Below are 48,714 nucleotides of genomic sequence, written 5' to 3'. Positions count from 1 at the left end.
GCAGTAGGTTTGAAGCAAAAATTCCCGTTCTTGAAGCAAGTGTATTGGGGAACTGATTCCATTTGGTCAGAGGGATATTTTGTAACAACAGTGGGAGCAAATGAGTCTGTAATTCGGAAATATATTATCCGTCAGGGTCAAGAAGATTCAGGACAAACTTTGTTTGAATAGCCGAAACCCCGACCGTAAGGTCGTGGGAGCGGCTTCATCAGAATCTGAATGGAGGAGCTATCACTGAAGATAAATTTATGATACTCTGGTAACAGAGTTTAGGAGAGAATATCTCTAAGTTAGTAAAGAACCATGATAATTTATCTGTGACCATTATGATGTTAAATTCGCTCGTAAGTGGTGGAGTAACAATTCCGGACGTAGAAAATACTAGGGTTTATGAAGAAGCGCCCGAACCAGATCGTTTATACGAAGTTGAGTATGCTCTCCTCCCTTATCAGTTTTCAATCCATAAGAAAGAAGATCGAAACGATGTACCAGATGTAACCGTTATATCTGGTGGACAAGGTGTTTTGATAACCGAAACAGAAGCAACGGTGGTTTCAAACGATGAAGTAGTGCCACCCCGTACTTCTGCACATGGTAATGAAGAAAGGACACGTTTTGTTACTGGAGTGAGAGTTCCATTAGATGGAAGAGTTGACTTAAACAATGTATCGTATATCGATCTCGCAAAGGATGGTATGGGTAGGTTGATCACTGATACTAGACGTGTAAAATCAGGGAGCCATGGATTGACTATGGAATTATATCTCAATGAACATCAAGACAAACAAAATACTAGGTCGACTTCTGCTGCATTACAAGTATTGAGGCACACTGCTCAAGCGATGAGACAAGACCCAGGTTACAAATCATACAGAAAAGAATTACTACAAGGACTACAAGTGGCAGACTTGGGGGACAAATTCACTCCTGACCAAATAACTTTGTATAGTAGAATGATGAGTTTTTTGAAAGTCGCAGATCAAATCGAATTAAGATGCAAACAACCACTAGGTCTACAGCGAAGCTTTGGTGTATCGAAAAAAGATCTATCTGCATAGGATTGATCATACTTTCTCCCGATTTAATCTTTAGGGATTGTGCAGAAGTACCAATTGAGGGATGCAACAAAGTTGTAAGAAGTTAGAAAAAACTGGAAATGGTACTAAGTTGCTATCAGTCCAACCTTCGCCTTTGTCCCCTGATATATTGATACTATTGGTAGAATCAGTCGTCTTCAACCTTCTAGATGTGAGTTTGAGAAAGAGCTTCTCAAAGAAAAGTAATAAATACCCAAACGATTACTGGAAACCGTCTGATACGTATCGTCTTAGAGAGAATTCCCGAAATCATTTTTATGTTACTGATGTCTATTTTGCTAATACCAGTATTTTAGAGGGTAATCTGCCCACTAAACGATAGCACTTATTGTTAATCAATATCAATTGTCATTCTGTACTTTGAAATACTTGATACACTTGACCCCCTCCCAGAGTAGACACCCTTCTACTAGAAGTAGATATATAAGCACCCTCTACTATCGTATTTCTATAGGCATAATATGCATATTCATTAAAATTTTAGTAATACTAAGCAAGTAGTTATATTATGAATCAACATGGCAGAAGTTCTATATAGAAAATACAGGTCACAAACCTTTGATGAATTGATCGGTCAAGCTCATATTACCGACATTCTGAAAAATGCTGTTCGTTCTGGCATGATCTCACATGCTTATCTTATGGTCGGTTCGAGAGGTACAGGTAAGACCAGTACGGCAAGGATCTTGGCTAAAGCACTGAATTGCACAGATCTAAGCAAGGACGGTAACCCATGTAATAAATGTGAGGCATGTAAGGCCGTCACATCAGGGACATTTCTTGATCTGATAGAGATCGATGCTGCTTCAAATAGAGGGATAGATCAGATACGAGAGTTGAAGGAACGTATAGAATATGCACCTTCAGAGGGTCGATACAAGGTTTACATAATCGATGAAGTGCATATGCTCACAACAGAAGCATTTAATGCACTACTCAAAACTCTCGAGGAACCGCCTCCACATGTAGTATTCATCCTTGCAACGACCGATGTACATAAGCTACCCGCTACGATCCTGTCTAGGTGTCAGAGATATGATTTCCATCTGGGGACAGATCTTGAAGTTGAGGCTGTTATCCGAAAGGCAGCGGATAATGAGGGTGTGAAATTGGCTGATCAGGCTTTGGCTCTGCTTGTTCAGAATGCTAATGGTAGTTATCGTGATGCACTATCTTTGTTGGATGTGGTGGTAAGTGGTCAAGCCGAGAGCAAGAAGCCAAAAGAGGTGAGTGATACTGAAGTACGCAGGATATTGGGGATCCCTGACTCAACGATGGTCTACTACCTGCTTGAGAAATTAACAATGAATGAAACCGTTGAGTGTATTGCGTTGATCAATGAGCTAGATTCCAAAGGTGTCAATCTTCAGCAGTTCGTAAAATTCGTACTAATTGCCCTTCGTGAGATCCTAGTATTGAAGTTAAGTGGAAAAGAGGATGGAGAATACTCATTTGCAGAATCATTAGATACTAGAGAGATCCTTCAGATGATGAATCTTTTTATAGAAGCTGACAGGAAACTTAGAACTGCCCCCCTGCCTGCTCTTATCCTGGAGATGGTTGTTGCAGAAATGTTTGTGAGCAGATCGGGAACGACAAGAAGCACTGCTTCCCCAACTTCACCCCAAATCCCTCCGAAGAACGGGGTAAATAAAAGATCGGATCAGAAGTCAGCCTCGGAGAAAGACCTGAGATCAGCTTCTGACAAAGATCAAACACAAAGCGGTCAGAAAGGCTCGAAATCAGCTCTAAATCAAGTTCAGATACAAGATGAGGATCAAGGATCGGAGGAAGTCCAAAAAGTCGATACAAGAGTAGGTCAAAAGAAAGGAAGGGATAACGATGAAAAATTGTCTGACAAGCAGACACAAGACCAAGATGAAAAGCCATCAGTAGAACATGATGCACAGCAATCAGAGAAACATGATGTGAAATCGACAACAGAGCAACCACAAACTCGAGCTGACAAGGGCCACAGTAAAAAAGAGGATGGTTCTATTGGGTCTGATACAAACGATCATGGAACTGGAAGTGCTCAGAGAAGCAATGATAGTTTTGACCCTGCACTGATCGAACAGAAATGGGGAGAAATCACTAAGAATATCCAGAGATTCAATGGTCATCTTTATGCATTTTTGAAAGCTGCAAAAGTAGCAGGGAGTGAAGGCGGATATCTTCTGCTTGAAGTCCCCTTTGAATTTCATAAGGATCGGATAGAGGCACCAAGAAGTCGAGAGGCTTTAAACGAGGTTTTCAAGGAGGTTGTAGGCTCAACGATAGCTGTAAGGTGCAAAGTAAATGAGTCCATACAACGTAAAAAGCCATCCAGTGCAGATGTGGTGTTAAAGAGTATTCAGAATTCTGCCAATGCAGTGGTTACCCCACCTAGCTCAACAACTGCCGCTTCCAAACAGGAAAGCACCTCTCCGCAATCCAAAGCAGAACCAGCCAAAAAGAGGCGTATCAGTAAGAAGGTCGAGGCGATATTTGCTGATCTGTAGGCACAGAGCAATCCATTCATTGAGCCGATGCGAATACACCATGTCTTTCAAGACTGGGGATGAAGCATACCTATCCATAACATTGCGAAGCTTTGTTGTGGGCGTTTGAGCGAAATGTCATAATCCTAACTTGACACCTCTAGCCGGTATCCTCGGCATCTATGACGAAAGAGTCGGCTCAATGAATTATTCGTTGCCGATATTAAAGTTATCGGTTGAATGATATAGCATCGATCGATTATTACTGCTAAAATCGCATGGTGTTAATTCCTTAATTAAATATAATTACACAAATGGCAAATCCCTTATCAAACGTAAAGGATCTTTATAAGATGCAGAGAGAAGCAAAAGCAATGCAAAAGAAGCTCCGTGAGAAGGTTCTCTCAGGAGAATCAAAAGACGGTAGGGTAAGACTGCACATGAATGCAGCACAAGAGTTCGTAGATATCAATATCGATGATTCGTTGTTGTCCCCTGAAGAGTTTGAAACTCTAAAAACAGGTATGTCCCAAGCCTTTAAAGATTACCAGAAGAAGCTTCAGAAAGAGATGATGAAGGATATGGACCTCGACAGTTTACGAGGTATGCTCGGAGGATAGCTTCCTTTTTATCCGACACCTCAAATCCTTTAAGCAGAGTAGGGTGTGTGGATCATCATTGCATATAACTTCAGGCTATAAGTTAGCGGGATGACAAAGGCAGTAGAAAAAGTCATAGAGGAATTCGAAAAGCTCCCCGGTGTTGGTCCCAAGTCGGCAGCCCGAATGGCATATCACTATCTGAGATCTCCCAATAAAGACGCCTCAGCATTAGCAGAAGCACTGATCGAAATGGATCAGAAAGTCGTCTTTTGTCAGAAGTGCTTTAATGTTTCTGAAACCTCAGAATGTGAGATCTGTAGTACACCATTGAGGGATTCTCATAAGATCTGTATTGTTGAAGAGCCATTAGATGTTGTTGCATTCGAAAAAGCCGGTATCTTCAATGGGTTGTATTTTGTGCTTGGAGGGGTGATCTCTCCTGCAGATGGGATAGGACCTGAGGAATTGCGTATGGCACAGATGACCAGAAGGATAAACCAGCTTTATGAGGAACATAAACAGCTGGAAGTTATAATTGCAACAAACCCTAGCCTTGAAGGAGAAGCAACAGCTAGTTTTATACATGAAGCTATACGAAATATCTCTGATGACATCCAGGTCACAAGATTGGCGATGGGTCTTCCGACTGGGGCAGATCTTGAATATGCTGACCGTACGACTTTACTAAGAGCATTAGAGGGTAGGCGAGCTGTTTAACTCCGAATGAGCAATGATCAAACCTTGGCAATGATCCGCACATAGCATTAAAGCAGAGCCATCCAACCCCAACCCATCAACCAAACCCCAACCCGTCAACCAAAAATCCACGATCAAAATTCAAAAAAACAGTATCTTACCTCTAGGTTTTCTTTACCGCGATCATACTGATCTCTAGATCTGCCCCAAGTGGTAGCGATCTAACGCAGATGATCTCTCTAGCAGGAAAAGGTGCTTTGAAATAGGTAGCATATACTTCGTTGATACTGGCATAATTGGACATATCTGTGACATAGATACTCACCTTCACTACATCTGCGAAAGTACATCTGGTTGCATCCAAGATGTTCTGTAAATTTTTCAGGACTTGATGAGTTTTCTCTTGTATAGTTCCTTCTAATAGCTCACCTGATGGAGTGAGATGGATCTGTCCCGATGTGAATACGAGTCCCTTTGCATCAACTGCTTGAGAGAATGGACCAGTAGCTAATGGTGCTAGCTCAGTGGAAATGGCTTTTTTCTTAATGTGTGAATAAAATGTTGTAGGATCTATTATACCATTTATAGGTTGGACACATTCTACAAATACTAATACAATCGTATAAGTAATTTTTTCACAGTAGTAATATGGCGCTAAAGCTGTACAACACACTCACCAGAGAGAAGGAGCTGTTCGTACCTCACGAGAAGAATTTAGTTCGTATGTACAACTGTGGACCAACAGTGTATTGGCGGATGCAGTTAGGAAATATTAGAGCTTATGCAAACTGGGATATCTTACATCGTACTCTTCTGTATCTCGGTTATGATGTTGATAGGGTGGTGAATTTCACAGATGTCGGTCATATGACCGAGGATGAGGATTTTGGAGATGATAAGATCGAGAATACTGCAAGATCAGAAGGAAAAACACCACAAGAGATCTCGGATCATTTCATAAATACAGTGACGCAGGATTTCTACTCGATGAACTACCTACAGCCTGATGGTAGTCAAACCAGGCTAGATATGACACCAGACGAAACCAAGGATCATGGATGGGCAAGGGCAACTCTTCATATCGAGGATATGATCGCACATAATAAAATGATAGAGGTAAATGGGTTTACATACGAAACAGAACAAGCATTGTATTTTGATGTCACAAAACTACCAGATTATACAAAGCTTAGTCGTCAGGTACTTTCGGATAAGTTGGTCGGAGTCCGTGATGAAGTTATAGTAGATCCCAATAAGAAAAACCCTGCCGATTTTGTACTATGGATGAAACGTACAGGAAAATATGCGAAACATCTTCAACATTGGGAAAGTCCATGGGGAGATGGCTTTCCTGGATGGCATATCGAGTGTAGTGCAATGGGTTGTAAATACCTGGGGGAGTATATAGACATCCATACTGGAGGCGTTGATCATATATCAGTCCATCATACAAATGAGAGAGCTCAGAATATCGGTGCATACGGACATGAGGTTGTGAGATTCTGGTTGCACAACGAATTTCTGACAAACAAAGAAGGTGATAAGTTTTCCAAAAGTAAAGGCAATGCTTTCACCCTAGTCGAACTTCGGGAAAAAGGATACGACCCTTTGGATCTTCGATATTACTTTATGTCTATTCATTACAGACAACCGATCCGCTTTAGTGAAGATGGGTTGGAAAGCGCTAAAAATGCCAGAAAGAGCTTGATAGATAAGATCCTCTCGCTTGTTAGGGGATCAGAGAGTCTTGACGAAGGGGATATTCTCAAAGCATACGATGAGAGATTTAGGGAATCTTTAATGGATGATCTGAATGTATCATCAGCATTGGCCGTAATATCAGAACTTCTAGGTTCTGAGAGCAAAGATAGCGACAAGGTACGGACAATATTAGAATTCGATCGTGTATTGGGATTGAGATTGAGGGAATCTATCGAAAAAGCTCTTGAAAAAGATCTTCCATCCGAGGTGCAAGACCTGGTAGATCAGAGGGCAAAGGCACGAGCAGAGAAGGATTATCAAAGATCCGATGATTTGCGCGATAGGCTTAAGGAGATGGGATACGAGGTTTTAGATGGGGTGAATGGTCAAGATGTTCGAAAGATCGTACTGTAGATGATCGATCAAAAGGGATCTTGAGTCATCTTGGGTAATGGTTAATATTGTATGATCATACTGATCTTGATCGTACGATCATCTTAATTCAAAAAGAATTTCGCTGATCGTACAACCAAGTTGCTGAGAGATTTAAGTATCTACAATATTTTTGATGGTTGGAAAGTAAATGATATCAATTCGTCACATTGAGATATAATGCAGAAAACAGTAAGTATATCCGTAGACAAGCGACAACTTCCGAGTGTACTCGATAGGTTAAGGAAGGGGGGATTGGAAGAAACCTCTCTTAGGTCTCCTTATGAACAGGCACGATTTATCATGACTAATTGCACAGTAATAGCGTATACAAGCGGAAAAATTGTAGTACAAGGAAAAAGTATCGACAAAGCTGTAGGGATATTGAGCGGTATCTCTGGTGTACATGTATCTGAGATTGGAAAAGAAAGTAATCCTGCCACCACGATAAACCGAAACGGACAGGAGCTGACCGACACCACTATAGGAGGAAATAATGTTGTTCAGAGAGCCAGATCAGGCACATATTCTTCTGATCCAACGACACACACCTCGAACTATCAGAACTGGACCCCTCGTATCGGATCTGACGAAGTAGGGAAGGGAGATTACTTCGGACCAATGGTAGTGGCGGCATGCTATGTTGATGAGATGGCTATTGATCATCTAAATGAGATCGGTATAACTGATTCAAAAAAACTCACAGATATAAAGATCTTGGATATATTCTCGCAGATCAAGGATCTGCTCATATACGAAGTTGAAGTGCTACATCCCTCTGAATACAATTTTCAACATTTACGTACCAAGAATGTTGCTGTGATGTTGGCAAAGTTACACGATACGGTTCTTAGCAGAACGATCTTGAGGGTAGAAAATGAAAAGAGACCTTTGGAGAAGGTCGTTATAGACCAGTTCTCTGCATCATCTAAACGTCTCACTAATGAGCTTTCTGATGTGGTCAAGCGATATCCTGTGGAACAGTTTCATAAAGGTGAATCAGATCCTAGTGTAGCTACAGCTTCGGTTATAGCTCGAGCATTCTTCTTAAGAGAATGGGATCAGATGGAGAAAAAGTATGATATGGACATCCCCAAAGGTGCTACAAATGTGATCCATGTGGCGAAGGCTTTCGTAGATAGATATGGCGCTGATGAACTTTCTCAAGTTGCCAAAGTGAGTTTCAAGACTACAAAAAAGGTTCTTTCGTAGATACTATTCGTAATTTTCAAGTATAAACTTCTATCTATATAGTAGTATATAACTGAAACTACCCTCTCTTCAAAGCCTATAAGCTCCATCAATAATTGCGATTCATAAACTAATTGTCTACTATGTAGCTATAGATTCTAATTTTAGTTAAATTTGTTCATTATGGGAGTTATTAAGAAATTGAACGATATGGATCGGGTACTTCCTGAGGTTCGAGTGTATCAGATCATCGTTCTAATGCTACTAGTCGTCAACCTAGTGGGTTTGGGGATGCTGTTATATAACCAGTACAATGATCAATTTATCCCAGCACCACCTACACTGATTCAGACTGGCGGAGCTGCAGATTATCAGATGTGTCTAGACTACTACACAAACAAGTGTGAACCTTTCAAGGGTAGTGATGATCAGGATAAGGAAGTGGTAGATGATGAAAATATGGAAGATGGGACACAAGAGGAAAGTATGAAGAGTTATACCGATACAGTAAGAGGAATAGGGTTTTACCTTGTAGCTGATGAGGCTTTAGGAGTTCTAGCCGATCCTCAAGTGAGTGAAAATACTGAGACCGGTTCTACTATGTTTACGTTTGAAGGAACTTCATGCGAGCTTTCGGCAACACTCATGTATGCCGAATACGAAGGTACATTATCAGAGTGGCTTGAGATCAATTATCCTGATCAGACAGCAGAAATGCTTGATTATCAGGTACTGGGGGAAGATGCTTATATGTTGGTCGATGAAGATACTATGACACATTACTTCTTCATAGTTGATGGTCAGATCGGAGATCTATACGCTATGCCAGCTGGTGATGCTTGTGTAGAGGGAGAAGATGATCTCACACCAACATTAGAGGCAATGTTGAAGGGATTTGAGTACACAATGACTGAAGAGGTCCCTGACACAATGGTTGATGAAACAATGGATCAGTGATCAGATTGTGATCTTGTTCTTGGATAACCCCTGGTCGATCTGATCAGGGGTTTTGTTTTTGGATATTGGGTTATTAGGGGAGGTAGTTGCTTGTATTTGCGATGTATAACACGCGATCAGTGCAACATGCTAGTTGTGCAATCCACGACAGTGTAAATAGCGTTCCTATAACACGCCTTCAGTGCAACATGCTAGTTGTGCAATCCACGATCTGTAGACACCACGATTTATACACACCACGATCCTACAATTCGCCCCTTGCAATCAGTCCAAATTTCTAATTACTCAATCCTGCTGAATGATTTGCTAGTTCACTTATCATTACTATTGGAAAAAGTGTCTATACAGTCGGTGAAAAAGAGAAAACTGTCTTTTTCTGTTTAAAATCTGTGTCATCCGTGGTCATGATAATTACGACATGACATAATATAGGACAGAAATTTACCAAATGATGTAGAATATGAATAGTATGAAAGAGAGAACAATTTCGGTATTCAATCTAACTAAGAATTTCAAACAGTATAAAAAGCAACCGGGGTTGTTGGGTTCTGTAAGATCTCTGTTTCACCGTGAGTCGTATGATATAGAAGCTGTCAAGAACATCTCGTTTGATATCGAGCAGGGGGAGCTTGTAGGATTCATCGGACCTAATGGTGCTGGCAAAACGACTACTTTGAAATGTCTCTCTGGATTGTTATATCCTACAGATGGTGTAGTGAATGTGCTCGGTTACACACCGTGGGATAGGAAGAGAGATTTCTTAAAACAAATATCTTTGGTAATGGGGCAGAAGAATCAGTTGTGGTGGGATCTACCCGCGATAGATTCTTTTTTGTTGAATAAGGAGATCTATGAGATCCCAGAGGATGTTTTCCGAGAAAGATTGAGTAAATTAGTAGAACTATTAGAGATAGAGGATATCATCGAAGTTCAAGTTCGTAAGCTTTCATTAGGTCAGCGCATGAAATGTGAACTAATAGCAGCTCTATTACATGCTCCGAAGGTTCTGTTCCTTGATGAACCAACGATAGGATTGGACGTCTTGATGCAGAAAAAACTTAGAGGTTTCTTTAAGGAATTCAATCAGGAATTTAAAACAACGATCATACTCACAAGTCATTATATGGAGGATGTGAAGGAGCTGTGCAAGCGAGTGATCATGATCGACAAAGGTGAGTTGGTGTACGATGGAGGTCTTGATAAATTGGTTAAGAAATATGCGACTAATAAGAATATTAGTTTTGTTGTGACTAAGAAGGTAAATCGATCTGACTTGAAGAAATATGGTCAGATCATTGAATATTCAAATCATCAGGTAATTATCAGTGTTCCTAGGGATGACATCTCAAAGGTTTCGACCTCGATCCTTCAGAGTATGCCTATAGAAGATCTCGAGATCAGAGAAATGGCTCTTGATGAGGTGATCCGAGGTGTTTTTGGAAATGGTGTACCTGATTGAAAATTAATTGCAGTTTTGGGAGCTTCCAGTTTCTGGTGATCTTGTAAATTGTTTCAAGCATCTTTTCACTCGATTGAGTGCCGGGTATAGCCCTATGTATTATGATGCGCATTAAGATCTGGCAAGTGTGTGATATAATCCTCAAGTATTGGAGAGATGCCTGAGCGGTCGAAAGGGACGGTCTTGAAAACCGTTGTACGCGCAAGCGTACCCAGGGTTCGAATCCCTGTCTCTCCGCCATCCCGCTAACTTATAGTCGGGACAGGTGAAATCACGTTCATCAACCATCCGAAAGAAATTGTGATCAAGATCCTACTGAAAAAGTTGAGTAGTAGGATTTTGTGTGTATATTGTATTTATTGCGTTAAATTTGCATTTCGTGTTCTTGGAATAATTTGTACAATAGGATGGTTTGAAGATTAATAACCGGTAAGTGAATATGAATTACAAAAAACAGAAAATTCGTATGAATATTTAATGAGACAAATAGAAATAATTGAACCGATGATAATTATGCCACTAGGCGAACTCGCATTGATCCAAGTTGAAAGATATTACGACCTGAAATTGGAGGGGAAAAGTTTGACTGAAAAGATCAGTAAATTAGGGAGTGGAGTTATCGAACAAAATGGTGCAGTCATAATACCTAACTTTCATCCAGCCTCACATGTTGATCCAAGTATCATGCTCGATAGATGGAAGTTATTATGGGAATATCTAGTCTATCCCTGATCGTATAATGCAAATTTGATGTGTGTATAACAAACGGCTGTACAGAAACTTGGAATATACTACAAACTTAAAAAATATCTTAAAAAAGATCAAGATTGTATAATAAACACATCGTCAGACTTGAAGTAATTACACAATAACAAATACAAGTGTAGATATTCATAATAAGTTTTTACTATTTAGGTTAACTATGGATGAATTTGATAAAAAATATGGTTTTTCAGAAGATGAAAAAACTGTGGCTTTTCATAGAAGTAGGAGGATGTTTTGTATCTATGAAAATAAACTGCATATTGCAAAAGCAAAAGTACCGTATTCTCATGCTGTATGGTTTGAAAGAGAGGGTTGGATCTCAAGAGAACATGATGAATTAATGAATTCATTAGTGCGAGGAGCTGTTGATGATAAAGGGGATATTTATTTTTATGTAGGATATGATTTTGAAATTAGTGAAGAAGCAGAAAACACATTTTTCTTGCATCTTAAGGAATTATCCGAAAAACTGAAGTTAAGACCTAATGCAAAGATCTATGGAGGCATGATCAAGCAGGAAGCAGGACAGGTGTGGCCTTCCAGAAAAGAATATGGCACCCTGAAAGAGAATCTGTGACGTTTTGATCTAACAGCTTTTCGTAAGGCTCGTAAAGTGACTTATGATATTTCAAGTTGGTGTATGAAATGATACTATGTTGATATCCAGATATTTACGAATATCTCTGAAATTGGCCTGGATAAATGGGTTCAATGGTTGGATGTTAGTCGTTGTAAATTATGGATCGTGACATGAAGACAGTTAATGATTTTCTTGATAATGATGAAAGGGTCCTCTGGCATGGGAGACCAAATTATTGAGTCGACGCGAATACCCCAAGTCTTTTAAGACTGGGGATGAAGCGAACTGATCCACAACAAGGCGTAGCATTGTTGAGGGCGTCTGAGCGAAGTGTCATAATTAGGATGTGAAGAAATATTGGAGCGGATCTCACACAAAACACAGACTTCGGTATCATGTAGTCTGGATACCCAAAAGGAGAAAGAACATCCTTCGTAAGGATATATCAACACGCATAACAGAGATATTGTATGAAGGTTGTAAACTAAATAAATGGTGGATAGAGGAATTAGCAATCAAGACTGATCATGTTCATATGTTAATCCAAATTAAACCACGAGAGAGTTTATCATCGGTAATGCATAAGATTAAAGGTGTGAGTAGTCGATTATTAAAACAAGAGTATCCAGACCTAGATGAGTTTCTATGGGGGGATAGCTTTTGGTGTGACGGCTATTTTGCAGTAACAGTAGGTGAGATAGAAGAGGGGGTGGTAAAAAGGTACATTTCTTCACAATCCTAAAATGACACCCCTAGCCGGAATCCCCGGCATTCATGCCGAGGGAGTCGGCTCAATCGCATGATAATTTCACTTCGAACCTATCGAATATAAGATTTGTGGTGTGCCATTCCCGATTTGCCAGAAATTGTCAGATTTGCTATAAAAAATAGTTGAAGTAAATTTTATAATCTAATCTTAGATGGTCGCTCATGACACCAAAAACACCAACAACAGAGGGAACAGGACACCTTAGATTTGATGAGAAACTTCCCCATGATGTGATTGAGCTTACAAAAAGTATTCAAAGTTCAGCAGAAGCTAATTTGCCAAGACCAGTACCCCACAACACTGACCCTGCTGATGAAGCCATGAGACGAACAAAATTAGATGAAAACAAGCCTTGGAGTCCTCCAAGCTTCGATTCTGGTCAATCAGATGATTAATATTTGGTAAACACATATATTCAACACACATCTGGTTTCTGAACCTACCTACTCAAACATCGTTGATTATTAGCATTTCTATATGACTAGCGTGGCGTGATACTATTATTCAAATATTTCACACGATTGTTTCAAATGATTGGAATAAAAGTATCTACTGGTGTAGTTCACAAAGTCCCTGAAGATCTAAAAAAGAAGTTGTTGTCTGATCAAGATATTTTGACAAGATGGAATTCTCTAACACCTCTTGCTCGTAACGAATGGATCTGTTGGGTGACAATTGTGAAAAGACCAGAAACAAGAAAGTCCCACATCGTCAGGTTAGGGGAGGATATATCTAAAGGTAAACGTAGACCTTGTTGCTGGTCGGGCTGTCCACATCGACAGCGTAGCAAAAGTGGCAGAAATTAGATGGTCTCGAGAAGGTTTGTCTAAGTTGTGTCTCTCGAAGCGTGACGCAAGCCCGGGAGGGACTGGTGAGTAATAAAAACGACCTTACGGAAGTGAGCATTGTTATCAATTAGAGGTCTTGCGTCATTGATCTTGATATCAAATGATAGGTCTCGCGGGTTAACATTCGATTTCGTACGATCTCATAACCTGAATCCCCACTCTTCTTGAATGTATAGATATTTCCTAACTTCTTTTTCTCCTGTAGATATTTCACCAGAGAAAGGTTTAACTCTTGATCAAGCACCAAAATAGGAGCGTTGTATCTTTCTGTATAACTGATAACCTCATCCAACATACCCTTGGCTGATTCAAAATCGAGATTTGTAAGTAGTTCATCAGCTACATACAGATCACCCTTGAGGAAGATATCTATCGCAAAAAGTACCCTCCTTTTTTGTCCTTGGGAGATCGGTGGTTCCGAGAGGATCGCATCCATAAAGAATTGATTTGATTCAGGTATGAACTTTTGTAGATGGGTAAAGGCTATGTACTCTGCAATTAGTCCAATTCTCAACAAAGGATTACCAATACCTATTAACTCTTCAGTTGTTAAGCCTCCTTCGATATTTCTGAACAGCTCTGCCAATTTTGTTCTGCTTTTAATCGTGAGTTCCCTAGGATTTATACGATCCTTATGATCTAGGATATCTTGAATATTTTGATCGTGGAGTACAGATGAATAGTAATCTTTGTAATCCTCATAATATTTCAGTACGTTTTCGTATGATCTTGATTCGGAGAGTTCAATGATCTTGTCAATAAAAGAATTCTGGATCGATGAATCGAAAAGATAAACGCTCAAAATATTCCTATAGCTGGTCTCAATACTTCTGAGGGTGCTGAAATGCAAAACTGATAGAGCATCGGATAGCGAGTCAAAGCATCTAAAATCGAAATTTCCTCTCCCAATAAATTTGGCTGTAAAATCTGCATATTTCATGGTTATGACTCTTCCAAGAACTGATTTTCCGCTACCAGATCCTGCGTGTAGGATGGAGATCTTCTTTGTGGGGAATTTTAGCTCGGATGCATGGATCTGATATTTTTCACTATTTCTCCCAACAAAATACTTCAGATCTTCAACTCTAAAGCTCCCCATACTATCATACGAACCTGCAGATATCCTTTGATCACAGACCTCCTTGCCGAGTGATAGATATTTGCTTGAGTTAATCTCTTGACCACAAAGTCGGATCGAACCCACCAGCTCATCTAGCTGTTCCAGGCGTTTTTGGGCATTATGTATCTGTTCTAGATTTGTAATGCTCAATGTAGCGGATAGGTAACTCATAACAATCATAGAGGCGATCAAAGGGATCGCAAGCTGAGATCCAGCAAGAATAGGGATCAAAATGAAAACAAATGGTATAAGATCTTCTATCGTAGTATGGAGTATATTTATTTTTGATATCAACCGGATCAATGTCTCTGAGTCTTCGATATAATCTGAATCATATAGATCGATCCTTGTTGTTGTGAGGAGGGGTTTAGTGTCTTTAAGTCGGGAATCTAGCTTGTCAATATCTTGAAGTAACAACATACTCATATTAGTAAAACTATCCCCATAATGTGTGAGGATATGGTACAAGATGAAAAGGATGAGTACCAACAAGCCCAACTCATAAGGCACTGGTTGGTGTGTAACAGCTGTATAAATGATAAGTATTATTACAGCGGAAGAGTTTCCTATTATCACGGACTCTGATTTATTAAGATTTGTATTTGCTAACACTGCATTCACTAGATCTTTGCAAATCTCTTTGATATTGGGCGACTGTGGGAGATATTCACCCAGTGAGGATTTGTATCTTTGTAGGATCATCTCAAGTAGTTTGTCAAAAAGATTTTCAAGGATCCTGCTCAACCTGTTTCTGTATGATAAAAGTTTGTGACGTGAAAAAACTCGAGCTGATAAGAGTAGAAAGACCAAAGGTATAACCACCTGACTGTTTATCTGCCCTGGGAAATAAAGAGAAAGGTATATAAGTACGATAAAAACAGACCTTGATAGGATCATAAGATAGTATGCGAGAACGTTATACTTACGAAATGCTTTAAGTGTACGGATCAGGAGGCGGATAATATCGTTCTCATCTTTTGTGTCAGCAAATTTCTCTAATCTTTCGATCAGTTCTATACTTGGTATAGCTCTATTTAGATCTTTCATATGATCGCTTGAAAAGTTACTACCTGATGAGATATATGTATTATATATGTAGTTAGGTTGTTTTTACAACACCTATAAACCAGCCCATTGTGTATTCTTGTATCGTGTGACTGTCTATATAGTTTAGTGAATTTACTTGTTTTTTGTACGATCTGAAGATGTAAACATATGACTACAAGAGTATATGCGGTTATTTCCTATTTCAGAGCTATATTAGATGCTAAGATTCCTAGGGAAAGGTGTTTTGTGTCAATCGAGTTAATGATTTCGACTGTCATCCCGACAAAAAATAGGAATCACATCTTCTTCATTCAGATATTCTTGTGTCACTTGCTACAACACCTGATGTAATTATGTTAATATTTCCTATTAAGGTAACCTTGGAGGATATTATGGATACCGCTAAAACACCCCCTATTCCATCTGATGAGAGTAATGCTCAAAAGCCATTGGAAGGCAAGGAGCCTCTTCCACAAAGTATCGATCCTGTAAACGGAAGTAGTGAGATGAACAGCACAGTAGATCCAACCGATGCTAACGATACCAACGGAACAATTGGCACGACAGAAATAAATAACCCCCGATCCACAAATACAGCAAGACCGACCAATGATACCGAAGCCTCAATAGATAACGATCCGAACATCAAAGTTTCGACAGGTAAGATCAATGCGAATGATCTCGACCATTCGTCAGAAAAGACCTCCTCAGAAATTCAAGGTACTACAGTACAAAAAAGTAACAAATTTATCTCGAAGTTACTGTTAGCACTTACTTTCCTGATCTTGATCGCCGTTATAGGGATTCTAGCGTATTGGTTTGGTACTAGCCGTGATACTGATGATAATGATGGAAACGATCAACAAATTACAGAAGACGAATCTCCAGAAGGAATTGATGACGATACAGATATTACTGATGGTGAGGATGCAGAGGTAGTAGATGATGTGGTCGAAGAAGATCCTCTGCCTACAATGCTATTTTATATTAAGGATTATGATATTTACTCATATGATTTCGACACAGGTGCAGAACAACTTCTAGTGGATAATTCTGAAGATGTAATGAATGTAGGGAGGATCGATGTGATAGATATTGGAACAATAGGCTTTGGAAGCTGTGAGACTGTCACCGATGATTTTGGTTGTGCTCTGTATACCTACGATCTTGAGTCTGGATCTCTTAATACGGTACGTGAGCTTGGTCCTGATGAGTTCATGATGGAGTATGATTTTTTCGATCCTGATACATATGTGTATGTAGCAGAAACCACAGTACTTACTGTTTATTATGTGGATGGCGTTTCAGTTGAAGTAGCTGATGAGGTTACGGATGGTGAAGTTTATGGTAGAGGTGGCTTCGAGGATGATGATCAAACAATGCGATTTAATAATGATGGAACTAGGTTCTATGATATAAGTACATCTTCGCTTAGAAGTTCGATGGATTTCACGATCTATGTGTATGACACTTCTGACCTTTCAAGAATAATGATCGAGAACTCTACTCACCCAGAGTGGATAGATACGGATAGGTTGATCTATAAGTCTGGAGATGGTTTGATGACTATAGATCTCAGAACTAATGAAGCAGTATCTGTAACACCAGTTGGACAATCAGCATTCGACCCGTATGTGTTACAAGGGACAGAGAAGGTTTTGTATACAGTAGATATGAGCAGTACTTCACCTGAAGTTTGGGTCTTGGACCTCTCAGATGGATCTTCTAGAAGGGTTGTAGAAGATGCAGTACATGGTGTATGGGTATCTGAGGATCTTTACGTTTATGAAACAATTGAGGCTTGTACAGAGGAGTGTATGGCTTCGTTCATGACGACCGGTGTAGAGTTCAGTAGCGATCCTCCGGTTTCTATACCTGAGATACAATCGCTTTATAATGCTAGCTCATACTATTCATATTAGATATGAGCATAATTAGTTTAATTCATTAGATCAGAGATATGTGGATACAGGCTGTGATCATCGGTCTGATCGGGTCGGCTCTTCATTTTGTTTTCGAATTGACGAGATACAATCGATTTGTCGGAAGGTTCACCCCGGTAAATGAGAGTACTTGGGAGCATCTGAAACTTGTATATTTTCCATTTATGCTTCTGATGTTCTTCAATCTGTATGATACCGATGATATCTCCAAATTAGTCTCATCCTATCTGTGGGGTACATTGTTAGCTATGGTAATTATTCCTCTCATTTTCTACTTCTATCAGATATTTACACACCGGAGTGTTCTACTGTTTGATATCACACTTTATTTCATAGCTGTGTTTGCAGGTCAATTCGCTCAAGTTTATCTATACCAAGAGGAAGTTCTGCTGTTACCGATCTGGAGTTCGTCCTCTGCATTGTTCATAATTCTCATAATGTTCATGCTTTGGACATACTATCCTCCGCGAAATTTTCTATTCCAACACCCACAAGGTAAAACATATGGTATAACTCATCTGGAATGAAAGATGAAATACAACTCTCAAATGATCAAAAAATAGTGCTCGATTCCTCGCTCTCATGGGTAGGTTCGAAAAACAACGGGTTTCTGACTATTGGAGGATATGCAGGCACAGGTAAGACAACTCTGATATCTATCCTACGTAGTCGGTTGGATAAAGAGAATTCAAAGTTGAAAGTATGCTTCTGTAGCTACACAGGTAAAGCCGCGATGGTGTTACAGGAAAAGTTGCGGATAGAAGGTGCAATACATCCTTTAGATACTGTTTCTACTATCCATTCGTTGATCTATTCGCCGGTTGTAAATGATAGGGAAGAGATCGTAGGATGGGAAAAGAAGGAGAATTTGACATGTGATCTGGTCATCATAGATGAAGCCTCTATGGTAGATGATATCATCTGGAACGACCTCCTTTCTTTTGGTATACCAATTCTCGCAGTAGGTGATCATGGTCAGCTACCTCCGATCAGGGGTAAGTTCGCACTCATGCAGGAGCCGATGTTGAAACTCCAAGAGATACACAGACAGGCTGAAGGAAATCCGATAATCCAGCTTTCTTTATTAGCAAGACAAGAAGGTAGGATCCCTGTAAAGAACTATTCAGATACTGTCAGGAAATTATCAAAACGTGAGAGTGAAACAGGACAATTCGTGGAAGACCTATTTATGTCATGGAGTGATGATATGCTAGTTTTGTGTGGTTACAATAATACAAGGACCCGATTGAACGGTGGTATACGAAAATTATTTGATCTGAACTCCCCATACCCAGAACCAGGTGATAGGGTGATCTGTTTGAGAAACAATCACGCATTAGGAATATACAATGGCATGATAGGTACTATTACAGATATTCGTTCTGAGGATGAGGATTGGTATTACGGAAAAGTTGATTTTGGCGAAAATGCAGTTAAGTTCAAGGGGCTAATGAGTAAAGAACAATTCAACAATCCCGAAAGTTTGAACCATACTCAGGATAGAAGAAAAACTATAGATGGTGATCTGTTCGATTTTGGGTATGCAATAACAGTACACAAGGCACAAGGGAGTCAGGCTCCAAAAGTAGTACTGTTTGAGGAGCGATTCAAACAGATGGATGATGATATGTGGAGAAGATGGCTTTATACAGCAGTAACTCGAGCTGAGAGCGAATTGTATATTATCGGAGAGTAGGGCATCACCGAGATCTAGACTCCTTAGGGGTTCAGACACCTCAGAGAGTAAACATTGCAGGGATTCAGGCACCACAGGAATCAGATATCTTGGAGATCCAGAAAAGTAAGAATATCTATCTGGTATCTGGCGCAGAGATTGATACTCCATCGAGAACAGTGCACCATAGGGATCTAGACTCCATCGAGAACAATGCACCACAGGGATCTAATTCTCTTCATCGTCATCGTCATCCTCGTCCTCGTCATCCTCATCATCAACAACACGCTCACTGATAGCTAATTGCGACCCGACCGCTATACCAACACCGCCTGCCATTGCAAATATTGCGTATTTGCGAGCGATCTGAAGTATGTCTTCAGAAGCGATATCCCATAATGTTCGTAGGAAACCGGGTATCTGTTCGGCAGATGGAAGATCTAATGGGAAATATTTTGAGCCAAGGACCTCATGTACAAGAGTGTTGCTTTGTTCAAATAGGAATATTGAACCCGAGAACCCGATCGCTACACCGACCAACAGTAAACCTGCTCTCAAGGAACGAAGTGATAGGATTATGATCACTGATATTATCAAACCGGCAATTAGCAACTTATCCGGTAGGGCTAGAAGAGCAGAGTATAATTCCGGCATTTTAGCAAGGTCGACCTGTTCTGTATCAATTATATTTAGTTTGGAGGTTAAGAATATGATATCTCGTGAATCTACAACCTTGCTTAGCTCACCGAGCTTGTCTTCAAGTATGTTGTCGATAAAACTTAGGTCGATCCCAGATTCTGAATCGAGCAAGTCTATCGAAGGGATATCTTCTTTCCCTTCAAGCCAATCATATAGCTGGTCTATCGTGTTATCTGAAAGTTTTGCGAGCTCTTCTTTGGATATCTGTTCGTCGACAAGCGACCTGTATTCATCTTTTGTGATAACGTTTTCGACTATACCCTTGCTATCCTCAGCATAGGTATTCTCAATAATGAAACCTAGAAACGCCTCTTGACCTTTTTCGTCTCTCATCCAACCCTTTACAACCTCTCTATCTGATATCAAGGAAACCGTAGACCTGGTATATATCTCGGCCCAAGTCACGACACCCAGTAATACAACTAATGTAATAGTAAAAAGCAGGTTTATTATTCTTGAACAACCCAGCATATTTTTAAATGGTTGAAATAGATCTCCTATAAGTATAGTCTAAGGATATATGGAAAAGAAGAGGCTTACAATCAGCAAAGGTAGACATACAGTCGTTATCCCTTACTTTACATTCGGTAGATCTAAAGGGACTGGAGATATTTTTATCACTGCGGGAATACATGGAGATGAAGTAAATGGGATACATGGTGTCAATCGCATCATGCAGTGGTTCAACAGATCAGAGATAACAAAGAAGTTGAATGGTAAAGTATTGGTATTTCCTGTGCTGAATCCTCATGGCTTTCAGAGTGGCACAAGAACTGTGCCTGAGGATACAAAAGATCTGAATCGACAATTTGGTCTACGGAAAGGGAGTCTCTCCACTCTGATGGCAACTACCCTTACAGAGGTGCTATCACAATGTGCCATGGGTATCGATCTGCATGATGCCGGTTATGGGGCCCAGTTCATACCTCATGCCCGGATCCACCTGAGTGATGAGGATGATTGTGTTTCATGCTCACGCAGTCTAGCACAAGTTTTTGGTACTGAATTTATCCTGGAACGTGAAGGACAGAGAAACATGATGGCAGTATATCTGAATGATAAACACAATACCCCTGTGATAACAGTCGAGACTGGTGGATCACAGATCATCCATCATGATGCTGCACAGATCATTTTGAGAGGGGTGAAGAATGTGTTGGTCGGAAATAGATTTCTTGATGGTGAAATGGAGATGCCCACAAAACAGTATGTGGTTAGACATAGAGATATTGTTCAGACAAAACATGCGGGGATCATTCGGTTTGAGGTGGGTTTGGGTAGTACTGTTACTAAAGGTGATCTGGTAGCTTCGATCTATGATCCTGTAGGTTCGACCACATTACCAATAACCGCTCCAAAAGACGGGGTAATCTTTTCGATTTGGCCTACAAATCTCATAAGGGTAGGGCAGACGATGTTCTCTGTAGTATGTATGGATAAAAGGGAGAGTGAAGATGTCATTGAGATGGAGAATTATGTAGTGAAACCATTTGATCTTTGAATTTAGCTCTTGATATCTATCTGTTTCACACAGTTGCTACTCAACTCTTTGTTTTGTACTATGTATTGTAGATATGCTTAAGTGAATAATTATGTTCTAGATTATCATCTATGGATCTGAATACTGCCCTAATAAAGTTCTTGCTAGTCATCAGTCTTGGTGCATTGATGGGATTGGAAAGGGATGAAAGTTGGAAAGATAAAGAAGACCTCAAGGATCTGAATCGTAAGACAAGAGAAGCCTCAAAAAAATTTTCATTTATCACCGCTGCTATTCCGTCTTCAAATCTAGGTGGTGTTAGAACATACGTTTTGGTTTCGGTTCTAGGTGCTGTGACAGGTTTAGCTTATCTAAATGGAGTGTATCCAGTAGTTTGGCTGACGACCGGAGGGTTCATACTGTTCATCCATATTGCATTTGTTTTGAACTACTTTGATAAAAATGCTTTTGGTCTAACGACCGAGATCAGTTTGATACTGAACTTTGTACTTTCATTGCTGCTTTTTGCTACAGACATCCCAACCAAGATAATCGTATTGATCGCAGTCCTAGATGCAGTGGTTCTTTCGATGAAATCTCAAGTTAGAGTCATCATCTCAAAATTCTCTAGAGATGAAGTACTTGCTACGATAAAATTTGTGCTTTTCACCTCGGTGATCATGCCATTTATGCCTAATCGTTTGTATGGACCAGCAGATATACCGATATTTGGAGATCTATTTCAAAAGATATTGTCACAGGATTTCCTTGAGGCGACAAGAATATTTAATCCCAGTCACATCTGGGCAATAATTGTTCTGGTACTAGGGTTAAATTTCATAGGATATTTTGCATCTAAAGCATTAGGCAAAGATAAAGGTGTGAATATGGTAGGCCTACTAGGTGGTCTAGTCTCTAGTACCGCTGTTACTGAGGCGATGGCTCGTCATAGCAGGGCAGCAACTGATATCGGTTCGAAACAAACATTCCTCACCGCTGCTATTCTGGCTAATCTAACGAGCTTCATGAGAGAGATCTTTGTTGCGATCCTGTTGAATTTTGCATTGGGTTCAGCACTTTTCCTTCCATTCTCATTGATGGGATTGACCTTATTGCTTTCTGTGACACTTATAAATATTAAAAAATTCACCTCAACAAGCAGAAAGACACCAAAAGGATCAACACCCGAGGAGTTGGGTATAAACTTCAAATCACCGTTCACACCTGGTCCTGCTCTTGCTTTCGGACTGCTTTACCTTTCAGTGATCACCATCTCAAAGGTGACTTTGTACTATATAGGTGATTCGGGCTTTTTGCTCTCCTCTATGATCGCGGCAATGTCTGGATTAGATGCTATTACAGTCACAGCAGCTACATTAGTTGGCACAGATATCACAGTGAATATCGGAGTGACAGTAATGGTAGTAGCCGCATGTGTAAACCTTTTGGTAAAAGTTCTATTTGCATCGATCAGTGGGGATAACTACTTTAGAAGTAAGATCGCAAAGATCTTTCTGATAACTATGTTTGTGGGTATACTCACGCTAGTCTACATTGTTAAGATCTAACACATACAATGCTTCACAAAGATAAGAAATCCACAATCTCATTTGCACTACCAGACTATGTTCAGAAAGTCACGAGGATGTTGCATAAAGAAGGGTTCCAAGTACATTTGGTTGGTGGAGCGTTAAGGGATGTGGTTCTTGGGATCAAGCCGGATGATTGGGATCTGGCAACTAACGCAAAACCAGATAAAATGCTAAATATTTTCCCTAAAAGCGTTTCCACTGGGGCAAAGTTTGGCATGATCTCAGCTTTGATCCCCGATAAGTTCGGAGAGATAGAAGAGGTACAGGTAACTACTTTCCGTAGTGAAGAAAAATATGTTGATGGAAGATGGCCTACCGAAGTGAAGTTCATCGAGGATATCGATAGGGATCTAGGTAGACGGGATTTTACTTTCAATGCAATGGCAGTAGATCTAACTCAAGGTAGTCTAGATGGTTCAGATAAGATCCAGCAGTGGGATCTATACGATCCATTTGGCGGATTGAGGGATCTGGATCATAAGCTTGTTCGAGCTGTTGGGACACCGTTAGAGCGATTCAAGGAGGATGGTCTGCGTGCATACAAAGCGTGTCGAATGGCAGCACAACTAGGATTCGAGATAGAGACAGAAACATTGCAAGCGATAAAGAAAGCCATCCCTGTAGCTAAGCTTGTATCGATGGAGCGTATCCGTGATGAATTTATGAAAATGCTACTTAATTCTTCTAAACCATCTGTAGGTATCGATCTGATGAGAAAGACAGGTTTATTAGAGATCTTTCTACCTGAATTACTAGAAGGATATGGTGTAGAACAGAAGGTTTACCACGCTGATGATGTTTATTGGCATTCATTGAGAACTGTTGATGTGGCACCCGATAATATCAAGCTAGCTGCACTTCTTCATGATATCGCAAAACCAAGGTGTGATATGGGTGATGGGCATTTTTATGGTCATGATAAAGAAGGCTCCAAAATGACCGGAGAGATCATGCAGAGGATGAAATTTTCAAAAGCAGATATCAAGCGAACTCAATTATTGGTGATGAATCATATGTTCTACTATCCTCATGCAGAAGAGGGTATGAGTGAAGCCGAGATCGAATACATCAAAGAACATGAATGGTCTGATGCAGCTGTTAGACGCTTTATAGCTAGAGTAGGTGAGGAGAATATCGAAGATCTTTTCGCTCTCAGAATTGCTGACGCCACTTCAAATCCAAAATCTGCCTTTAACCCTGAAGAAATACAACTACTTCAGCATCGTATCTCAGAGGTAAGACAGTATGACATGGCCTTGAAGGTAAAGGATCTAGCAATAGACGGAAATGATCTCCTGAAAATGGGTGTGAAAGCCGGTCCAAATGTTGGAAGAGTACTGGATTATCTCCTCGAGAGGGTGTTGGACGATCCGTTGATCAACACAAAAGAGCAACTACTTTCAAAGGCACGAAAATATCTGGAAAGTGGTGATGAGTCAAAGAAGAGTGGGGATGAGCCGAAAAACAACTGATCTACAGTGATGCTAGATTCCTTCTCTTGTCCTTCTTCTTTATCGGATCTACACGTAGGGTGGAGGAGTACCACTGCAAAGCCCACAACATTCCCTCAACTGGACCACGATTTGTTTCATTTATCACTCTATGGCTCCAATCAAGTCCCTTTGCTACAGAAAGTATAGGTAGACGACTTTCTTCAGAGATATAGATGTTAGCACTTACCATTTCGCTATCACCAAGTTGTACACCATGAAGGGCGATCATCAGTTCATCATCGTCAAACTCTTGACTCTTGGGGTCGTAGCCAAATATTTCAGCAGCAAAGAATGTGCTTTGCACCAGATCACACAATGTCTGAAATGGTAGTAATGACTCTTCCAGACTCGTAAACGAATTTCGTAGGTCAAACAGGATAGGGGAATGTCGAACTCCTGAATTGCTTGCTATCCCGAAAAGATAAGTCTTTAAAAGTTCTGGTCCGAAATGACTGTTTGGAATATTCGTTTTCATCGAGATCTGTCCATATATCGGATGAACGTGTTTGCGAGGATTTGAGGCCATACCCAACAGCATACTATCGTGCTGAAGGAGGGCCATTAAAGACGATGGGTCTTCTGTTTGGTCAAGATTCAGGTTTCTGCTCAATCTTGGTCAATATTTATAAATAAGCCTATATGGTCAGATGATAACCTCTTTGACCTGTAAACATCAATAGGTTTGTTAGAAAACACATGATCCAGTTGTAGCATCCATGGTTTGCCGAGTTCCCACGTATAGAGATCGGTACTATCCATACTTCCAAAATACCTACGAAATACCGCATTATACTTTGTTGAATTAAAATCACCCATGACGATAAAGTCTGTCCCTGTTGATCTCAATTCTTCAATATACACAGAGATCTGTTCAAAATATACAGCCTGTCTATCTGCAAGCTCCTTACTTAAGGGTGGATATGGGTGTACAACGATCTGTGTGATGTTTCTTGATGATGCGATACAGGTCGGATATTCGAATTTTGGTAATGTATCATTTGGCACAGCTATAAAGGTTCTTGAGAATATTACGCAAGTCTGTCCTCCAACCCCTTCGATCTCTACAGGATCACCATACTCCTGGGTAAACAATCTTATTATATCCTCATTTGCTTCAACTAATGCGACCGAACCTTTCTCATATATTTGAGAGGCTGAACTGTATTTATCATACTCATCATAGATATCTAAATACTTTTCGTTGAAATAATTACTATTCATGAAAAAGAAGTCTATCTCAGAGGCTTTTGTTTGATCCATATCTGACATCCTGATCGGGTAGACGATCAAGAAGAAGTGCGTCAGAACGGCGATACTCGCCAGTAAGATCATTCGTCTGTCGATCTTGAATAGTGCCCCCAGCAGTAGGATCGATATACCCCCTAGGGTATATTGAGGTTGGAAGTGGCTAAAGAGGTCAAAAAAGAAATTCTTACTTCCGATAGCGTATGAGCTTACGGCTATCAGATAAAGAATTCCAATAGAAAAGAACCAGATATTGTTCCTACATTGGTGATCACAAGGTATTTTCAGTGTTGTTGGTATATTTCTTGAATTCATAGCTTTTGGTAGGTATTAATTGGCCATTCATATCTGTGATTATACGGGTATCAAGGTCAGTTGTAACTCGATTTGATGTACTCAGTTTGAATAAGCGAATCCAAGCATGATAGAATGATTAGAGTAATTATTAAAAAGAACTGCCCAATGATCAAACTTCAATTTTGTGGTGCTGCGAGGACTGTGACCGGTTCATGTCACTATTTAGATACCGGTAATCTTAAGATCTTGATCGACTGCGGTGCTTTCCAGGGATCTGATGAACTGGAGGATATGAATAGGGCACCTTTTCCCTTTGATCCAGCAGAGATCGATTATGTTATTTTGACTCATGCGCACTATGATCATGTCGGAAGGTTGCCACTGTTGGTAAAACAGGGCTTTAAGGGTAGGATCTTATCCACCCAACCATCAAGGGATCTGGCAGATATCATTTTACAAGATGCTGCAAAACTACAGGAAGAGGAATATACGAGATGGATGGCTGTCCATAAAAGTTCCGGAGAAAAGGGAGGTGGAGCGAATGTTAACAAACCCCTGTTTGATCTGGATGACGTAATGAGAACGATCGAGAGATTTGATGTGTATCCCTATGGTAATTCAATAAATCTGAAGGAAGGTGTGGAATTCCGAATGAGAGATGCCGGACATATCTTAGGTAGTGCTATGATCGAGCTATGGGTAAAAAATGCACTTGGACGTATTCGTAAGATCGTCTTTTCAGGTGATCTCGGACAACCAGGGCAGAGGATCGTGCGTGATCCGGATCTTATTAGAGAAGCTGATTATGTTTTGGTAGAGTCAACATATGGTAATCGTATCCATAAGAGCAAGGATGAAACGATCCTAGAGTTCCTTACTGTACTCAAAGAAGCCCAGAAGGATCATGGAAATGTGATCATACCAACATTTGCTATAGAGAGAGCTCAGGAAGTCATCTACGAATTGAATCTTTTTTATGAGAATAAACTGATCGATAGTATGCCGGTCTATCTTGATAGTCCAATGGCATTACAAGCCACTGATGTATTCAAGAGATATCCTACATTTTATGATGAGGATGCAAGAAGATTATTAGAGAAGGGAGATGATCCATTCTCCTTTCCTGATTTCAAGATGATCTCAAGTGTTGATGATTCAAAGAGATTAGCCACTAGATCAGGTGTTGTGATCATGGCAGGAAGTGGCATGTGTAATGGAGGTAGGATAATCCATCATCTGGATAATAACTTATCAAAAAAGAATACGCATGTGATCTTTGTAGGCTATCAGGTGAAAGGTACACTGGGTAGGGCCATCTTGGATGGTGAACCACAGGTAAATCTTAAGGGTCACAAAGTTGATGTATATGCCAAGGTACATACGTTGGGTGGATTCTCTGCTCATGCAGATATGCGAGATCTTATGTATTGGTTGAGGGCATTTGGACATTCTCCGAGACAAGTATTTATTGTTCATGGTGAAGAAACAGTTGCCGAAGGCTTTGCGGCTAATGTCCTGGAGGAATTGCGTCTCAATGCTCATGTTCCTATACATGAGGAGGTAGTTGAATTAGATTAGGGTGGATTTTATATCGATCTTTGGTAGTATAGATATCGAATTAGATCATTTACGAATACTCATGTCATCACTAGATTTCTCAAAATATACTTCTGTAGAGCAGGTGATCAAGGATATCAAAGAGATAAAGATACAAGGTGCAACCAATGTAGCTTTAGCTACTTTTGAGGGCCTAAAGCTATTCTTATCACAATATCCATCCGACAAACCGTATCATGAATTCCTACTCGATCTGGAAAAGACAGGTTATATCTTGGCAAATGCTAGGCCAAATGAGCCCTTAGCAAAGAATGGTGTCAAATTCGTTATGAACATGATCCGTATCAAGCATCCAGGCATGGATGATACTGCAACTGCGATAAGCAAGGTAGACGAACTAGTAGCAGAATATCTTCTATTCATCCAACAGGCCAAAGACAAGATCGTCGAAAACAGCACGGCTATTCTAGGTGGGGTAGACGAAGTTGTGACACATTGCCACTCCTCCACTGCAGAGAAGATCATCATCAATCAATCAAAACGGATAGATAACTTCTCAGCTGTTTGTACCGAAACTAGACCATTATTTCAAGGTCGCATCACAGCCAAGAATTTGTTAGATGCAGGAGTTGACACTACGATGATAGCTGATAGTGCTGTTGAATCCTTCATAATTGGTCGTGGTGTGAGAAATACGGATGTCGTCTTCATCGGTTGTGATGAGATCACCATCCAAGGTGATACCATAAACAAGATCGGTAGTTGGGGAGTTGCATTAGCAGCTTATTATGCAAGCAAACCAATATATGTCGTGGGTTCGATCCTAAAGACAGATATATCAACTGCTTATAGACCAATTGAGATCGAGATGAGGGATGCAAGAGAACTTTGGCAAGACGCTCCTGAGGGATTGAAGATGGTAAATCCAGCGTTTGAACTTGTGAACAGACAGCTAATAACAGGCTATATCACTGAGATCGGTATCCTTAAGCCCGAAGAGATACAGGGGGCTATCCAAAAGGAATATCAGTGGTTGTTCTAGTATAAATTGACATCTTTATTTCATGGCACTTTACCTCAATTCATTAAAATTAGATAGAGAAACTGGAGATTCTCCGACAATAGTACTTAATGCTACAGATGCTCAGAGAGAAGGTATAAATCAAGCTGACATAGTGAATTTCGATTCTGGTGAGATCGCAATATTCGCTGTGGTTGAGATCACTGATACTGAGATACCTCCTGGTGTAGTAGGGGTATATGAGGAGATATGGACCAAATACACTCTCCCAAATGATACCGTCATCGCGATATCTGTAATGGAAAGGCCCGAATCGATCGAATATATCAAGAAAAAACTATTAGGTGAGCGGTTGACAGAGCACGAATTAGCAGTAATTACAAAGGATATATCCGATAGGAAGATCCGCGAGGTAGAGATAGCATATTTTATGGCGACATTCTTCAATCCGGGATTCAATGATGAGGAGGTACTATCTACCATTAAAGGTATGGCAAATGCTGGAGATATCATGGATTTTAGAAATATCCGCAATAATGGAAATATGGTTGTAGATAAGCACTCGATAGGTGGAGTAGCAGCAAAAGGAGTAACTCCGTTGCTAGTTCCAATTATCGCGTCATTCGACCTGGTAATCCCAAACACCTCCACAAGAGCTATAACGACACCCGCCGGTACGACAGATATATTGGAGGTAGTAATGCCTGTCGCTCTAAACAATGATCAACTTATGGATACAGTTAGGAAAACTGGATCATGTATGGTTTGGGGAGGCGCATTGAAATTATCACCTGCGGATGATGTTTTGATCACTGTTGAAAGAGGTTTACACGTTCAATCATTTCAGAAATTGCTTGTCAGTATAATCGCAAAGAAAGTATCGATGGGCATATCACATATACTGATAGACATCCCTTACGGTCCTGGTACAAAAGTTCCAAACCCTGATGATGTCGAAGTGTTAAAGCGAGGTTTCATCGACCTTTTCTCAAAAGTAGGTATAACGTGTGAAGTGTACTCTAGGATGGTTTGTTCTCCTGATGGATACGGTATAGGACCTGCATTAGAGATCCGCGATATATTGAGAGTATATGAGCGGGATGAGTTACGACCGCGAGGACTTGAGGAAACCGCTTTAAGGATGGCAGGTCAATTACTAGAGATGACGGGGACAGTAGAGAACGGCAAAGGTTTCGAATCTGCTAGAGAGAAGTTAGATTCTGGTGCTGCTTTAGAGAAATTCTGGGAGATCGCTGAGACACAAGGTGCAACGAAACGGATCAATTCATCTGAGATCGAGCTAGGTGAGTATCAGGATACTTTGAAAGCTCCAAAAAGCGGAAAGATAGAAGTTGTAGATAACAAAGAGATCGTTAAGGTCGCAAGAGCATTAGGAAATCCATATATCAAAAATGCAGGTATCTTTCTGAACAAGACTGTTGGTGATACCGTTCGCCAGGGTGACGAGCTCATGACATTGTATGCCACTAGCGCTGATAGATTGAGAACAGGGTTAGAAGCATCGAAGGTCGATAAGCTGTTTAGGATAAGGGATTGAACGGACGCTTAGCACTCACTAGGATGTAGATATTCGGATACCGATCAGATAGTCATCCTTCTCAGCGTTAGATATTTACACATCCAATCCTAGATGAAGATACTGGGGATCTTTTCATGTTGAAAGATATAAGAGGTCATCATAGGTGTCTCTGCATTGGTCAATCTGATAATATCGTTCTAAGATCGTTGCTTTTTGTAGATCTTCCGAAATGTTGATACCAATGCTGAGATAAACATCAGTGCAATTAGTAGTGATGCTATGGGTATGATGAAAACGATGATCTTTCCAATACTGGTTGTTTTTAAGAAGTAACTTATCGGATCCACTTCTACACCTTCGTATCGTATAAGCAATTCTTGCAAACTAGTAAGCTCGTTAGCATTTGTGAATTCTTCTTCGGTAAGTGCTTGTAGATATACATCATAGCTGGTCAGGACATGCGCTGTAATAGGGTCTGCTGTACTTAATGCGGTACCGATGAAACCTTGATCTGAATTTCCGATCGTATACCAAAGGATATGGTCAAGATTACCCCCGATATACCTCCTACCTGATTCACCCCAAGTCGGATCGACAGATAACCATCCGTAATCAGGTAACCAAACCTGTACCCACTGATGACCGATGTTTTGTACAGAAGCCTCTGACGCACCTATGTTATTTTCAGCTCCTGTCGGGTCATTTCCATATCCGATAGCAGCACGAGCAGGTATCCCTTGTGCTCGTAATATTGCGATCAATGAATCCGAATACTCCATACACACGGCTGGTCCACCACTGAGTGCCGAGAGGGCTCCAATTCTAGGATTCTCTCCTTCTACTTTGGAATAACTATAATCAAAAGTCTGAATTATCCTGTCATAATCGTTGTTGATGAGTTCCAATATAGTACTACTTTCTTTCCATAGATCCTCAGCAATGTTTATGATGAATTCATCATTGCTCTCCCAGTATTTGTCTGCCCGAGTGTACTGTTGTATATCAAGATCAGAGCCAGTTAAAGAAAGATATTCATTTAGAGACATGTCTTCTGGTGCCATCTCACCATCAGAGGTTAGCTTTATGTACCCCTCTATGATGATCTGCCCATCTTTGTTCGCTGGAACTTCAAAGGTTGCTAGTAGGTTGCCTTCGTCATCGCGGTTAATTGCTGTAGGATAGGGATCTATCTTTGTGAAGAACACTCGTTGATCTGTTTCAGAATGTTCACGAGGCAAAGGTAGTTCGTATACATTTGTAGAAAGCAGATCTGAATACTTGTTTACCTCCTCAGGTACAATATTGTCTGTTTTTGGGGTGTCTTGTATCAATTTGAAATAAAAGTATTGTGTAGTACCTAATTGTATCCAAGCAGTTGTTCCGATCCTGTCTTGAGCGGTGACAGAGTATTTCCGAGTATTACTATCTTCTGATACGCCAATACCACCTTGTGGCATCATGAATGATTCAGAAGGAGAATCTTTTGGTACATGTAAGTTGGTATTAAATCTGTACTCTGTAGTTAGACCATATCTATCGTCAGTAGATATGAAAGAGGTATCTTCTGGTAGGCCAGGGATATAAAGATTGGTTACATTTCCAACTTGATCTACCAGCTCATGAGTATTATACCTGATGGTGAATTTTTCTGAATTCCAGAAAGTGACATCGCGAGTTTCTGGTACAGTAACTTCGAGTCCACCCTCGATCTCTGAGATCTGCTTGTCCAATTCGATACCTCTCTCATCAAGAATAGTGAGTGTGCTTGTTTTAAAGGCTCTCTCCTGGGGGTCCTCATTAAGTGTGAAGTCGGGTAGTAGAAATGATCGTTCAGTTTGAGCGGGGTAAAAATAATTTCGATCTTTTGCCTCCAATGTGAGGGTTTCTTCTACTGTCACAAACGAGTCATTAGGAGTGTAGTACAGGTTGTAGTCTGTAGTGATAATGAAGGCAGGTGTGTCAGCAGAGTTAATCGTACTAGGTGTCGAAACTGGTGTTAAGATTGTTATGAGGAGAAAAATAGCTGTCAGAAGTATACTTCTGTGAGAATTTCTCTTTTGATGATAGAATAACGTCAGCATACAGTCATTGTAGTAGTTATTTCACTTCACTTGAAGTCTTATTATTAAATATGTCAGCAATTAGATCTCACTCACTTTCTATCGGTATTGTTGGATTGCCAAATGCTGGCAAATCAACACTCTTTAATTCCCTGACTGAAAATACTGTTCCTGCAGAAAACTTTCCTTTCTGTACGATTGACAAGAATGTAGGAGTAGTTGAGGTACCAGATCCACGATTAGAATCATTATCCAAACATTATCAGGCACAGAAAGTCGTTCCTTCCGCAATTACATTTGTTGATATAGCAGGATTGGTTAAGGGAGCTTCAGAAGGAGAAGGATTGGGGAATCAATTTCTTTCGCATATTCGTGAAGTTGATATGATAATGTATGTACTCAGAGCATTTAGAAGTCAAACGATCACGCATATTTACGAGCGTATCGACCCTTGGGATGATTTTCAGATAGTACAGACCGAACTCATCCTAAAAGATCTTGATACTGTTGAGAGAAAATACGCGGAAATATCAAAGAAAGCAAGGGTGACAAAAGAAAAGGAAATACAGCTACAGACAGGAACCCTCGAGAAATTGAAGAGTGCTTTGGGAGAAGGTATCCCTGCTATAGACGTTCAACTTACTAAAGATGAGAAAGAGTTCGCTGATGATCTCTGGTTACTCAGTTCAAAACCAAGATTATTCATATTGAATGTACAGGCTGAGAGCCTTAGCGATGCACAGACGCAGATAAAGATGTTTGAGGATAGATTACCGGATTGTAGGGCTATCGCTGTAGATGTAAAGATAGTGGGGGATCTTAGTAGAATGAACGAGGCTGAGAAGTTCGAGTACATCGATCTTTTGGGGTATCAACCGATATTGATCGATGATGTCATACATACGGCTTTTGAACAGCTTCAACTGATCACCTTCTATACCGGAAGCGAGAAAGAATGTAACGCATGGTCGATAGTGCAGGGGGCTACCGCAAAAGAGGCTGCTGGAGTTATCCATACAGATCTTTCTACAGGATTTATCACTGCAGATGTAGTGAATGTAGAGAAAATGATCGCACTAGGTGGATACCAGCAGGCAAAAGAGAAGGGTCTGGTAAGAAATCAAGGAAAAGGTTACATAATGCAGGACGGCGATTATATGGTGGTGTATAGCCACTAGAAGTCAAAGGCATTCTTCATAGACTTGGTACAAGTTGGTTTGAGGTGTTAGTTGTAGCTTATCTCCAAATAAAAATTCGTTCTCCACTTGTTTGTGGATGAAGCAACTTCTCGCCCTTTTTTATCCTACCAAATTTGAGCATTTGTATTATGTCAGCACCTAGTGCCATTACATAAGGTGCATCTAAGTTTCTTTCTCCAATCCGTATATCTACTACATGCAGTGACCCAGATAGTGTGTTTGATGTGGACTGCTCATACACAAGTGCAACAGGATAGAATGGTAAACTCTCCATAGAGCCTAGTTCGTTTTCAGGTCTCCAAAAACCGTAGCCATATATTTGAGCACGACTAAAGTTATCAGTTATTACCCATGGCCGTAGGGCATCATTTCGGGCATTCACGTGAATGTTCTCACTCCTCGTAATGGGTAAAATGACTAAGCAGGAATTCCTAGGTCCAAAGACGAGATCAACGGCTTCGCCTCCACATTCTACTTGATAGGGTGGATAATTTTCCATGACCACTTCTACCAATAGTGCAAACCGCACGTCTTTCTGCTAGAATCACGCTGTCCTCTGGTTATGTAAATAATTTAACGCTGGAATGTTAATGGCACAGAGCGTAAAGTACGAAATGATGGTCGCCCTAAAGCCTTTGCTTCCTGACGATGTCCGAAAATCAGTGCATAAAGGTATTCAACAGTTAGCCACTGATCTTGGGGGATCGGTCGATGACTCCGATGTTTGGGGTAAGAGATACTTGGCATACAAGATCCAAGGTCACAATGAGGGATACTATATTGTGTACCTTTTGAGCCTTCCTACCGAAGCATTAAAGGAGCTTAAACGACAGATGGAACTAAAGCAGGAGATCTTGAGATATATGGTCGTAAGGGTCAACAGACCTGAAGAGATCGGAAGCTCTCTCAAAAAGAAGAACTTTAAAGAAGACATCGATAGAGAGCAGGCTGCATTAGAAGCAATGGAGTAGCTTTAAAAAATTTTTAACTCCAATTTAATGGATCAGATATAGAATCGAAGGAAATAGATAAATTTACAGAAGAATTTAGATGTCAGTAAGATCTTTGAACAAAGTGATGTTGATCGGGAATCTAACTAGAGATCCCGAGCTGAGGTATACCGCAAACGGTACTCCAGTAGCCACTTTTGGTATCGCTACGAATCGAACCTGGAAAGATACCAATGGTGACGTACAGGAATCAACTCAGTATCACAATATAGTTGCTTGGGGAAAGATGGCTGAGATATGTCAGCAGATCCTAGCAAAAGGCATGATGGTTTATGTGGAAGGTGAATTAGTTACCAGATCGTGGGAAGCTGAAGATGGATCAACCCGATACAAGACCGAAGTAAGGATAAGTGAAATGAAACTTCTTGATAGTAAGGGGAGACAAGGAGTAGGTGGAGGAGATCAATCTAATGCCACAGCAGATACACCTAAGAAAGCTAATTCTCAGGCGTCTGTTGAAGCAGATGAGTATCTGGTCGAAGAAACTGGCTCTGATGAGGATCCAACTGATGATGAACTCCCATTCTAAACAAAATAATGTATAATTTCGGATAACATGGCAGAACAAATAGTTACAAGTACAACTTCAAAACCAACACTAGATGATGTTGTTGATGTAAAGAGCTTCGAAGACGACGAACCTCATCGAGGTGGTCGAAGAGGTCGTCGTAAGGTAAAATTGGATCTTAAATGTCCTCTCTGTGAATCTGGAGTAAAATTCGTCACATATAAGGATGTATATCAACTCAAGAAATTCACTAGTGTGCGAGGAAAGATCATAAGTACAGAAAAGTCTGGGGTTTGTGCGAAGCATCAAAGGCAGTTGACCGGCTCTATTAAAAGAGCTAGGTTCATGGCATTACTACCTTATGTAGCTGCTGATGCTTAAGTATGATCAATGATAGATACAAAAGGGGGCCTTGCCCCCTTTTTTTCTATGGAGACCATGATTCTTATGTATCGAGTATCAACTGTATGAATGAACAGCTGTCTCTATGGGCCCACCTGGTACAACCAGTGCACGATGCTTTGCTCCCGGCGTGAGCCCACCTGGTACAACCAGTGCACGATGCTTTGTTCTCAGCGTGGGCCCACCTGGTACAACCAGTGCACGATGCTTTGTTCTCAGCGTGAGCACACCTGGTACAAACCTAGTGTTCTGATGCAATTCCAAACAAGAACAGAGCCACGATATTAATCACAGGATCAATGTTTAATGACAAGATCAATAGGGAGACATCTATCACTTCTATGAGGTGGAGGTTTGTATCAGTCCTGTCTTGATTGTATACTGAAGGCAGTAAGGTCTTTGGAAAATAGGAATTGATGGCAATTTCTCCTTTGGTAGATAAAAATGCATATCTTGGAATACATATAAGTAGAAACAGGATCACTGCGAACTTAGCGTATTCACACTATGGTGCCGGTAGGAACTATATTCTCACAGATACGGTTAGATATGATGAAGAAAGAGACGATATCTCAGATCAACAATTTTGGGATGAATACTTCAATACTCTTGAAGAAAGCTTTAATTGGGAGATCGTACAGAGAACTGGAAATACATACTCATTAGTTAATAGCGTACCTTTCTCGGATGAGGGGAAAGGAGTTTCTGGTGTAAATTTCGCATTGAACTACACACTCCCTAAAAAAATAAAACTCCTGTCGATCCTGCATACATATCTCCCTACTGCAAAGTTAACCACCACCGATGCTAAGTTCTATCTCAAGATCCTCCCTCCGATCATGAGCAAATTAGAATATGATGAGTTGTTATATCTGGATGCTGATCCTGAGAAATTTGATCTGTACAGATTAGATCTGACTAGAGATAAATTGGGTGCTGTGACGCCAAAGTTGTTGCAGACCAAGATCCATTGGGATAGTAAGGATCATCTGATCGAATCGATAAATGATAAGAGGTTGAAAGCCTTTGCATCTGTTGATGTAGAGAATTCACAAGTAGTTAATATGTGGGCAAACTTTCTTATCAGACCAACAGAAAAAACAGAAGATCCGGTTCTACATGACCTTCTCCGTTCATTCCTCACCGTACAATCTATGACCATGTTCAATAATAAAAAGGATGTTTTCGCACAATTCGGACAGGTAGGAAGAAGGTCGTTATTTGTAATTACAGGAAGGTTGGCTTCGTTGATGCCTGGAAGAGCTCTTGTGCTTGGGTTGTTGGATGGATTACAGATGAGGGGGTCGTTTGATCTGTTGGTCGATAAGGATCATAGGATCGAATTGTTTGGAGATGAGTATTCTAGAGGAATAAATGCACAAGATTATATTGTTCCAAGGAGTGTTTTAGCCTCATCAGCATCTAAGGTGTTTGTAATTGAGGTGCCTGGTAGAAAAGGCGAGAAACGTGTGGCTTTCACTGGGGAGATCTTAAGTAAAGGAAAGAAGAGAGATGTGTTTGCATTGAGTCCTGAGCTTGTTCGTATGAAATTGGCAGATAATTCTGAAGAGATCAGTGAAAACATAGTCCTAACTGGGAAATTTGTTAAGCAGGCATATGTAGAAGGTTTGTCTGAAGAGATAAATGTTATAAGCGACCTTGAAAAATTACCAATAGATAGCGTGTTTATGGATGCAAGGTATAAGCCTGTAGTATATGGACCTGACTTTCGTGCAAATATTTCTAAATTAAAACAGTGGATGGGTGAATAGAGTTCAGATCATACCAAAAAAAGTGACTTGTACTATGTCTGTGCCATTCCCATCTGGAGCTACTTCATTTATTGGAGTGGGAGAAAATGTCTTATACGGACAGCAGTTGTATGAAATGAAAAGAAAGAAAGTGATCGACTCATACTATCTACCTCGGATCCTAGGTATCAAAGCAGAAAATTCACCTGATTATGTGGGGAGAATATCAGGGGAGTATGTAGTGACAGGTGATCTACTAGCTGAAAAGTTGACAGCTGCAGGGATGATAGGAAGACGTGTTGTGGCAGGCAAGGATGGGGTTGTAGATCTTAGCAGGATAACACAGGGATTTCTTAGGATTCTCGGAGAGGAGGAGGTGGTTCAAGTGAATAGTCATTTGCAGGGAAAAGTAGTAGGACTAGAATTGAACAGAAGGTTGACTATTGAAACGGATGGAGCACAGATCAGTTATACATACGGCCATCAGGTCAAAAATGCTGTAGACCAAGGTACTGAGGAGATATCTGGTGAGTTATTGATCTTAGGGGATGGTTCTTCAGTATATTCAAAAAGAGATCTGCTTAGCACTTATGAGAACAAGATCGTGTTTGCAGGCAGGTTCATCTATCAGGATCTTGCGCGAGAGATCTATAAACGTAATGCCAAGATCATTATCGTAAATGCAATTGATCAGCCAGAGATGAAGCAATTAAAGGTTCCCTTGGTGATATTGGGAGGTTTTGGTCAGGTTCCTCTGGATAAAGAGATCCTTTCAATATTACAAAATTCTGTCGGTCACCAAGTGAAGGTAGAACCGAATGACAACTCTTTGGTGATAGCAAATCAACCGGCAATAGACCCCTCTAGTTTCAAAGGTAATAGCTACTTTTTGCCTAAACTAGTAGTCGGAACTTTAGCGAAAGTTTACGATCCAAGCAATTATGGTGTAGTGGGGGAGGTGATCGATCTGATGGATGAGGATGAGAAGTTCCTTATCGAAACACGTGGCAAGAAGCGACTTCTGGTCGACAAGAATTCTGTAGAGGGGTATATCACAAAAGTCTAACTGCTGTTTCGACTGACACAGATACAGTTTTCATAGATGTGAAAATTTTGTGTAATTATTATCAAGTCTGTTGATATCATCTCCTATGCAATTTATAATCATTGAGGTAAAAAGCCCTATGAATCAATAACTTTGACTATGAGATAATGCCAAACAAAAAAGAATACGGAACTCCTTTTCAAGGTAGACCAGCTAAAATAAATGATAGATCACAAAAAGATATGAATAAGGTAAACAAATTAGTAGGAGTCGCAATACTTGTCGTCATAACTTTTTCGCTTGGTATATTTGCTGGCAGGCAAGTAGAATCAGGTTTTGTTGATGCTCTTGATCCTACAAAGATCGTTCGGTTCACAGGAGATACAAATGGAGGTGACATTGATATCGAAAATGTCGATTTTGGACTTTTCTGGAATGTTTGGAAGCAGATGACCTCTGATTATGTAGACAAGGAGAAGGTTGATGAAAAAGAGATGTTCTATGGTGCAATACAAGGAATGGTCAATTCATATGGTGATCCTGCCACCTTATATCTAACCCCAGAAGAAACCGCTGCCTTCAATGATTCTACAGCTGGAAATCTTTTCTCGGGTATCGGTGCTGAAATGGGATATAAAGACGGTCTGATAGTGATAATCTCTCCTTTGAAGGGTTCTCCTGCATCCTCTGCAGGTATACAGCCTGGCGATGTAGTATTGGCTGTAGATGGGGTCGATGTGACAACAAACGATAGCTTGTTTGATATTGTCTTGAAGATCCGAGGTGAAGAGGGTACTGATGTGACGTTGACGGTACTACATACAGACGAAAGCACTCCTGTGGATATTACGATCACAAGGGGTCAAATAACTGTATCAAGTATGGAATTCAAATTAAGCGAGAAAGACCCCAGTATAGCGATCTTTGATGTGTCGAGATTTACAGAAGCAGATCTAAGAAGTTGGCAGAACAAATGGGATCAGATGGTATCACAATTCCAAGAAAGCAATGCTGAAGCCTTGATAATAGATCTTAGAGGCAATCCTGGAGGATTCTTTAATGCAGCAGTTTATGCAGCCAATGAATTTCTGAAGGAAGGAACAATCGTTTCAAAACAGCAAGACCAGCGTGGGGCAGTGACCGATTTTACTGTCACCAGAAAGGGAAAGCTTCTTGATGTGCCTGTAGTGGTTTTAGTGAATAATGGTAGCGCTTCTGCATCTGAGATCATGTCTGGTGCTTTACAAAAGAATAATAGAGCAACAGTTGTTGGTATACCTACATACGGAAAAGGTACCGCACAAGATGTCCGCTCATTCCCTGATGGATCGAGCCTCCACATAACAACTCTAAAGTGGCTTTTGCCTGACGGGACTTGGATCAATCCTGATGATCCGATAATCCCGGATGTAAATATCGATCTGACAGACGAGGATTTCAAACAGGGTATTGACCCTCAGATGGATTCTGCGATCGATATTCTTCAGACAGAAATTAGATAAATTTAGTTTTTCAGAAAGATGGAAGAAAAAATCACGAAGTCAGATGAAAAGAAAGTGGGTGAAACGGTTGGTACTACAGTTGTAGATGGGAAAACTAAATCCGTTGATCCAATCTCGGATAAGAGCGAAAAAGAGAAGGATGCGATCCTAAAAAATTCAAAAGAAGAGAAAAATGAGAGAAGATCAAGAAAGAAGAAACTTATCGGTTGTGGTTGTACATCTCTCGTTCTAGTTATATTTGCGATCTTGCTAGGTGGGGTGATACTTGGTTTCTATACTGCACGAAACTTAACAGATTTTCTGAAAGATCGAGGTGTGACCATCGAATGGCTTACCGAAAAGTCAGATAGTAATGATTCAAGTATTGTGACCCAAGAAAATAAGATAGTAAAGGTCACAAGTGAGGAGAGTCAGGTGATAGAGGTAGTGCAGGAAAATATGCATTCAGTGGTAAGTGTTGCAATATCGCAACTCGAACTTCAGCCGGGAACAGGTGTGGTTGATCGAAGTAACAATATCGGTTCAGGATTCATTGTAGACGAGAACGGATTGATCATAACAAATCAGCATGTTGTATCAGATCAGAATGCAGATTATAAAGTCATCACTGAGGATGGAGAGGAGTATGAGGTACAAGATATTGTACGGGATGATTTCAATGATATTGCTTTGTTAAAGATCGATGCAGAAGGGTTAGATCCAGTTGAACTCGGTGATTCTGATGCTCTTATTCCGGGTCAGATGGTGATAGCTATCGGTACTCCTCTAGGTGAGTATGCAGGGAGTGTGACCACAGGAGTGATCAGTGGTTTGGACAGATCCGTTTCGACAAGTTCAGGAAGTTTCTTTGGTACAGTCAAAACATTCGAAAATGTGATACAAATTGATGCGGCGGTCAATCCGGGTAATTCCGGTGGTCCGTTACTCAACTCGTCAGGAGAGGTTATAGGGGTGAACTTTGCTACTACTTCTGGCGCCGACAATATCTCTTTTGCCTTGCCGATCAACAGGGTTGTGAATCGTCTCGAAGAGTATAGGATCTATGGGAAATTCTTGAGACCCTTTGTTGGTATAGAGTATGAGATGATCACTGAGTCACAAGCAAGGTACTACACGGATATCCTACCCGGAGCATTTGTTAGAAGTGTGGTTGATGGTAGCCCAGCTCAGGATGCAGGTATAAAACGAGGCGACATCATTGTACAGATCGAGGGCGATCCTGTAGTATCTTCTTTTATCGAGATGATACAGAAATTCAAAATAGGGGATTCTGTAGAAATGAAAATTTTGAGAGATGGAAAAGAAGTCTCTGTTTCAGTAGTTCTAGGTGAAGCAGACTGATCTATACTTTTAGAGTTAGAAGACATAATGAGAGCCAGCAATAGCTGGCTCTTTTCTTTCTGAACACAAAATCTTGTCAAGACCTATAAGGTGTGACCGCAGATCTTAATGATTTTTTAAGAAGAAGCAAATCTTTATATACTTTGGGAAAGATACGCATATATAGGTTATTTTGACAGTTTTCTTTGCGGGTATTCTCTCTGTAGATATACTCTATTTCATGTGTATATCTGTGCTCTCACAGCTACGAGATGCTCTGATCATAGATCTCCTATGAGAGTAGTAGATTATATAGCTATGTATATATATGATGTTCAATCAACGTGTTTATTTCTTCAAAATAGGGTTCTTGGATCGTTGTATGACATTAGATACGAATTGTTTACACACACACCTGATACCTGTATATTGATAACCCGAAGGTATACAAATACAGTATATTGTGTCTAAGAACTAAATTTACTTTCATCCCTGCCCAATGAAAGACACCCTAAAGTTACTAAAAGTTATTGATCCTACAAATCTAGATCAAATCGAAGAACTGTTGTGGATCCACTCAGAGGATCTAAATATGTCAGCTGAAATGATCGATCAGTTGCTTAATGAGGTCAGACTAACCCTAATGAAAGATATGAGTAGCAATGACCTACTTGGCTCCATGATCCTCGTTGCTACACAGAATATCCAGCAAGACCCAATGTTTGATGATCTTGCGGTTAGATTGTTACTGACAAAAGGCTATTTGTCAGCACTCTCCGAGTATGATGGAGAGGATTTTGATCAGTCGTATCGAGAGAGCTTTGTACAGTATCTCAAATGGGGAGTTGAGGAGAAACTTTTGGATCGCAGGATGTTAAGCAATTTTGATGTGTACCGACTTGCAGTAGCACTTAAACCCCAGAGAGATAAGGACTTCACATTTGTGGGATTGCAGACCGCAATGAATCGATACATGATGAAACTTCGTGAATCTACACAGGTGAAAGAAACCCCTCAATTTATGTGGATACGAGTGGCGATGGGCTTATCTTTTGAGGAGAAAGACCCAACCAAGATAGCGATCGATCTTTATGAAAAATTATCCAGAAAAGAATACACAGCAGGAGGATCTACAATGATCGGTGCAGGCACAACTATGCCTACACTCGCAAATTGTTTTCTATTGGATACAGAAGATACTATCGAGCATATCTTTGAAAATGTGGCTAATGTTGCAAAGATCTCTAAAGGTACTGGTGGTATCGGAATTGCGATAACAAAATTGCGAGCAGAGGGTTCTCCGATCAAGACAAATAACACATTTTCATCTGGACCTATACCATTTGCAAAGGTTATGGATTCGACACTTGCAGCTATCGCGAGGGCAGGGAAGAAGAAGGGTGCTATGGCTTTGTATATGGAGAATTGGCATATCAACTTCAATGATTTCCTAGATCTGAAACAGAATGCAGGGGACGATTATCGCAGGACAAGGACAGCAAACACAGCAGTATATCTTTCTGATGAATTTATGAAAAGGGTACAGAATGGCGAAGATTGGTATATGTTCGACCCTGCAGAAGTAAGCGATCTGACGGAATTGTACGGATCTGAATTCAGTGAACAGTATATTGAGTATGTTCGAAAAGCTGAAGCGGGAGAAATGCGCATGTGGAAGAAGGTTCCGGCTCGAGAGCAATTCAAGCAGATCATCACTCAACTTCAATCTACCTCCCATCCATGGATCACTTTCAAAGACACTATCAATCTAAGAGCTTTGAACAATAACACAGGCACCATCCACGGCTCCAACCTTTGTACCGAAGTCTGCTTACCTCAGAATAAGGATAATATTGCAGTATGTAATCTTGCATATGTGAATCTGACGAAACACGTTATTCCAGAAAATGCTGATTATGGTGGAGATGTTGAAAAAAATCTTGAGCAGGCGGTAGATTGGGAGAGATTAGAGGATTCTGTGAGGCTGGGTATACGACATTTAGATAATATAATTGATGTAGGAATTGCCCCAGTGCCAGAGGCACGACATTCTGATCTTAATAACCGTGCTATCGGACTAGGTCTAATGGGTCTATCTGAAACATATGAGCACTTAGGATATGCATACGATAGCCCCGAAGCATATGACATCGTTGATAGGATCGTTGAATTCATAAGTTATGTAGCGATAGATGAAAGTTGCGATTTAGCTGAGGAGAGAGGAACTTATCCTAACTTTGAGGGATCAATGTGGTCAAAAGGTTATGTCCCTTTTGATACGATGGAAAAAGTTGAACAAGATAGGGGAGTCAAGCTATCGCAAGACCGAACTTATACGATGGATTGGGATCGTTTAAGGGAGAGAGTTAAAAAAGGTGTTAGAAATGCTACTGTTATGATGATCGCACCAAATGGGAATTCCTCGCTTACTGCGGGAACATCGCCTGGTATAGATCCTAGATTTGCTCTAGTGTTCAGTAGGACCACTATGAATGGGAAATTCTTGGACATCAATCGTAATCTTATTGGAAAATTGAAAGAACTTAAGATATGGGAAGATATTCGTGATGAGCTGATCTCACGTCAAGGAGATATCTCTCAGATCGATCTGATCCCAGACAATATCAAAAAGGTCTACAAGACATCTTTCCAGATCGATCCGTTAGCATACGTTGAAACAGCATCCAGATGTCAGAAGTGGATCGATCAAGCAATGAGTAGAAATATGTATTTTGAAGATCGAGATGTGGAGAAGATGATGGATGTGTACCTCGAGGCTTGGTTGCGCGGGGTCAAGACAACATACTATCTCCATATGAAACCCAGACATACCGCCGAACAGAGTACGATCCGTGTGAACAAAGCTAAGGCCATAAATAAGAAAGGTTTCAAGTCAGTATCAGATGCAAAAACAGCTAGTGATGATAATGTCGAGAGCGACATTCCCACTAATTTATCTGGAGCTACATCTGAACAACAGCACGAACAGAAAGCACCTGTAGTAAGACGTAGGGTAGGATTCGGTGCTTTGTCACAACAAAAAGACGAAGGATCAGAGGCAGAAGAACCGACCTCGCGACAAAATGATGCTGTATCGCAAATACAACCAGCGACCTCGCGACGAAATGATGATGTATCGCAAATACAACCAGCGACCTCACGACGAAATGATGCTGTATCACAAATACAACCAGCGACCTCACGACAAAATGATGCTGTATCAAAACGAAAAAGTATCGCATCGCAACGAAGGGGGCGAGTAGAAAAGAAGATCAACCACGAGAATGCTCCAACAAAACAACTTAATTCACAACATCAAGAAGATCAAGCTAGCTCACCAGAAAAACAAGCTAGTTCATCAGCACCACAGGAGAAAGAGAAAGAAACAAAGATGCAAATGAAAAGCAAAGGCAAGAGATCTAAAGGGTCTGAAAGGGATGTTGCCAAAGAAAAGCCCAGGAGTAGGGGTTTTGCAGTGATAACTGCATCTGCAGATAGTGGCGAACTTGCTGATTCTACGATGTATCCCCCAACCATGAAGGTTGATCAGGTTGATATGAATAGAATCCCTACAATAAAAGGAAATGCATGTCCTGTAGATCCCGCAGAGCGCGCGTTGTGTGATAGCTGTGAATAAGGTCTTTCACAGATCATTAGCTAATTAAATTATTATGAGAATATTATGCTGTTACAAAAAGTAAAATTACATCAAGACCCCCAACTTGATAAGATCGAATATCAGTGGGCATATGATCTTCTTGAGCAGGCTGTCGCAAATACATGGTTTCCACACGAAGTCCCTCTGATGGAAGACCTCGCCGATTGGAGGACTATGTCAGATGAGGAACGAGAGGCTGTAACACTGTTCATGGGATTTTTTAATCCTGCCGAATTTCGGGTCAATCAGTCAATTGTCATGGGTATGATGCCATATCTGTCAGCCCCTGAGGTCACGATGTATCTGACACGTCAGATGTGGGAGGAGGTTAATCATTCGATGTCATTTGAGTATGTTCTACAAACATTTCCTATCGATAGAAAAAGAGCTTTCTCTCTACATGAAGATCTACCTAGTATGAAAGCAAAAGAGGATTTTCTGCTTGATCATGTAAGTGCACTAAGAGGAGGGGAGATAGATATCAGTTCTGAGAGTGGTATCCAAACATTCGTCAAAAATATCGTTGCTACTAATATCATTACCGAAGGTATCTGGTTTTATAGTGGATTTATGCTGGGATTGAGCTTTAGACAGAGGAATCTTCTGAAGAATTTCGCAAATCTTGTGGATTGGATCGTCAGGGATGAGAGTCTCCATCTGAAATTCGGTATAAACCTAGTACTAACGATCTTGGAAGAACATCCAGAGATCGTGACAGAAGAGTTTGCCGATGAAGTTAGAGAAATGATAATCAAAGCGGTTCAGTTGGAATCTAAGTACACTGAGCAGTTACTTCCAAACGGGATTCTCGGGTTAAATGCTGATTATGTGATGCAATATGTGAAGTATATCGCTGATAGGAGATTAGAAGAGCTTGGGTTTGATACTGAGTTCAATGTCGGTAATCCCGCAAAATGGATGGGTACAGCAAACGATACATTAGAACTGGTAAATTTCTTTGAAACTGTCAACACAAATTATGAAGTGAATAATGGTTGATATCTTGGAGTGTAGTGGGTTAGAAATTCTTGTGGATCTGGCTAGCTTTTACAGTCATATCACCTAAGTACTTGCTGTTTAGTTCTTTTGAACCGTAGGGCTTCTCACTAGGTTGATCTAACTGTTCGAATGCGATCTGGGCAATCTTCATACCTGGGTATAGGCGCACAGGAAGTGCTCCGATGTTACTTATCTCTAGTGTCATGCGTAGTTTGTTTCCTGGATCCAAGAAACCAGCAGTAGCATGTACGATAAGTCCTAATCGACCAAGAGAGCTTTTACCTTCAAGCCGAGCTACATGCGAGGCATCAACTCCAACAATTTCAGCAACATTTGAAAGCACGAACTCACCAGGATGTACCACTAGAGAGCCAAACTGATTGATGTCTAATTCTCTCATGAGATCTTCGGTTGGTTTTTTGACATCTATCTCTGTATGGTTGGTGATATCGAACACCAAAGCTTTTGTGCCTAATGTCAGATCATACGAAGCAGGTTGGAGATTTTCAGGTGTAAAGGGTTCGATCGCTATCTCACCACTTTTCAACTTCTCTTTAATTGTTCTGTCGGATAGTATCATTGCAGTAGATATTAACTAATTCACTTCTGCTTTTCAAGTCGAATAAATCGAACCTTTTCGTATTGATCATGATAAGTTTCTACTGATATACCGGCGATCCCGGATAACCAGAGCCAACCGATCAGATCAGTCACCTGAGAAGGATCCATCTCAAAATGTACGATCCAATCATTATTCAATTCTGAGAGGTGGATCAGTAATCTTCGATAGTGTCCCAAGCCATCTGTATCTTCTCCAACCAGTGATATTTTGGGGTCGAAATTCCTGACAGAGGGATCGAGATCTGGAAATTCACTCTCTGTCACATAGGGTAGGTTAGCCATGATGATAAGCTGAGCTGATGGGTCAAAAGAAACATCTTCTAAAAGGTCACTCTCTGCGAAATTGACAATACCTTCACCTTCAAATATGGTTGATGCATTTGAAAGTGCTACATCAAGAGCTTCGTTGCTAATATCGACTCCCAAAAAGTTCAACAGAGGGTCATTATTAAATTTTTGATGCTGGTCAGAAGTTTCCTCAATATATCTTTTTGCCATAGTGATGATGAGGTTACCACTTCCTGTACCCACATCTATACATATAGTTGGGTGTGGTGGTTTTGGATGAAGATGAAGCAGATCTACCAGTGCGTGTTCAACTAAGACCTCAGATTCTGAACGTGGAATAAGTACATCTTTATTCACGGCAAATTCAAGCCCTGAGAATTCAGCTGATCCGACGATCTTTTCATAAGGTTCATCACTTCGTAGTCTTGCAAGAACCTCTGTTTCTAAATGTGGATAATTCTCAATGTAACGGTGTATCACCTTGCCAACCCGTATAGGATCAGGATAATCGATATCTGATAGTAGTTTGATGATAGAGTGTAGGTCGTTCACTGGTGAGGTACTCTTTTTAGATGGAGGAATATCTATCATAAGATTGCAAGATCAGTTCAGATCAATTTTTACATTAATTCGACTTTCCCTGTTCTTTTATCCTTTGCTTCTTTATCTCCAATAATTGAAGCGAAGTTATCTCTCTATGTAGGTCTTCAAGCATCTCGTCGATATTGCCGTTCAGGATGCCTTCTAGGTCATGCCATGATGTTTTGATCCTGTGGTCAGTGATACGACTCTGGGGGTAATTGTATGTACGGATCTTCTCCGATCTTTTTGCACCACCGATCTGTGAACTGCGCATCCCCGAACGCTCATCCTGCATCTCTTGCCTCTTCTGTTCGTATAGTCTCGCATTGAGTATCTGCATAGCCTTTTCCTTGTTCTGAGCTTGAACCTTTGTTTCCTGACAACTTACAACGATGCCTGATGGCAAATGAGTTATACGAATAGCAGAAGATGTTTTATTTACCTTCTGTCCTCCTGCTCCGGATGCTCGCATGATCTCGATCTTTAGGTCTTCGGGCTTGATGTCGATCTCGATCTCTTTTGCTTCTGGTAATATTGCAACGGATGCTGTCGATGTATGGATCCTTCCACCTGATTCAGTTACTGGTATACGTTGTACTCTATGGACACCGCTTTCGTACTTTAATTTCTCATAAACTCCTTCTCCTTTTATATGTCCTACGACCTCTTTATATCCTCCTGATTCACTTAGACTAGCGTCAATGAGTTCAACACTCCATCCTTGGGAGGTTGCATAGTTTGTATACATCCTGAAAAGATCTGCACCAAAAAGCGATGCTTCTTCTCCTCCTGCACCAGCTCTGATCTCTATGATGACCGATCGACTGTCATCAGGGTCGGCTAGTTCCTTTGCAATTTCTATCTCATCGATCTGTTCCACTATGCCATTGATCATTTCTGGGATGGATCGGAGTTCTGCTATAGCCAATTCTTGTAGTTCTGCATCTTCGGATGTTTCTAACTGCTCTGCTTGTTTGTACTGCTCGATCAGTGAATTCAACTGTGTATACAATTTATGTCTATTTGATAGATAGTTGAGTTCAGAAGAAAGGAACGACATATCATCACCGGTCTGGTGTGCTACAGCCATTCGATCCTCCAGCTCTTTTTTTTGCTGGGTAAGTGGGGCAAGTTGATAGTTATTTTGTAAATAGGGAATATCAAGCATCAAAATCGTCCTCAATTAGGTTGAGAAGTGAAATGAACGGTAAAAGGATCTACTTGCCAATATTCTCCAACATATCTCGTAGTGTGAGACCTGCAGATGCTGAGCTCTTCTCGTCGAGTTTTTGAAGTTTGTTCTTTCTTTCCTGCATTTTTTGTCTCTTTGACCTGAACGAGTCTTGGGCTTTGCTTCGTTTCTCTTCAAACTTGGCAACCAAGTTGTCTGTATCAACGATCTTTTGCTCACCGGTGAAAAAGGGATGACATTTGGAGCATAGCTCGGTCGTGATCTCATCCAGTATAGAACCGGTAACAAATG

General features: G+C 40.5%; 45 protein-coding genes and 1 tRNA gene (1 of these 46 only partly in view). 35 read left to right on the top strand and 11 right to left on the bottom strand.

What is annotated here, in order from left to right; translation table 11 throughout:
• The 6 genes from H6763_02115 to recR form a co-directional block, all read left to right on the top strand.
• Window positions 1–171: transposase (locus tag H6763_02115; protein MCB9803602.1), on the top strand; the 171-nt coding region annotated here is incomplete at its 5' end.
• Window positions 172–326: 155 nt separating this feature from the next.
• The gene (locus H6763_02110) at window positions 327–1,058 is read left to right on the top strand and encodes a hypothetical protein (protein MCB9803601.1); all 732 of its coding nucleotides are present in this window, start codon (window positions 327–329) and stop codon (window positions 1,056–1,058) included.
• A gap of 61 nt (window positions 1,059–1,119) precedes the next feature.
• Complete coding sequence (locus H6763_02105; protein MCB9803600.1) at window positions 1,120–1,419, top strand: hypothetical protein; 300 nt, start codon at window positions 1,120–1,122, stop codon at window positions 1,417–1,419.
• Between the two features lie 196 nt (window positions 1,420–1,615).
• Entirely contained in the window at window positions 1,616–3,598 is a 1,983-nt protein-coding gene (gene dnaX, locus H6763_02100) for a DNA polymerase III subunit gamma/tau (protein ID MCB9803599.1), read from the top strand.
• A 293-nt stretch (window positions 3,599–3,891) separates the two neighbouring features.
• The gene (locus tag H6763_02095; protein ID MCB9803598.1) at window positions 3,892–4,197 is read left to right on the top strand and encodes a YbaB/EbfC family nucleoid-associated protein; all 306 of its coding nucleotides are present in this window, start codon (window positions 3,892–3,894) and stop codon (window positions 4,195–4,197) included.
• A gap of 90 nt (window positions 4,198–4,287) precedes the next feature.
• The gene (gene recR, locus H6763_02090) at window positions 4,288–4,896 is read left to right on the top strand and encodes a recombination protein RecR (GenBank protein ID MCB9803597.1); all 609 of its coding nucleotides are present in this window, start codon (window positions 4,288–4,290) and stop codon (window positions 4,894–4,896) included.
• A 142-nt stretch (window positions 4,897–5,038) separates the two neighbouring features.
• Here the strand turns inward: recR and H6763_02085 are convergent, their stop codons facing one another.
• Window positions 5,039–5,422, bottom strand: a complete 384-nt coding sequence (locus H6763_02085; protein ID MCB9803596.1) for a hypothetical protein — start codon at window positions 5,420–5,422, stop codon at window positions 5,039–5,041.
• A gap of 101 nt (window positions 5,423–5,523) precedes the next feature.
• Here H6763_02085 and H6763_02080 point away from each other — a divergent pair, with 101 nt between their 5' ends.
• From H6763_02080 to H6763_02035, 10 genes are all read left to right on the top strand, one after another.
• Window positions 5,524–6,990: a cysteine--tRNA ligase gene (locus H6763_02080; GenBank protein MCB9803595.1), complete on the top strand. Its 1,467-nt coding sequence runs from the start codon at window positions 5,524–5,526 to the stop codon at window positions 6,988–6,990.
• A 198-nt stretch (window positions 6,991–7,188) separates the two neighbouring features.
• Window positions 7,189–8,220 (top strand): ribonuclease HIII, encoded by a 1,032-nt coding sequence (rnhC, locus tag H6763_02075; protein ID MCB9803594.1) that lies wholly within the window; start codon window positions 7,189–7,191, stop codon window positions 8,218–8,220.
• Window positions 8,221–8,382: 162 nt separating this feature from the next.
• The gene (locus H6763_02070; GenBank protein ID MCB9803593.1) at window positions 8,383–9,156 is read left to right on the top strand and encodes a hypothetical protein; all 774 of its coding nucleotides are present in this window, start codon (window positions 8,383–8,385) and stop codon (window positions 9,154–9,156) included.
• Window positions 9,157–9,625: 469 nt separating this feature from the next.
• Entirely contained in the window at window positions 9,626–10,615 is a 990-nt protein-coding gene (locus H6763_02065; GenBank protein ID MCB9803592.1) for an ABC transporter ATP-binding protein, read from the top strand.
• Between the two features lie 150 nt (window positions 10,616–10,765).
• Window positions 10,766–10,855: transfer RNA gene (locus H6763_02060), tRNA-Ser, on the top strand.
• A 237-nt stretch (window positions 10,856–11,092) separates the two neighbouring features.
• Window positions 11,093–11,347 (top strand): hypothetical protein, encoded by a 255-nt coding sequence (locus H6763_02055; GenBank protein ID MCB9803591.1) that lies wholly within the window; start codon window positions 11,093–11,095, stop codon window positions 11,345–11,347.
• Between the two features lie 190 nt (window positions 11,348–11,537).
• Complete coding sequence (locus tag H6763_02050; protein ID MCB9803590.1) at window positions 11,538–11,957, top strand: hypothetical protein; 420 nt, start codon at window positions 11,538–11,540, stop codon at window positions 11,955–11,957.
• Window positions 11,958–12,306: 349 nt separating this feature from the next.
• Window positions 12,307–12,702: an IS200/IS605 family transposase gene (gene tnpA, locus H6763_02045; GenBank protein ID MCB9803589.1), complete on the top strand. Its 396-nt coding sequence runs from the start codon at window positions 12,307–12,309 to the stop codon at window positions 12,700–12,702.
• 188 nt (window positions 12,703–12,890) lie between these two features.
• Complete coding sequence (locus H6763_02040) at window positions 12,891–13,124, top strand: hypothetical protein (GenBank protein MCB9803588.1); 234 nt, start codon at window positions 12,891–12,893, stop codon at window positions 13,122–13,124.
• Window positions 13,125–13,259: 135 nt separating this feature from the next.
• A complete protein-coding gene (locus H6763_02035) occupies window positions 13,260–13,535 on the top strand; it encodes a YdeI/OmpD-associated family protein (GenBank protein ID MCB9803587.1) in 276 nt (91 codons plus the stop codon).
• A gap of 109 nt (window positions 13,536–13,644) precedes the next feature.
• Here H6763_02035 and H6763_02030 read toward each other — a convergent pair whose 3' ends face one another.
• Entirely contained in the window at window positions 13,645–15,744 is a 2,100-nt protein-coding gene (locus H6763_02030) for a hypothetical protein (protein MCB9803586.1), read from the bottom strand.
• Between the two features lie 353 nt (window positions 15,745–16,097).
• Here H6763_02030 and H6763_02025 point away from each other — a divergent pair, with 353 nt between their 5' ends.
• Genes H6763_02025 through H6763_02015 form a run of 3 tightly spaced genes read left to right on the top strand, consistent with a single transcriptional unit; the run spans window position 16,098 to window position 19,383 of the window.
• Complete coding sequence (locus tag H6763_02025; GenBank protein MCB9803585.1) at window positions 16,098–17,666, top strand: hypothetical protein; 1,569 nt, start codon at window positions 16,098–16,100, stop codon at window positions 17,664–17,666.
• A 38-nt stretch (window positions 17,667–17,704) separates the two neighbouring features.
• Entirely contained in the window at window positions 17,705–18,214 is a 510-nt protein-coding gene (locus H6763_02020; GenBank protein ID MCB9803584.1) for a hypothetical protein, read from the top strand.
• Entirely contained in the window at window positions 18,211–19,383 is a 1,173-nt protein-coding gene (locus H6763_02015) for an AAA family ATPase (GenBank protein MCB9803583.1), read from the top strand. The genes H6763_02020 and H6763_02015 overlap by 4 nt, the downstream gene beginning before the upstream one ends.
• Before the next feature lie 207 nt (window positions 19,384–19,590).
• Here the strand turns inward: H6763_02015 and H6763_02010 are convergent, their stop codons facing one another.
• A complete protein-coding gene (locus tag H6763_02010; GenBank protein ID MCB9803582.1) occupies window positions 19,591–20,394 on the bottom strand; it encodes a hypothetical protein in 804 nt (267 codons plus the stop codon).
• A 187-nt stretch (window positions 20,395–20,581) separates the two neighbouring features.
• Here H6763_02010 and H6763_02005 point away from each other — a divergent pair, with 187 nt between their 5' ends.
• From H6763_02005 to H6763_01995, 3 genes are all read left to right on the top strand, one after another.
• Complete coding sequence (locus tag H6763_02005) at window positions 20,582–21,562, top strand: DUF2817 domain-containing protein (protein ID MCB9803581.1); 981 nt, start codon at window positions 20,582–20,584, stop codon at window positions 21,560–21,562.
• Window positions 21,563–21,672: 110 nt separating this feature from the next.
• Window positions 21,673–23,109: an MgtC/SapB family protein gene (locus tag H6763_02000; protein MCB9803580.1), complete on the top strand. Its 1,437-nt coding sequence runs from the start codon at window positions 21,673–21,675 to the stop codon at window positions 23,107–23,109.
• 8 nt (window positions 23,110–23,117) lie between these two features.
• Window positions 23,118–24,605 (top strand): HD domain-containing protein, encoded by a 1,488-nt coding sequence (locus H6763_01995; GenBank protein MCB9803579.1) that lies wholly within the window; start codon window positions 23,118–23,120, stop codon window positions 24,603–24,605.
• A 1-nt stretch (window position 24,606) separates the two neighbouring features.
• On the opposite strand, the gene H6763_01990 is transcribed toward H6763_01995, so the two are convergent.
• Together H6763_01990 and H6763_01985 are read right to left on the bottom strand one after the other, a co-directional pair.
• Complete coding sequence (locus H6763_01990) at window positions 24,607–25,152, bottom strand: hypothetical protein (protein ID MCB9803578.1); 546 nt, start codon at window positions 25,150–25,152, stop codon at window positions 24,607–24,609.
• Window positions 25,153–25,232: 80 nt separating this feature from the next.
• Entirely contained in the window at window positions 25,233–26,186 is a 954-nt protein-coding gene (locus H6763_01985) for an endonuclease/exonuclease/phosphatase family protein (GenBank protein ID MCB9803577.1), read from the bottom strand.
• Window positions 26,187–26,333: 147 nt separating this feature from the next.
• On the opposite strand from H6763_01985, the gene H6763_01980 reads away from it, so the two are divergent.
• From H6763_01980 to H6763_01970, 3 genes are all read left to right on the top strand, one after another.
• Window positions 26,334–27,746, top strand: coding sequence for an MBL fold metallo-hydrolase (locus H6763_01980; GenBank protein ID MCB9803576.1), 1,413 nt, complete (start codon window positions 26,334–26,336; stop codon window positions 27,744–27,746).
• A gap of 61 nt (window positions 27,747–27,807) precedes the next feature.
• Complete coding sequence (locus H6763_01975) at window positions 27,808–28,767, top strand: hypothetical protein (protein MCB9803575.1); 960 nt, start codon at window positions 27,808–27,810, stop codon at window positions 28,765–28,767.
• A 22-nt stretch (window positions 28,768–28,789) separates the two neighbouring features.
• A complete protein-coding gene (locus tag H6763_01970) occupies window positions 28,790–30,304 on the top strand; it encodes a thymidine phosphorylase (GenBank protein MCB9803574.1) in 1,515 nt (504 codons plus the stop codon).
• A 179-nt stretch (window positions 30,305–30,483) separates the two neighbouring features.
• On the opposite strand, the gene H6763_01965 is transcribed toward H6763_01970, so the two are convergent.
• The gene (locus H6763_01965; protein ID MCB9803573.1) at window positions 30,484–32,367 is read right to left on the bottom strand and encodes a transglutaminase domain-containing protein; all 1,884 of its coding nucleotides are present in this window, start codon (window positions 32,365–32,367) and stop codon (window positions 30,484–30,486) included.
• 50 nt (window positions 32,368–32,417) lie between these two features.
• Here H6763_01965 and ychF point away from each other — a divergent pair, with 50 nt between their 5' ends.
• Window positions 32,418–33,524 carry a redox-regulated ATPase YchF gene (gene ychF / locus H6763_01960; protein MCB9803572.1) on the top strand — a complete coding sequence of 369 codons (1,107 nt, stop codon included), beginning with the start codon at window positions 32,418–32,420 and terminating at the stop codon, window positions 33,522–33,524.
• Window positions 33,525–33,582: 58 nt separating this feature from the next.
• Here the strand turns inward: ychF and H6763_01955 are convergent, their stop codons facing one another.
• Window positions 33,583–34,044: a hypothetical protein gene (locus tag H6763_01955; protein MCB9803571.1), complete on the bottom strand. Its 462-nt coding sequence runs from the start codon at window positions 34,042–34,044 to the stop codon at window positions 33,583–33,585.
• Window positions 34,045–34,135: 91 nt separating this feature from the next.
• On the opposite strand from H6763_01955, the gene rpsF reads away from it, so the two are divergent.
• From rpsF to H6763_01910, 9 genes are all read left to right on the top strand, one after another.
• The gene (gene rpsF / locus H6763_01950; protein MCB9803570.1) at window positions 34,136–34,516 is read left to right on the top strand and encodes a 30S ribosomal protein S6; all 381 of its coding nucleotides are present in this window, start codon (window positions 34,136–34,138) and stop codon (window positions 34,514–34,516) included.
• 79 nt (window positions 34,517–34,595) lie between these two features.
• A complete protein-coding gene (locus H6763_01945; protein ID MCB9803569.1) occupies window positions 34,596–35,084 on the top strand; it encodes a single-stranded DNA-binding protein in 489 nt (162 codons plus the stop codon).
• Window positions 35,085–35,111: 27 nt separating this feature from the next.
• Window positions 35,112–35,444 (top strand): 30S ribosomal protein S18, encoded by a 333-nt coding sequence (locus tag H6763_01940; GenBank protein ID MCB9803568.1) that lies wholly within the window; start codon window positions 35,112–35,114, stop codon window positions 35,442–35,444.
• Between the two features lie 437 nt (window positions 35,445–35,881).
• A complete protein-coding gene (locus tag H6763_01935; GenBank protein ID MCB9803567.1) occupies window positions 35,882–37,237 on the top strand; it encodes a hypothetical protein in 1,356 nt (451 codons plus the stop codon).
• Window positions 37,230–38,282, top strand: a complete 1,053-nt coding sequence (locus H6763_01930; GenBank protein ID MCB9803566.1) for a hypothetical protein — start codon at window positions 37,230–37,232, stop codon at window positions 38,280–38,282. Before H6763_01935 ends, H6763_01930 begins: the two co-directional genes overlap by 8 nt.
• Before the next feature lie 146 nt (window positions 38,283–38,428).
• On the top strand, window positions 38,429–39,763 hold the full coding sequence (locus tag H6763_01925) for a S41 family peptidase (GenBank protein ID MCB9803565.1): 1,335 nt from the start codon (window positions 38,429–38,431) through the stop codon (window positions 39,761–39,763).
• Between the two features lie 18 nt (window positions 39,764–39,781).
• Window positions 39,782–41,104, top strand: a complete 1,323-nt coding sequence (locus H6763_01920) for a trypsin-like peptidase domain-containing protein (GenBank protein MCB9803564.1) — start codon at window positions 39,782–39,784, stop codon at window positions 41,102–41,104.
• Between the two features lie 478 nt (window positions 41,105–41,582).
• Window positions 41,583–44,720, top strand: a complete 3,138-nt coding sequence (locus tag H6763_01915; GenBank protein ID MCB9803563.1) for a ribonucleoside-diphosphate reductase subunit alpha — start codon at window positions 41,583–41,585, stop codon at window positions 44,718–44,720.
• Between the two features lie 45 nt (window positions 44,721–44,765).
• Window positions 44,766–45,740, top strand: a complete 975-nt coding sequence (locus H6763_01910) for a ribonucleotide-diphosphate reductase subunit beta (GenBank protein MCB9803562.1) — start codon at window positions 44,766–44,768, stop codon at window positions 45,738–45,740.
• A gap of 19 nt (window positions 45,741–45,759) precedes the next feature.
• On the opposite strand, the gene H6763_01905 is transcribed toward H6763_01910, so the two are convergent.
• The 4 genes in view from H6763_01905 to rpmE are tightly spaced (at most 49 nt apart) and all read right to left on the bottom strand, a layout consistent with a single transcriptional unit that may run on beyond the window.
• Window positions 45,760–46,320, bottom strand: a complete 561-nt coding sequence (locus tag H6763_01905; protein ID MCB9803561.1) for a dCTP deaminase — start codon at window positions 46,318–46,320, stop codon at window positions 45,760–45,762.
• A 20-nt stretch (window positions 46,321–46,340) separates the two neighbouring features.
• The gene (locus tag H6763_01900) at window positions 46,341–47,240 is read right to left on the bottom strand and encodes a peptide chain release factor N(5)-glutamine methyltransferase (protein MCB9803560.1); all 900 of its coding nucleotides are present in this window, start codon (window positions 47,238–47,240) and stop codon (window positions 46,341–46,343) included.
• A gap of 34 nt (window positions 47,241–47,274) precedes the next feature.
• Entirely contained in the window at window positions 47,275–48,399 is a 1,125-nt protein-coding gene (prfA, locus tag H6763_01895) for a peptide chain release factor 1 (GenBank protein MCB9803559.1), read from the bottom strand.
• A gap of 49 nt (window positions 48,400–48,448) precedes the next feature.
• Window positions 48,449–48,714, bottom strand: the 3' portion of a protein-coding gene (rpmE, locus tag H6763_01890) for a 50S ribosomal protein L31 (GenBank protein MCB9803558.1). 64 nt of this gene lie beyond the right edge of the window; 266 of the gene's 330 nt are visible here — the last part of the coding sequence; its start codon lies beyond the right edge, outside the window; it ends in the stop codon at window positions 48,449–48,451.

It is taken from the genome of Candidatus Nomurabacteria bacterium (genome assembly GCA_020632395.1).
Taxonomy (GTDB): Bacteria; Patescibacteriota; Dojkabacteria; order SC72; family JAHDCA01; genus JACKFQ01.
The sequence above is the reverse complement of the archived record's forward strand: the minus strand, read 5'-3'. Positions and strand labels throughout refer to the sequence as shown.

What these genes read in the sequence shown, in the direction of transcription:
- H6763_02110 (MCB9803601.1), top strand. Translation starts at nt 327, where the DNA reads ATGATGTTAAATTCGCTCGTAAGTGGTGGAGTAACAATTCCGGACGTA.
- H6763_02105 (MCB9803600.1), top strand. Translation starts at nt 1,120, where the DNA reads ATGCAACAAAGTTGTAAGAAGTTAGAAAAAACTGGAAATGGTACTAAG.
- dnaX (MCB9803599.1), top strand. Translation starts at nt 1,616, where the DNA reads ATGGCAGAAGTTCTATATAGAAAATACAGGTCACAAACCTTTGATGAA.
- H6763_02095 (MCB9803598.1), top strand. Translation starts at nt 3,892, where the DNA reads ATGGCAAATCCCTTATCAAACGTAAAGGATCTTTATAAGATGCAGAGA.
- recR (MCB9803597.1), top strand. Translation starts at nt 4,288, where the DNA reads ATGACAAAGGCAGTAGAAAAAGTCATAGAGGAATTCGAAAAGCTCCCC.
- H6763_02080 (MCB9803595.1), top strand. Translation starts at nt 5,524, where the DNA reads ATGGCGCTAAAGCTGTACAACACACTCACCAGAGAGAAGGAGCTGTTC.
- rnhC (MCB9803594.1), top strand. Translation starts at nt 7,189, where the DNA reads ATGCAGAAAACAGTAAGTATATCCGTAGACAAGCGACAACTTCCGAGT.
- H6763_02070 (MCB9803593.1), top strand. Translation starts at nt 8,383, where the DNA reads ATGGGAGTTATTAAGAAATTGAACGATATGGATCGGGTACTTCCTGAG.
- H6763_02065 (MCB9803592.1), top strand. Translation starts at nt 9,626, where the DNA reads ATGAAAGAGAGAACAATTTCGGTATTCAATCTAACTAAGAATTTCAAA.
- H6763_02055 (MCB9803591.1), top strand. Translation starts at nt 11,093, where the DNA reads ATGAGACAAATAGAAATAATTGAACCGATGATAATTATGCCACTAGGC.
- H6763_02050 (MCB9803590.1), top strand. Translation starts at nt 11,538, where the DNA reads ATGGATGAATTTGATAAAAAATATGGTTTTTCAGAAGATGAAAAAACT.
- H6763_02040 (MCB9803588.1), top strand. Translation starts at nt 12,891, where the DNA reads ATGACACCAAAAACACCAACAACAGAGGGAACAGGACACCTTAGATTT.
- H6763_02035 (MCB9803587.1), top strand. Translation starts at nt 13,260, where the DNA reads ATGATTGGAATAAAAGTATCTACTGGTGTAGTTCACAAAGTCCCTGAA.
- H6763_02030 (MCB9803586.1), bottom strand. Translation starts at nt 15,744, where the DNA reads ATGAAAGATCTAAATAGAGCTATACCAAGTATAGAACTGATCGAAAGA.
- H6763_02025 (MCB9803585.1), top strand. Translation starts at nt 16,098, where the DNA reads ATGTTAATATTTCCTATTAAGGTAACCTTGGAGGATATTATGGATACC.
- H6763_02020 (MCB9803584.1), top strand. Translation starts at nt 17,705, where the DNA reads ATGTGGATACAGGCTGTGATCATCGGTCTGATCGGGTCGGCTCTTCAT.
- H6763_02015 (MCB9803583.1), top strand. Translation starts at nt 18,211, where the DNA reads ATGAAAGATGAAATACAACTCTCAAATGATCAAAAAATAGTGCTCGAT.
- H6763_02010 (MCB9803582.1), bottom strand. Translation starts at nt 20,394, where the DNA reads ATGAGAGACGAAAAAGGTCAAGAGGCGTTTCTAGGTTTCATTATTGAG.
- H6763_02005 (MCB9803581.1), top strand. Translation starts at nt 20,582, where the DNA reads ATGGAAAAGAAGAGGCTTACAATCAGCAAAGGTAGACATACAGTCGTT.
- H6763_02000 (MCB9803580.1), top strand. Translation starts at nt 21,673, where the DNA reads ATGGATCTGAATACTGCCCTAATAAAGTTCTTGCTAGTCATCAGTCTT.
- H6763_01995 (MCB9803579.1), top strand. Translation starts at nt 23,118, where the DNA reads ATGCTTCACAAAGATAAGAAATCCACAATCTCATTTGCACTACCAGAC.
- H6763_01990 (MCB9803578.1), bottom strand. Translation starts at nt 25,152, where the DNA reads ATGGCCTCAAATCCTCGCAAACACGTTCATCCGATATATGGACAGATC.
- H6763_01985 (MCB9803577.1), bottom strand. Translation starts at nt 26,186, where the DNA reads ATGAATTCAAGAAATATACCAACAACACTGAAAATACCTTGTGATCAC.
- H6763_01980 (MCB9803576.1), top strand. Translation starts at nt 26,334, where the DNA reads ATGATCAAACTTCAATTTTGTGGTGCTGCGAGGACTGTGACCGGTTCA.
- H6763_01975 (MCB9803575.1), top strand. Translation starts at nt 27,808, where the DNA reads ATGTCATCACTAGATTTCTCAAAATATACTTCTGTAGAGCAGGTGATC.
- H6763_01970 (MCB9803574.1), top strand. Translation starts at nt 28,790, where the DNA reads ATGGCACTTTACCTCAATTCATTAAAATTAGATAGAGAAACTGGAGAT.
- H6763_01965 (MCB9803573.1), bottom strand. Translation starts at nt 32,367, where the DNA reads ATGCTGACGTTATTCTATCATCAAAAGAGAAATTCTCACAGAAGTATA.
- ychF (MCB9803572.1), top strand. Translation starts at nt 32,418, where the DNA reads ATGTCAGCAATTAGATCTCACTCACTTTCTATCGGTATTGTTGGATTG.
- H6763_01955 (MCB9803571.1), bottom strand. Translation starts at nt 34,044, where the DNA reads ATGGAAAATTATCCACCCTATCAAGTAGAATGTGGAGGCGAAGCCGTT.
- rpsF (MCB9803570.1), top strand. Translation starts at nt 34,136, where the DNA reads ATGGCACAGAGCGTAAAGTACGAAATGATGGTCGCCCTAAAGCCTTTG.
- H6763_01945 (MCB9803569.1), top strand. Translation starts at nt 34,596, where the DNA reads ATGTCAGTAAGATCTTTGAACAAAGTGATGTTGATCGGGAATCTAACT.
- H6763_01940 (MCB9803568.1), top strand. Translation starts at nt 35,112, where the DNA reads ATGGCAGAACAAATAGTTACAAGTACAACTTCAAAACCAACACTAGAT.
- H6763_01935 (MCB9803567.1), top strand. Translation starts at nt 35,882, where the DNA reads ATGGCAATTTCTCCTTTGGTAGATAAAAATGCATATCTTGGAATACAT.
- H6763_01925 (MCB9803565.1), top strand. Translation starts at nt 38,429, where the DNA reads ATGCCAAACAAAAAAGAATACGGAACTCCTTTTCAAGGTAGACCAGCT.
- H6763_01920 (MCB9803564.1), top strand. Translation starts at nt 39,782, where the DNA reads ATGGAAGAAAAAATCACGAAGTCAGATGAAAAGAAAGTGGGTGAAACG.
- H6763_01915 (MCB9803563.1), top strand. Translation starts at nt 41,583, where the DNA reads ATGAAAGACACCCTAAAGTTACTAAAAGTTATTGATCCTACAAATCTA.
- H6763_01910 (MCB9803562.1), top strand. Translation starts at nt 44,766, where the DNA reads ATGCTGTTACAAAAAGTAAAATTACATCAAGACCCCCAACTTGATAAG.
- H6763_01905 (MCB9803561.1), bottom strand. Translation starts at nt 46,320, where the DNA reads ATGATACTATCCGACAGAACAATTAAAGAGAAGTTGAAAAGTGGTGAG.
- H6763_01900 (MCB9803560.1), bottom strand. Translation starts at nt 47,240, where the DNA reads ATGATAGATATTCCTCCATCTAAAAAGAGTACCTCACCAGTGAACGAC.
- prfA (MCB9803559.1), bottom strand. Translation starts at nt 48,399, where the DNA reads ATGCTTGATATTCCCTATTTACAAAATAACTATCAACTTGCCCCACTT.